The sequence below is a fragment of the Streptantibioticus silvisoli genome (genome assembly GCF_027947535.2).
Classification (GTDB): domain Bacteria; phylum Actinomycetota; class Actinomycetes; order Streptomycetales; family Streptomycetaceae; genus Streptantibioticus_C; species Streptantibioticus_C silvisoli.
The window spans coordinates 1-46031 of record NZ_JAAGKO020000062.1 but is presented as its reverse complement, the minus strand read 5'-3'; the positions used below and the strand labels follow the sequence as shown (position 1 = coordinate 46031).

General features: G+C 70.7%; 42 protein-coding genes and 1 pseudogene. 22 read left to right on the top strand and 21 right to left on the bottom strand.

Going from position 1 to position 46031, the window contains the following annotated elements:
- Positions 1 to 179: 179 nt before the first annotated feature.
- From POF43_RS29705 to POF43_RS29685, 5 genes are all read left to right on the top strand, one after another.
- A complete protein-coding gene (locus tag POF43_RS29705; protein ID WP_271318782.1) occupies positions 180 to 845 on the top strand; it encodes a hypothetical protein in 666 nt (221 codons plus the stop codon).
- Positions 842 to 1141, top strand: coding sequence for a transcriptional regulator (locus POF43_RS29700; RefSeq protein ID WP_271318781.1), 300 nt, complete (start codon positions 842 to 844; stop codon positions 1139 to 1141). Before POF43_RS29705 ends, POF43_RS29700 begins: the two co-directional genes overlap by 4 nt.
- A gap of 825 nt (positions 1142 to 1966) precedes the next feature.
- Positions 1967 to 2398, top strand: coding sequence for a hypothetical protein (locus POF43_RS29695; protein WP_271316777.1), 432 nt, complete (start codon positions 1967 to 1969; stop codon positions 2396 to 2398).
- 82 nt (positions 2399 to 2480) lie between these two features.
- On the top strand, positions 2481 to 3806 hold the full coding sequence (locus POF43_RS29690; RefSeq protein WP_271322376.1) for a VanZ family protein: 1326 nt from the start codon (positions 2481 to 2483) through the stop codon (positions 3804 to 3806).
- 167 nt (positions 3807 to 3973) lie between these two features.
- Positions 3974 to 5212: a GNAT family N-acetyltransferase gene (locus POF43_RS29685; protein ID WP_271322375.1), complete on the top strand. Its 1239-nt coding sequence runs from the start codon at positions 3974 to 3976 to the stop codon at positions 5210 to 5212.
- A 59-nt stretch (positions 5213 to 5271) separates the two neighbouring features.
- Here POF43_RS29685 and POF43_RS29680 read toward each other — a convergent pair whose 3' ends face one another.
- Positions 5272 to 5901: a TetR/AcrR family transcriptional regulator gene (locus tag POF43_RS29680; RefSeq protein WP_271322374.1), complete on the bottom strand. Its 630-nt coding sequence runs from the start codon at positions 5899 to 5901 to the stop codon at positions 5272 to 5274.
- Positions 5902 to 5993: 92 nt separating this feature from the next.
- Here POF43_RS29680 and POF43_RS29675 point away from each other — a divergent pair, with 92 nt between their 5' ends.
- The gene (locus POF43_RS29675; protein WP_271316781.1) at positions 5994 to 6653 is read left to right on the top strand and encodes an O-methyltransferase; all 660 of its coding nucleotides are present in this window, start codon (positions 5994 to 5996) and stop codon (positions 6651 to 6653) included.
- Between the two features lie 1301 nt (positions 6654 to 7954).
- On the opposite strand, the gene POF43_RS29670 is transcribed toward POF43_RS29675, so the two are convergent.
- Both POF43_RS29670 and POF43_RS29665 read right to left on the bottom strand, forming a co-directional pair.
- Positions 7955 to 8527: an ATP-binding protein gene (locus POF43_RS29670; protein WP_271322378.1), complete on the bottom strand. Its 573-nt coding sequence runs from the start codon at positions 8525 to 8527 to the stop codon at positions 7955 to 7957.
- A 27-nt stretch (positions 8528 to 8554) separates the two neighbouring features.
- The gene (locus tag POF43_RS29665) at positions 8555 to 9208 is read right to left on the bottom strand and encodes a hypothetical protein (RefSeq protein WP_271322373.1); all 654 of its coding nucleotides are present in this window, start codon (positions 9206 to 9208) and stop codon (positions 8555 to 8557) included.
- Between the two features lie 331 nt (positions 9209 to 9539).
- Here POF43_RS29665 and POF43_RS29660 point away from each other — a divergent pair, with 331 nt between their 5' ends.
- From POF43_RS29660 to POF43_RS29645, 4 genes are all read left to right on the top strand, one after another.
- The gene (locus POF43_RS29660; RefSeq protein ID WP_372516153.1) at positions 9540 to 10280 is read left to right on the top strand and encodes a DUF5753 domain-containing protein; all 741 of its coding nucleotides are present in this window, start codon (positions 9540 to 9542) and stop codon (positions 10278 to 10280) included.
- The gene (locus POF43_RS29655) at positions 10277 to 10495 is read left to right on the top strand and encodes a DUF397 domain-containing protein (RefSeq protein WP_271322371.1); all 219 of its coding nucleotides are present in this window, start codon (positions 10277 to 10279) and stop codon (positions 10493 to 10495) included. Before POF43_RS29660 ends, POF43_RS29655 begins: the two co-directional genes overlap by 4 nt.
- Positions 10496 to 10659: 164 nt before the next feature.
- Positions 10660 to 10878, top strand: coding sequence for a DUF397 domain-containing protein (locus tag POF43_RS29650; RefSeq protein WP_271322370.1), 219 nt, complete (start codon positions 10660 to 10662; stop codon positions 10876 to 10878).
- A 137-nt stretch (positions 10879 to 11015) separates the two neighbouring features.
- Positions 11016 to 11447, top strand: a complete 432-nt coding sequence (locus tag POF43_RS29645) for an NUDIX domain-containing protein (RefSeq protein WP_271322369.1) — start codon at positions 11016 to 11018, stop codon at positions 11445 to 11447.
- A 21-nt stretch (positions 11448 to 11468) separates the two neighbouring features.
- On the opposite strand, the gene POF43_RS29640 is transcribed toward POF43_RS29645, so the two are convergent.
- From POF43_RS29640 to POF43_RS29610, 7 genes are all read right to left on the bottom strand, one after another.
- Positions 11469 to 11678 carry an NUDIX hydrolase gene (locus POF43_RS29640; RefSeq protein ID WP_271322368.1) on the bottom strand — a complete coding sequence of 70 codons (210 nt, stop codon included), beginning with the start codon at positions 11676 to 11678 and terminating at the stop codon, positions 11469 to 11471.
- 273 nt (positions 11679 to 11951) lie between these two features.
- Positions 11952 to 12398, bottom strand: coding sequence for a hypothetical protein (locus POF43_RS29635; RefSeq protein ID WP_271322367.1), 447 nt, complete (start codon positions 12396 to 12398; stop codon positions 11952 to 11954).
- Between the two features lie 78 nt (positions 12399 to 12476).
- Positions 12477 to 12857 (bottom strand): hypothetical protein, encoded by a 381-nt coding sequence (locus tag POF43_RS29630; RefSeq protein ID WP_271322366.1) that lies wholly within the window; start codon positions 12855 to 12857, stop codon positions 12477 to 12479.
- A 463-nt stretch (positions 12858 to 13320) separates the two neighbouring features.
- Positions 13321 to 14172, bottom strand: a complete 852-nt coding sequence (locus tag POF43_RS29625) for an inositol monophosphatase family protein (RefSeq protein ID WP_271322365.1) — start codon at positions 14170 to 14172, stop codon at positions 13321 to 13323.
- A complete protein-coding gene (locus POF43_RS29620) occupies positions 14169 to 14762 on the bottom strand; it encodes a methyltransferase (protein WP_271322377.1) in 594 nt (197 codons plus the stop codon). The genes POF43_RS29625 and POF43_RS29620 overlap by 4 nt, the downstream gene beginning before the upstream one ends.
- Positions 14763 to 14857: 95 nt before the next feature.
- Positions 14858 to 16066 carry a hypothetical protein gene (locus tag POF43_RS29615; RefSeq protein WP_271322364.1) on the bottom strand — a complete coding sequence of 403 codons (1209 nt, stop codon included), beginning with the start codon at positions 16064 to 16066 and terminating at the stop codon, positions 14858 to 14860.
- A 429-nt stretch (positions 16067 to 16495) separates the two neighbouring features.
- A complete protein-coding gene (locus POF43_RS29610; protein WP_271322363.1) occupies positions 16496 to 17041 on the bottom strand; it encodes a hypothetical protein in 546 nt (181 codons plus the stop codon).
- Positions 17042 to 17278: 237 nt separating this feature from the next.
- On the opposite strand from POF43_RS29610, the gene POF43_RS29605 reads away from it, so the two are divergent.
- On the top strand, positions 17279 to 19987 hold the full coding sequence (locus tag POF43_RS29605) for a COR domain-containing protein (protein ID WP_282704855.1): 2709 nt from the start codon (positions 17279 to 17281) through the stop codon (positions 19985 to 19987).
- An 81-nt stretch (positions 19988 to 20068) separates the two neighbouring features.
- Here the strand turns inward: POF43_RS29605 and POF43_RS29600 are convergent, their stop codons facing one another.
- Positions 20069 to 21109, bottom strand: a complete 1041-nt coding sequence (locus tag POF43_RS29600) for a ligand-gated ion channel (protein ID WP_271322361.1) — start codon at positions 21107 to 21109, stop codon at positions 20069 to 20071.
- Between the two features lie 288 nt (positions 21110 to 21397).
- Positions 21398 to 22075, bottom strand: coding sequence for a hypothetical protein (locus tag POF43_RS29595; protein ID WP_271322360.1), 678 nt, complete (start codon positions 22073 to 22075; stop codon positions 21398 to 21400).
- A gap of 531 nt (positions 22076 to 22606) precedes the next feature.
- Between POF43_RS29595 and POF43_RS29590 the strand changes: the two genes are divergently transcribed.
- Together POF43_RS29590 and POF43_RS29585 are read left to right on the top strand one after the other, a co-directional pair.
- Positions 22607 to 23137, top strand: a complete 531-nt coding sequence (locus POF43_RS29590) for a TetR/AcrR family transcriptional regulator (protein WP_271316369.1) — start codon at positions 22607 to 22609, stop codon at positions 23135 to 23137.
- 119 nt (positions 23138 to 23256) lie between these two features.
- The gene (locus POF43_RS29585) at positions 23257 to 24570 is read left to right on the top strand and encodes a hypothetical protein (RefSeq protein WP_271322359.1); all 1314 of its coding nucleotides are present in this window, start codon (positions 23257 to 23259) and stop codon (positions 24568 to 24570) included.
- A gap of 281 nt (positions 24571 to 24851) precedes the next feature.
- Here POF43_RS29585 and POF43_RS29580 read toward each other — a convergent pair whose 3' ends face one another.
- Positions 24852 to 25304, bottom strand: a complete 453-nt coding sequence (locus POF43_RS29580) for a MarR family winged helix-turn-helix transcriptional regulator (RefSeq protein WP_271322358.1) — start codon at positions 25302 to 25304, stop codon at positions 24852 to 24854.
- 153 nt (positions 25305 to 25457) lie between these two features.
- On the opposite strand from POF43_RS29580, the gene POF43_RS29575 reads away from it, so the two are divergent.
- Positions 25458 to 26885, top strand: a complete 1428-nt coding sequence (locus POF43_RS29575; RefSeq protein ID WP_271322357.1) for an MDR family MFS transporter — start codon at positions 25458 to 25460, stop codon at positions 26883 to 26885.
- Between the two features lie 632 nt (positions 26886 to 27517).
- The gene (locus POF43_RS29570; protein ID WP_271325376.1) at positions 27518 to 28666 is read left to right on the top strand and encodes an alpha/beta hydrolase; all 1149 of its coding nucleotides are present in this window, start codon (positions 27518 to 27520) and stop codon (positions 28664 to 28666) included.
- A gap of 240 nt (positions 28667 to 28906) precedes the next feature.
- Here POF43_RS29570 and POF43_RS29565 read toward each other — a convergent pair whose 3' ends face one another.
- Entirely contained in the window at positions 28907 to 29299 is a 393-nt protein-coding gene (locus tag POF43_RS29565; RefSeq protein ID WP_271325375.1) for an ATP-binding protein, read from the bottom strand.
- Positions 29300 to 30186: 887 nt separating this feature from the next.
- On the opposite strand from POF43_RS29565, the gene POF43_RS29560 reads away from it, so the two are divergent.
- From POF43_RS29560 to POF43_RS29540, 5 genes and pseudogenes are all read left to right on the top strand, one after another.
- Complete coding sequence (locus POF43_RS29560; RefSeq protein ID WP_271318459.1) at positions 30187 to 30525, top strand: helix-turn-helix domain-containing protein; 339 nt, start codon at positions 30187 to 30189, stop codon at positions 30523 to 30525.
- A 665-nt stretch (positions 30526 to 31190) separates the two neighbouring features.
- A pseudogene (locus POF43_RS29555) lies at positions 31191 to 31514 on the top strand (PadR family transcriptional regulator); the annotation flags it as partial.
- Between the two features lie 242 nt (positions 31515 to 31756).
- Positions 31757 to 32380, top strand: a complete 624-nt coding sequence (locus POF43_RS29550) for an HAAS signaling domain-containing protein (RefSeq protein WP_271325922.1) — start codon at positions 31757 to 31759, stop codon at positions 32378 to 32380.
- 829 nt (positions 32381 to 33209) lie between these two features.
- Complete coding sequence (locus tag POF43_RS29545) at positions 33210 to 34079, top strand: lysozyme (RefSeq protein WP_271325900.1); 870 nt, start codon at positions 33210 to 33212, stop codon at positions 34077 to 34079.
- Between the two features lie 434 nt (positions 34080 to 34513).
- The gene (locus tag POF43_RS29540) at positions 34514 to 34963 is read left to right on the top strand and encodes a hypothetical protein (protein WP_282699126.1); all 450 of its coding nucleotides are present in this window, start codon (positions 34514 to 34516) and stop codon (positions 34961 to 34963) included.
- 13 nt (positions 34964 to 34976) lie between these two features.
- Here POF43_RS29540 and POF43_RS29535 read toward each other — a convergent pair whose 3' ends face one another.
- Positions 34977 to 35603 carry an HAD-IA family hydrolase gene (locus POF43_RS29535; RefSeq protein WP_271323705.1) on the bottom strand — a complete coding sequence of 209 codons (627 nt, stop codon included), beginning with the start codon at positions 35601 to 35603 and terminating at the stop codon, positions 34977 to 34979.
- Positions 35604 to 35952: 349 nt separating this feature from the next.
- Here POF43_RS29535 and POF43_RS29530 point away from each other — a divergent pair, with 349 nt between their 5' ends.
- Positions 35953 to 36495, top strand: coding sequence for a hypothetical protein (locus POF43_RS29530; protein WP_271318161.1), 543 nt, complete (start codon positions 35953 to 35955; stop codon positions 36493 to 36495).
- Here the strand turns inward: POF43_RS29530 and POF43_RS29525 are convergent.
- From POF43_RS29525 to POF43_RS29515, 3 genes are read right to left on the bottom strand one after another with little or no spacing between them, the layout of a single operon-like run.
- The gene (locus POF43_RS29525; protein WP_271323706.1) at positions 36489 to 37193 is read right to left on the bottom strand and encodes a hypothetical protein; all 705 of its coding nucleotides are present in this window, start codon (positions 37191 to 37193) and stop codon (positions 36489 to 36491) included. The two genes, POF43_RS29530 and POF43_RS29525, sit on opposite strands and share 7 nt — an antisense overlap.
- 43 nt (positions 37194 to 37236) lie before the next feature.
- Positions 37237 to 38367, bottom strand: a complete 1131-nt coding sequence (gene rarD / locus POF43_RS29520; protein ID WP_271323707.1) for an EamA family transporter RarD — start codon at positions 38365 to 38367, stop codon at positions 37237 to 37239.
- A gap of 36 nt (positions 38368 to 38403) precedes the next feature.
- On the bottom strand, positions 38404 to 40368 hold the full coding sequence (locus tag POF43_RS29515) for an APC family permease (protein WP_271323708.1): 1965 nt from the start codon (positions 40366 to 40368) through the stop codon (positions 38404 to 38406).
- Positions 40369 to 40540: 172 nt separating this feature from the next.
- Here POF43_RS29515 and POF43_RS29510 point away from each other — a divergent pair, with 172 nt between their 5' ends.
- Positions 40541 to 41530 carry a patatin-like phospholipase family protein gene (locus POF43_RS29510; RefSeq protein ID WP_271323709.1) on the top strand — a complete coding sequence of 330 codons (990 nt, stop codon included), beginning with the start codon at positions 40541 to 40543 and terminating at the stop codon, positions 41528 to 41530.
- Between the two features lie 113 nt (positions 41531 to 41643).
- Here POF43_RS29510 and POF43_RS29505 read toward each other — a convergent pair whose 3' ends face one another.
- From POF43_RS29505 to POF43_RS29495, 3 genes are all read right to left on the bottom strand, one after another.
- The gene (locus POF43_RS29505; protein WP_271323710.1) at positions 41644 to 42720 is read right to left on the bottom strand and encodes a 2-oxoacid:ferredoxin oxidoreductase subunit beta; all 1077 of its coding nucleotides are present in this window, start codon (positions 42718 to 42720) and stop codon (positions 41644 to 41646) included.
- Positions 42713 to 44653: a 2-oxoacid:acceptor oxidoreductase subunit alpha gene (locus POF43_RS29500; RefSeq protein ID WP_271314244.1), complete on the bottom strand. Its 1941-nt coding sequence runs from the start codon at positions 44651 to 44653 to the stop codon at positions 42713 to 42715. The genes POF43_RS29505 and POF43_RS29500 overlap by 8 nt, the downstream gene beginning before the upstream one ends.
- 232 nt (positions 44654 to 44885) lie before the next feature.
- Positions 44886 to 45596: a TetR/AcrR family transcriptional regulator gene (locus POF43_RS29495; RefSeq protein ID WP_271314245.1), complete on the bottom strand. Its 711-nt coding sequence runs from the start codon at positions 45594 to 45596 to the stop codon at positions 44886 to 44888.
- Positions 45597 to 46031: the final 435 nt, after the last annotated feature.

Sequence of the window (46031 nt, the reverse complement as noted above, 5' to 3'; positions counted from 1 at the left end):
CCCCCGCCCAACGCCCCCGCCCAACGCCCCCGTTCAACGGCCCCCCGGCCGACACCCACCTCCGCTCAACACCCACCCCACCCCCGACTCTGCGCCATAAAGTCCTCCCGTTCCAGCCCTTGCTCTACGCCATGAACCAGCGTTACTTTATGGCGTAGAGTCGATCGAGGGAGAGACCCGTGAACCCCATGTCCGACGCCACCACCGACGACAGCGACGGTGGCGATTTCGATCCCCGGCAGGCCGCCGCCCTGCTGGACAGCACGACGCAGCAGACGCGGCGCCGCCTCCAACCCGCCCAGCCGTGGCTGCTGGTGATCAGGGCGATCCTGGTGCTGGTCGTCTTCGGCGCGGTCTGGCTGTCGGTGCGCGGGCAGCACCCCTACCAGCACCCGACTGCGGGGGTCATCCCGGTCGTGATCGCCTTCGGGGTCCTCAACCTGGTCGCGACCCTCGCGGTCGCCCGGCGCGCGACCACCGGGGTGTCCGGGAAGTCCCGGCTGCGCCCGGCCGAGAGCGCCGTCGTGGCGGGGATCTGGGTCGGCGTCTTCGCGATCATGGGCGTGATGGCCGCCGCCGGCGTGAGCCAGGCGATCGTGTACGGGCTCTACCCGGTCACGGCGCCGCTGATCGCCGCCGGCCTGGCGTGGGCGGGCATCATGGCGGCGCGGGCGAACCGGCGCGCGTGCGGCACCGGGCTCGCCGTCGCCGTGGTCGGCGCGGTGGGCGCGTTCGCCGGACCGGCCGGGGTGTGGGCGGTCGCCGGGGTGGGCCTGTGCGCGGTGCTCCTCGCCAGCGCGGCCGTCATCGTCCGGGGGCAGCGCCGCAGTGTGGTGCGGCCGTGACCGCTGACGGGCTCGACCCGCTGATCCACGTGCCCACCCGGCTGAGGATCGTCGCGACGCTGGCAGCGCTGCCCGACGGTGACGGACTGTCCTTCACCCGCCTCCAGGACATGCTCGGCCTGACCCCCGGCAACCTGATCATCCAACTGCGCAAGCTCGAAGAGGCCGATTACCTCCGGAGCGAGAAGACCAGGAACGGGTCCACGCAGAAGACCACGGTGACCATGACCGCCCACGGCCGCAAGGCGCTGGAGGCGTACACGCAGGCGCTGCGCGAGTTGCTCGGCGGCCTGTAGGAGGGGTCGGGGCGCCGCCGGTCAACGCATCGGTCCCGCCGGCGGTCGCCCCGCCTGCACGCGCTGCCTGTCCGTGCACCCCGCCCACCCGGGTCGAGCAGGTCCCGGTTGCCCGTCCGGGAACCGGGGCGGCGAAGGGCCAGCCGGTGCCTGCCGCAGGGTGGCCGGCTTCGCTCCGGCCCTGAGCGCCGCCCGCGGTCTGGCTGTGGTCCTCGGAGACCGGCGCCAACGGCACAGACGTGGACGACCCTGGCATACGCCGGAATACAGCTTGCGGCTGTTCGCAGATACGAACCCGGACCCGGCTGCGGGAACTGGAAGCCTCTGACCGCGGGACCTGGCTGATTGTCGCCGTCCACACCCAACTCAGGATCGCCCACCCCTGGCTAAAACCTGCGGCACTCACGGGGGAGCCGACGGCACCGGGCCAGTCCCCCCGGCGTCAATCCGTCGGAACTCTCGAAACCTCCACCAGCACATGCCGTGCCCGCCAGAGCACCGAAACCACCGGTCCGGCCCCGGACGACCGCCCGGTATGGAGAGCGGACACCGTGCACCCCACCCCGAGGTCGGCAAAGCTGTCTTGGGGGAAGCCACGCCTTCGCTCGGCCGCCTTGAGGGTCTTTCGCTCGCCAAAAAAGGCAGCTTTAGCCAATCGGCTAAAAAATGCGGTTGACGTAAATAAAAAGGGAAGTTGGACCTTTTTGCGTGAGCTGGGTCACGAAATATGTGGTTGCGGCGATCTCTTGAATCGGAGAGACTCTGTTCCGCCTTCGGGGAGATTTTGTGGTTGAATCGCGAGGATCGACTCAAATAGGAGGAATAATGCGCTCCACTGTACGCAATGGCGTGGCTCTTTTTGCGGCGGCAATCATTCCGGTCATTGCTGTTCCCGCTCAAGCGGATGCAGCGACGTCAGGGGCCATGAAGCCGAGTGGAATACTCAGCTGCCCTGGTGATGGCGAAATAACTGCGTTCGATCGTTGTACGACGTTGTCCAACGGAATTCTTCTCATCAACAATGGCGAGACTGCGGCCCACGTTGAGTACGACAAGACCGGCGGCAGTTCAATCAGTGCGAGACTCGGGTACGAGTCCGGTGGTACCAATCACTATGCCTCGTACGAGACCATGACCACCTCTGGTGAAATCTACCAGGAGGACTTCTCTTTTTCGGCCAACTGCAGCACGCACGAAGGTTTGCTGAACCAAAGCACAGGAAGCCTTTTCACGACCCCGCCGGCGGACTCCTGCTGACATCTGTCCTTGGGTGGCCGCGCGGAGCTGAATTTCGCGCGGCCCACCGTCGTTGAGTCAATCGTTTCCAGAAAGTCAATCTGTGCTCACAGCAGTTTTTCGCGGCCATGAAACGTTCGTCATATTCGGTGTGCTGATCAGCCTGGTTGTAGGTTTTGCTACCTATAAAATAGCGCGATCAAGGGGAGGTGCTAACATTGCCGCCCCGATTTGGGCGGCTGGCGTGGCGGCCGTTATTCTCCTCACTTCATGGTCCACCGGAGGTACGGCCGGACCGAGTACGTGCGTCATCAACAGAGATCTCGCTGAGCCATTTCTCGGTGAACAAGGTCTTCTGAACTTGGCGATGTTCGTGCCCTTGGGGTTCGTTGGAGTAATTGCTACGGGTCGTTTTCTCCTGCCCGTCTGTAGCATGGTGCTGCTTTCCTTCGGTATCGAGACAGCTCAGGGACTGTTTCCGGCTCTGGGGAGAGCCTGCGACACCAGCGACCTTGAGATGAACGGTATTGGAGTCGTTGTAGGTGCATTGCTCGGCGCGGCTCTGCTGCAACTGTGGCGGAAGAGCCGTAGAACGTCTTCGGTGCGCTCGAAGACCAACTGGGTGGTGGGCGGATCCTACGTGCTCATCGGCGTGATCGCCCTTATGTGGATCAAACCCAACGCGATGGACCGGACCCAAGACATCTCAACTGCGAGCAGCCAGCAGACCCAGGTGGCCGATCGGGTCCTCCGTCAAGCCTTTGACGGGCACTACCATCTCCGGGCCGTCGATTTTGCGCACGGGCCCGACGGGACAGGAACAGTCACGGCTCTTTTTGCCGGTGGCAGTATTGAGATAACGTGGCCCGGCGCTCAGCAAGCGACGGCAAGTCTCGATCCCCTCAACGGTCAGGGGTATCCAGTACCGGGCCGGCCTCAGCATGCCAGCACCTCTTCTGAAGCTCGTCGCATCGCAATTTCCTACGCGCAGGTACACGCCCCCTGGGCGCTGACGGACTCGGTCGTTACGACGTCCCCAGTGGGTCAACACGCCGAGCGTGGATGGATAGTCAGTTGGCGGCGTCACCGTGAGGACGTCTTGATGCCCATGCGCTTGGACATCCAGATCGAACGGACGGGCCGTCTCAGCGCATTTATTATGCGCAAGATCGCTGATCCGCCTCTGCCGCCCACCCATGTAACTCGGCAGAATGCGATCCTCGCTGCCCGATCGCATTCTCCCGGCGGTGCGCAGGCGCACCTGCAGGGCGCCACCCTCCTGGCCAAACAATCGAAAGGGCGATGGATCGTCCAATGGCTCGTCGCGCTGGAAACGCCTGACCAAGACGTCACCGCCTATGTCGATGCTTACTCCGACAAGGTTCTCTCTGTCAGCAGAGTCCTGAAGGTTGCTACAGGCCACTCATGACCCAAGGTGGTAGTAGGTCCGTCCCGGAGGACTCGGTCCCCCGCTTCGGCGGAACCGGAGCAACCGGACAGCCGGAGCAACCGGCGCAACCGGCGGGACCAGAAGAACCGAATGAACCGGAGGAAAACCACTCGCCCGCCGAGCGAGCCGTGGGATAGGCAGGCGGCATGAGCGAGGAACGATACGAGGTACGGCCGTTGCGGGAGCACGAGTTCGCGGCGTGGGTTCGTACCGTCGGCGGCAGTTACGGCGTCGACCGGGACGAGGCGGACGTCGCCCGGGAACGTGCCGCCACCGAACTGGACCGCGCGCTCGGGGCGTTCGACGGCGACGAACCGGTGGGCGGGACGACGGCGCACAGCCGGCTCATGGCGGTGCCCGGGGCGGTCGCGCCGGTCGCCGGGGTCACGAGCGTCGGAGTCGCCCCCACGCACCGGCGGCGGGGCGTCCTGACCGCGCTGATGCGGCGCCAGTTGACCGACGTGTACGAGTCCGGCGCCGAGCCGGTCGCCGCGCTGCGCCCCTCCGAGGCGGCGATCTACGGCCGCTTCGGGTACGGGCTCGCCTCGCGCGGTGCGATCATCCGGCTCGACACCCGGACGGCCCGGCTGCGGCCCGGTGCCGGGACCGGCGACGGCCGGGTGCGGTTGCTGGCGGAGCGGGAGGCGCGTCCGCTGCTGGAGCGGGTCTACGCCGCCGCCATGCCGGAACTGCCCGGCTGGCCGGATCGCGCCGCCCGGTTCTGGGACGCCCGGCTGGGCGACGACCCCGGCTCCCGGGCCGGCGCGAGCGCGCTGCGGTACGCGGTCCACCGCGACGGTGCCGGCACCCCGACCGGCTACGCGCTCTACCGGTACGCGCAGGAGGGCGAGGACGCGGTCGTCCGCGTCGTGGAGCTGGCCACCACGACCCGCGAGGCGTACGCCGCCCTGTGGGAGTTCCTGATCGGCGTCGACCTGTACCCGGTCGTGTCCTACGAGGGCGCGCTCGACGAGGCGTTGCCGCACCTGCTGACCGATCCGCGCGCCGCGCACACCGTCGCGGAGGACCGGCTGTGGGTGCGACTGGTCGACGTGGAACGGGCGCTGGCCGCCCGCCGGTACGCGGTGCCGCTGGACGTCGTGCTGGAGGTGGCGGACCCGTTCTGCCCGTGGAACGCCGGGCGCTTCCGGCTGTCGGCCGACGGCACCGGGGCGTCCTGCCACCGCACCTCGGCGGCGGCTGATCTCCGGTTGTCCGCCGCCGAGTTGGGGGCCGCCTACCTCGGCGGCACCTCGCCGGCGACGCTGGGCCGCGCCGGACTGGCCGAGGAACTGCGGCCGGGCACCCTGCGCCGGTGCGCACTCGCGTTCCGCGGCGAACGGGAGCCGTACTACCCGGGTGGCTGGGCGTACCCGGCGTACTGACCGATGAGGTGGTGGGGGCGCCGGCCGACGGTGACCCGCGAAGCGGCCGCCGTCCCCGGTCAGCGTTGGCGTCGGACGAACGCGTTGACGATGGCGTCGGTGAAGTCGCGGCCGATGGGTCCGTCCGTGACCAGGACGCGGTAGTAGAGCGGTCCGACGAGCTGGTCGGTCTCGGTGGCGATGTCGAGGTCGGCGGGCAACTGGCCGCGGGCGACGGCGCGTTCGAGCGGCAGGCGGTCGCGGCGGCGCTGTTCGTCGAGGTACCGGGCGCGGAAGTGCCCGGCGAACACCGGGTCGTGCTGCGCCTGGGCGATCAGCGCCTTCAGTACCGCTCCGGGGTCCGAACCGCCCAGGAAGTCGGCGAGTCGACGCAGGTGGTCGCGCAGGTCGCGGTCGAGGTCGCCGTGGTCCGGCGGTGTCAGCTCCTCGGCCGCGTCGGTCAGGAAGGCGTCGAGGAGGACCTCGGTCTTGGTGCTCCACCAGCGGTAGACGGTCTGCTTGGCGACCCCGGCCCGCGTCGCGATGCCCTCCATCGTGACGGCCGCGAAGCCCTTCTCGACGAGCAGGCCGTCGGCCGCCTCCAGCACCGCCAGCCTGGCCTGTTCGCTGCGTCCGTGCCGGTTGCCGTGATGGCGCGGCCCGTTCTCCGCGTCCGTGCTCCGCTCGGCGGCCGTTCCGGTCGATCCCATGTCGCCTCCCTTCGGTCCGGTGTCGCCTCCCCGGTCCCAGGATAGCCGGGAACGCCTAGACAAGACGCAACGGTGTGTCTAGCCTAGGTGGCATGACCTTCACCAACACGCTCACCGACCCGCGGGTCGGGACCACCCTCAGCCGGATGTTCGCGGCGGCCGCCGACGACGACTTCGCCGCGGCCGGCATCGCGGACCGCCCCGGCGGCTTCGCGGCGATGTCACCGCAGGAGCAGGCCGACGCCGCCGCGCGGATCTACATGCCGATCTCCGCCGCGGGCGGCCAGTTGCTCTACAGCCTGGTCCGGGCCGTACGCCCGGCCACCGTCGTCGAGTTCGGCACGTCGTTCGGCATCTCCACGCTGCACCTGGCCGCCGCCGTGCGGGACAACGGCACCGGGCGGGTCGTCAGCACGGAACTGAACGCGGACAAGGCCGCCGCCGCTCGCCGCGCCTTCGCCGAGACCGGCCTGGACGACGTGGTCACCGTGCTCGAAGGGGACGCGCGCGAGACCCTCGCCGATCTCGACGCCGGCGCGGACTTCGTCCTGCTCGACGGCTGGAAGGACCTGTGCCTGCCGGTGCTGCGCCTGCTGGAGCCGCGCCTGGCACCCGGCACGCTCGTCGTCGCCGACGACGTCGAGCTGGACGGCCTGCGGCCCTACCTGGACTACGTACGCGATCCGGCGAACGGCTACCAGAGCGTGACGTTCCCCGTCGAGGACGGCATGGAGATCAGCTGCCGCCTGTGACCTGCGGTCGGGCCCGGGGTCGCACCCTGAGGCGTGCCCGGGGTCGCACCCGGCCGCCCGTCCCGCCGACGACTCCGGCGCGGGACCGCGGCGTTGGCGCTCATCGCACCGCTGTCCCGGCCGGGGGCCGGTGGCGGCAGCGGCAGCGGTGCGGGGGCCGGCCGCCTGTGGGGCGCCGGCGGGCGACGATGCGGCGGCGGGTTCCGCCGTACCGACGACCCGCGTCACGGCTCGGCGGCCGACGCGGCACCCGGCTCAGTGAATCCGCCCCGGGCTTGCCCAACTCGCCAACTCCGGCGCGAAACTTGACGCAATCACGCACACGCCCCGCGCTCTCCCGGACGACTGAACATGACGCAGCGTCAGATCAGTGCACGCGGAAACGTTGGCGCGGACCGCTCGCCGGTACGGGGGGCCCGCCGGTGTGTTCGGCGTGCTGATCGCGGTCCGGTCCGGCGGACTTCGCAACGGCCCGGCGGAGTGGGCGGGTTCGGTGCCGGAGGATGAGGTCACCGACCGACCGAGCAGCAACTCCCCGACCGGCGGCACGCGTTCGTCGCCGCCGCCGGAGTGCTCCGCCGCCGGGTGCGCCGCCTCCGGGCGCTGAAGACGCCCCTGCCGAGGATGCCCGCCGGGTGCGTCGCCTCCGGGCGCTGAGGACGCCTCCGCCGAGCGCACCCACCGCATGCGTCGCCTCCCGGCGCTGAGGACGCTCCCCCCGGAGGCCCTGCTCTCCGCTGAGGTCGCCTCCCCGTAGCCGCCTCCGCTGAGGTCGCCCGCTGCGTGCGTCGCCTCCGGGTGCTGAGGACGCCTCCGCCGAGCGCGCCCGCCGCATGCGTCGCCTCCCGCCGCTGAAGACGCTCCCCCCGGAGGTCCTGTTCTCCGCTGAGGACGCCTCCCCGTAGCCGCCTCCGCCGAGGTCGCCCGCTGCGTGCGTCGCCTCCCGCCGCCGGAGGCACGCCCCGCCGAGGACGCCTCCCCCAGAAGCCCCCACCGCCGGAGGCGCTTCCGCCGAAGACGCCTCCCGCCGCCGAAGCCGCCTCCCCCAGAAGCCCCCACCGCCGGAGGCGTTTCCGCCGAAGACGCCTCCCGCCGCCGAAGCCGCCTCCCCCAGAAGCCCCCACCGCCGGAGGCGTTTCCGCCGAAGACGCCTCCCGCCCCCGAAGTCGCCTCCCCCAGAAGCCCCCACCGCCGGAGGCGTTTCCGCCGAAGACGCCTCCCGCCGCCGAAGCCGCCTCCCCCAGAAGCCCCCACCGCCGGAGGCGCTTCCGCCGGAGGCGCTTCCTCCGGAGGCGTTCCGTTCAGACCGCCACCTCCCCCAACCGGTTCGCCAACCCCACGTCCGCCTGCGCGTACTGCCGCGCGCACCTCGTGGGCGACAGCGGTACCTGGCGCATTCCCCTCGGTGGGGAGGCCGGCGTCATGCGGCGGACCGTCGCCGCGTCGTGGACGGCTTCCAGTTCGGCCCAGACGATCTTGCCGCCGGTGGCGGGGCGGGCCACGCCGTACCGCTTGCTCAGGGCGTCGACGATGGTCAGCCCGCGGCCGCCCTCGTCGGTGGCGTTGTCGGTCGGCGGCGGCTCCACCGCCTTCTCGCTGTCGCAGTCCCACACCTCGACGAACAGCGACCGGTCCATCAGGCGCACCTGAACGCCGAGGATCGCCAGGTCGTCGAGGTCGGCGTAGGCGGGGTGGGGTTCGAGGGTGCCGGTGGCCTTGACGGCGTTGGTGACGAGTTCCGAGACGATGAGTTCCGCGTCGTCCACGAGGTCGGACAGTAACCAGCAGCGAAGCGTGTGGTTGACGAACATGCGTGCGCAGCGCGGCGCGGTGGCCGTCGCGGCGAACTTCAGGCGGCTGACGAGCAGGTGCATGGTGATCACTCCCCGGTCGGATGCGGGTCAGGCGGAGAGCGCCGGCGACTGCGGCGTGCGGGCGAGTTCGGCTTCGAGGTCGACGAGCGTGTACGTCTCCAGCCGCACGACCAGCTGTGCGGCCTCCATCCACCGCACCCGCGGGTCCTCGAACGACAAGGTCTCCGCGCCGAACCGCTTCGGCCCCTGGCGCCCGGGCAGGTACGAGATGCCGTTGACCCCGTACAGCCTCGGCGCCCGCGCGCGCAGCGCCACGTAGTGGTCGCGCAGGTGCGGGCAGACCTGGGTCGACGTCCCCGCGCACGGCAGGCACAGCGGCGGGTGCGTGGTGTGGATCGGCGCCGGCCACGGCGCGTGCTCGTACTCGTCGCGGCCCAGCAGGAACAGCACGCCGTCCCGCGTGACCTCCCGCGCGGTCGACCCGCCGCACACCTGGCAGCGCAGTCCGCCCATCGCCCGCCGCTGCCGCAGGAAGTGGACCTGGCCGTACTCCGGCCGCCCGCGCCCCGGACGGTTCGTCACCCGCCGCCACAGCACGCCGAACGCGTCCCGGTCCCGAGGCCGTTCGTTCGCGTACCCGATCCCCGACCCCCGCCGGACCACCCGCGGCGACCCGATCTCCTCCGCGCTCCACGCCGCGATGTACGGAACCTTCTGCTGGAGCCGCAGCGACGCGATCAACGGCGCTTCCTCCCCAACAACCGTTTCCGGCACGGAGGTTGACGCGGAGCTCGGCGGAACGGACGCGGTGCTGGCCGGGGCGGGGGGAGGAGGCGGGGTTGTGGATCGGGTGAATGCCATGGCGTTTCCCTGCGTCGATTTACTGCAACTGGTTCACTGTGTGTATCGACAGAGTCGCGCTCGGCCTCAGCTATCTCCAGCGAGACATGTTGCGACTTCGAGAACGGGAGGCAAGGGGCATATGCCAGCACGATCCAGGGAGTTGCGGCCCGACCGCTCGGCGCGGGACCTGTTCGGGGCGGAGATGCGGCGATATCGGGAACAGGAGTGCATGAGCCTCGAACGGCTGGGCGGCATCGTCGGGTTCAGCAAGAGCGTGCTGTCCCGGGTGGAGACGGCCGACGCGATGATGGCGCCGGATCTTCCCTCGAAACTGGACGCAACGTTCCACACCGAGGGGCTGTTCGAGAAGCTCTACGCGCTCGCGAAGAACGAGATCCATCCGGACCGGTACCGGCGACGGATGGAGTTGGAGCGCCGGGCGGTCGCCATCGAGGTCCTGGCGGGGCACATCGTGCCGGGGCTGGTGCAGACGGAGGGTTACGCGCGAGAGTTGTTCCGCATTGGCAACCCCTCCGCGAAGCCGGACGAGATCGAGCACAAGGTAGACGTTCGGGAGGGACGGAAGGACATCTTCGAGCGCGACCCGCAGCCGTTCCTGGGCATGATCCTGGACGAGGCGGTGCTGCGACGGCCGATTGGTGGGCCCGACGTCATGCGGGCGCAACTGGCCTCATTGCTGGAGCTGGTGGACGCGCCCAACAGCCTCGTGCAGGTCATGCCGTTCAATCACGGCGGGCATGCCCTGATGGGTGGCACGTTGAACCTGCTCACCCTCGATGACGGAACAGCCGTCGCCTACGAGGAGAGCATTGGCTCAGGGACTCTGTTTGAGGACAAGGAGAGCGTCACCACCCGCCGCCGGGCCTACGATCGTCTGAGGGCGTACGCCCTGAGCCCGTGTGAGACGGGTGCTCTTATTCAAGACGTGATGGAGGCCTTGCCGAGATGAACACCCCGGACCTGTCCCACGCGACGTGGCGTAAGTCCTCGTACTCCAACGCGGACGGAGGCGACTGCGTCGAATGGACGCCGGAGTTCGCCGCGTCGGGTGTCGTTCCGGTCCGTGACAGCAAGAACCCCTCGGGCCCGGCGCTGGCGTTCTCGGCGGACGGCTGGACCGCGTTCGTCGGTGCCGTGGCCGCGGGGGAGTTCGGCGCCGTCTGAGCGCGGCCGCGCAGCCGGTCGTCGCGGTCGACGCGAGCCTCCGCATGGCCGGTTGCGGCCGGTGCGGAGGCTTCGTCGTTCATGCGGTGGTCTGCGCCGGTCGCGCGCCGGGTAGGCACGGCTCAGGACGTACGGGCCAGCTGGACGCGCTGACGGAGGCCGAGATGAACACCCTGAACCTGTCCGACGTGACGTGGCGGAAGTCCTCGCACAGCAATGGCGATGGCGGCGACTGCGTCGAGTGGGCCCCGGAGTTCGCACTGACGGGCGTGGTGGCAGTCCGCGACAGCAAGAACCCGACGGGCCCGGTACTGGCGTTCCCCACGGAAGGCTGGACAGCGTTCGTGGACGCGGTGGCAGCGGGGGAGCTGGGAGAGGTGTGAGGTTGTGCTGTGCATGGGGTGGCACTGTGCACGGGGTGAGGCGGTGCCGGCGTCGTCCTCGCGAGGCCCGGGTCTCGCCACGCCGTTCACCGTCCGCTCTGATCCGCTCACGGCGCGGCCCGTTATGCTCTCGGCCCATGACCTGGACGACCATGCGGCTTCCCATTTCAGTCAAAGGTGTCGTTATTGAGGAGGACAAGGTCTGGCTCAGGAGGAACGAGCGGGGTGAATGGGAGTTGCCCGGCGGAAAACTGGATCCGGGCGAGCAGCCGCTGGAGACCGTCGAACGGGAACTCTTCGAGGAATTGGGCATGAGTGTCCGCCCCGTGATGCCTGTCCACGCCTATCGGCACACCATCCCTGGCTCGCCGGACGAGGAGGACGGGGTGCTGGTGCTCTCTTATCTCTGTGAACTGCGCGCCGCATCAGGTGAGTTCGAATCACGGGGCGAAGGCGGTGCCGCGAGGTTCGCCAAGTTCCCCTGTGCCGAGTTGCAGACGCTGAACATGCCCGCGTTTTACAGCGAGGCGATCCGTTTCGCGGCCGCCGCGTCGGGGACGCTTTGCTGACGTGTCGTACCCCGGACCTGTTCAGTTCTGAGGGCGCATCTGTCGCCAGGAGTTGATGGTCCGCTTGTAGGCGTCCGGCATCCTGAGGCCGGGGATCTCCTCGTACGGGACGAGCCTGAGTTCCTTGTGCTCGTGCGAAATCCTCGGCTGCCGGCTCCCCAGGTAGCGCGCGCCGTAGCTGACCACGAAGACATGCCGGTGCGGAAAGATCTCGCACCCCGCGTGGGTCACGCGGGTCCGGCACCTCGGCCAGCCTCTCCAGCAGGCCCGGGACCTCCTCGGGTCCGGCCTGCGGATTCTCGCGCAGTTGGTCAAGGGCAGGCGGGATCAGAGATGATGCGTCGGCAGGCACGGTCTTCCACTCGGATCACGGGGCGTAGAGAACTCCATGATCTTGGAAGCCGTGCCTGTCACGTTACGAGAGCGCCACTGAGCCGGCAGTTCGCCACGAACCGGACGTCACGCGACTACGCCGAAGCCCTGACCACTTCGACGCCCGTGAACCTATTGGAAAACTGCGATGGCCCACGTAACCGTCGGGTCCACTGCGATCGAGATGGTGAGCGGGGTGGTACTAGCGACATCCTGTTCGCTGTTCACGGAGACATTTCCGGCCTGGCAGGTGGAGGACCAGGAATTGTGATAGGAGAGCTTTCCGCCGATCTTCCCCGCGCCATAGCAGGCAATCTTGACAATATACTTTCCCGGCTTGAGATCAAGTTTGGGGCTGTTCCATCCGGCCCCCCTCTCACCGTGGGAAATAACGGGCTTTCCCTCCCCGGTGACGACCTGTGTCAGCAGTTCACTCTTCGTTGGAGCGGGAAGCGTGGAACTGGGCGTAGGTGTCGCATGCGTCGGGCTCGGATGCGGTGATGAAGAAGTTCCGCATCCCGCTGTAAGCGCGGCGACAATGGCAATGAGCGCCGCGGTTTTCATCCCCGTGGTTTTCATGAATCTCCGGTCCATTGACGACGGGACCCCGCATATTACCGCGGAGCCCCGTCTGTGTTTTTTGCGGATTGGCAGCTGTCAGCTACTGGTCTCCCAGTACTTCCAGCCCGTGGTGGTGGTGGGAAGGATCGCGGTCCCGGACGCCTGGGTCGTGGTGGTGCAGCTCCCGCTCGTCACCCACTTCTTCCAGCTGAACTTGTAGCCGTAGGAACCATACTGAAGGTTCCCGTACTTGTTGCTGGTGATGTTGTGCGAGTAGGTGTGGCCGGTGGTGACCGTCGTGCTGCCGGTGACCGAGGCACTGATGTCGATCTTGGCCTCATCGGTCAGGACACCGAGGCTGACGTCCGCCTTGTCGCCGACACTGACGCTGAACGTGCCACTGATGGTCTTCGCCGAGGTGACCGTCTCGGAAATGGTCCCGCCGGGGCCGGCCTTCCACGCCGCCGAACCGCTCATGAAGTAGGACGTGGTGGAGCTGATGGTAATCCCACTGTCAGAAACACAGCCGTGCGGTTTGACCAGACCGGTCTCAGCGGCATAGCTGGGCACCGAGCACCCGAGGCTTCCGAGAGCCACGATACCCGCGATGAAACTCACTCTTTTAGCGAGCATAATTCCCCCCTTCAGTCATGGGGGGATGCACCGCCTCCGCAGCACACATAAAAATCCCACGCATATTGGCAATGCATTTCCCCCCAGGAAACGACTCGAACGACTCTACATGATCATCAGCCATGTCCGCGACAAGTTTTGGAAGAGTGACACAGGCCACACAACCCGCATATTCTGACGGCCCTTTATATCTGTCGCATCCTGCGCCGCTGCGTCATGGCATGTGCCGGGGCGGCCGGGCAACCAAACCGGGCGCGTAGGTCGACACGTACCGCTCGTTCGCCCGGGCCAGGTCAGTACGAACAGGTCAGGGGCCGGACACCCGATGGCCCGGCGCGTCACCGGCGTAGGCATTCAACGCGGCGTTCAGTAAGGCCCTGTTACCGGCAACGATGAATCGCATGCGATCGTCCGGGCCGGTGAGGTACGGGACGGGCGATCCATCGGGCTGGGCGGCCACTGCTCCGGCGGTCCGGGCGAAGTGCAGCCCCGGAATATAGTCGCGCGGGGGAAAGCCTTTATGGAGTTCCAGGGCCAGGTCGCACTGCCCGGAGCCGACTTTGGCCAGGTCGAGAGGGCCACCGTAGTTCAGAGTGAGCCGAGGCGGGGTCCGGCAGATTCGGCGGAATGCCGCGGAGGCCATACGGCTTTCGGTGGCCGAATAAGTGACCAGGAACGCGTCGGAGAGGGCGGTCGTCCCGGACGGAACCACAGGCTTTCCGTTCCTGGTCGCTTCACCGTCCGAGGCGGCATACTGCACGTTGGTGAAGACCTCCAGAATCCTGGACAGGACGGGGGAGTTGTCCTCGCTGCGCAGAATGGTCACAGCCACGCTGGCCAACGGGTATCCACGGGCCAGCATGCTCGACCCGTCCAGCGGATCGACGATGATGGTGAAGTCCTGATCGTGCCCGATGTCAACGGGGGCGGATTCCTCGCTGTTGAAGCGGAATCCCAGGCCCGTGGACTTCAGATACGTGAGAATGGCGCTCTCGGAGAAGACGTCGAAACTGTGTGTCGTGTCGCCGTCGTCGCGGACACGCAAGGAGCCCAGCCCGTCGTACTCTCGGACGCGTCGCCTCATTTCCTTGCCGATATCGCCCAGCACCTCGGCAAGACCGCTGTCGACCTTGCGCATGACGTTCTCGAGCAGAGTCAAATTCCTAGCTTTCTTGCTGTGATGATGACGACCGAATAATGGTCACCCTCGCGCCATTCTGTCAGCCGGGGAAGTCTTTCGCCCGATAACCGGCCGAGGGGCTTGTGCAACGGCTCGGACACGGTCACCCGCATCCCTTGTGCCCGGAGCGCCGCGACCGTTCGCTCGACGTCCAGAAAGGTGAAGTGGGTGAACATCAGGGCGCCGCCCGCCGAGACCAGTCGAGTCCCGTCCTCGCACAGCCAGTCTATGAGGCTCCGCCCGTCGCGCCCGCCGTCATTTGCAAGGGCCACCCAATCGGCAGGTCGCGGGTCGGCCGACGCGGGTAGTTGCGGCGGATTGCAGACGACCAAGTCGTATTCGCCCCTCCCGTCGAGTTCGCGCATGTCGGCCACTATCCCGTTGATTCGGTCATGGACCCCGTTGGCGTAGGCATTGTGCAAACAGCACGTTACTGCATGCGGGTTCATATCGACGGCTGTTACGGAAGCTCCCCCACGAGCAAGTCGAAGCGGGAGGAGGCCGGCGCCACACCCGGCCACGAGCACGCGTTCGGCCCGCTGGTCGACCGCTAGATCGCTCAGCCACACGGTGTCCTCGCCCGGCTCCTGAACACGATCGTCAAGTCTTATGAGGAGATCGTCGTGAACGGCAAATTTAGACAGACTTGACACCCTGCACCTTCTCACCGCTCTCTGCGTATCGGTTGGCAGATATTCGTTGGCGGATCCTCGGTCCGCATCCCAGGCGACTCGTACGCGCTCTCGCCGCGCAGCCAGTAGTTGGTGGAGCAGTTGACACAGGTCGATTTGTAACAACGGCGGCAGACGACCCGTCCTGTGGGATAACAGTCCCGGAGTCGATAGCGAAAATAGAGGCGTCGCGCGCAGAAGTGATTATCGCAAACATAAGGAACGACCAAGCCGCTCCGATAGGAGGAGACGACAAAGAGGCCGAGCAAGAGGAAGGTCAGACCCATGATCAGAAAATAGTAGCCGGCATTCTCCCAGGGAATGCTGATGCGATGCGGATCCAGAAGAATGCAGAGCAGAAAATACAGTACTCCTATTGTGCTTGTTCCCATGACGGAAGCGAGGAGTGTGAATCCGATGTCGCGACGCCTGGCATAAAGGGTATGCCGATCGAAAACGGTGAGTTCGGCGCCTGCGGAAAAGAAGGGCACGATGAGTGCAAACAGGATGGACCAGTAGTTGGCCAGGTCGCCCGACGAATGACTTTTGGCCTGAAGTAGCGTCAGCATCAGCCAAGCGGCGAGGAACGTCAGGCCGCCGAGTACGACACTCGATGCGGACCTGAGCAAGGGGCGGGACGGGTCTTCGATGAAGCCGTAGAGCAAGTCGTGGCGCGCAGCGGGAGGGTACATGATTGTCGTGCTCGTCAGACCCGCCGAGGACCGGGCTGGGAAGGCGAGCGCGTAATTTCCCTTGGTGAAGCAGGTGACCGACCCTGACTTTCTTCTGATTTCCAGGCGGACGGCCGGTGCAGAAATCAGCCACTCGATGCGCAGGCCGATCACAGACCGATTGACCGGGGCACGTTCCGGGAGGGGAAACTGAAGGTTGAGCGATGCGAACGATACGCGGGTCATGGATCCCAGCGTATCCGTGCTGGAGGAGTCCGTACTTCGCAGGCGGATGGTGGAACCCGTGTCATCGTGGATGATGCTCAGGATCTGATTGCCCGAGTCGACCTGCGGGTTGTGCATGTCGAGAGACCACGCATGCGGCGATCCGAGGATCGTCAACTCTCGGCCGGACGTCCAGCAGCGAGATAATCGAACGATAGGGATTTCCCTCCCTACATTCGCGGGTATGGCCTGCTGTGGCAGGTGCAGGGTCAGCGTTGACATGCCGCCGAAATCGGTCAGATCCAATTCGAGGGAGCATGCGTTGCGCCACTTCGGAAGCAAGCGGTTGAGGCGTTCGTAGTATCTTGCGTAACCAGTATTTCGGGACATCCCGCCCCCGGGAGGGTTGAAGGTCTGCCGGCCTCCTGCAGCAGCCTCAGGATGCATGTCCGGCGGTAAGCACGGAAGTGTTTTACCGGCCTCGGCGGAGGACCGCCCCATCCGACCGGTGCGGGCGGCGTATGCGGTGGGGCTCGGCGGGGGCCGTTCATGCTCACGATGGTGGCGTGTTCGTGGCCGTCGACACCGGCCCCGGCCCGGACCGGCTCGCGACGGGCGGTCGGGCCGGGCCGGTGATCATCGCCGATCGCCGGAGATGAGTGGTGGTCGGGGGTGATCCCAGGATGGTGAGGTGGTCGGCGGACGGTGAGGTGCCAGCAGACGGTCAGCGGATGATCAGCAGACGATGAGCAGACCCGTCACCGCGTAGCAGTACACCGTCGCCGTGTCGTTCGCCGCGTTCGGGTCGGCGGGGGAGGAGGCGGTGCGGGTGGTGGTCACCGGGAAGTGCAGGCCCACGGCACCGGTGCCGAAGTGCACGGTGAAGGCGCGGCTCACCGCTTGGCCGGTCCCGACGCCGCCGAGCGCGCACGTCACCGTGTGGGCCGCGGCGCTGTACGAACAGCCCGACGGCAGGCCGGCCACACTGTCGGCGGTCGTGGGTATCTGCGTCGTCAGCACCACGCCGGTCGCTGCCGCCGGGCCGTTGTCCGTCGCCGTGTTGGTGACGGTGACCGTTCCGAGCCCCAAGGCACTCGTCACCGTCGCGCCCACCGCCACGTCCGCACCGCCCGCCGCTCCCGCCCTGACCTGCCCCGGCGCCGGCGCGGCGTCCGACACCCCGCTCACCCCGAGGACCAGGACCGCGGTCATGGCACCCACCGCCGGGCCGATCAGCTTCCCGGACGTCAACGCTCTGCCGTGCACAAGCGACTCCTTCATGGTGGACCGCCTCGTTGCCCTTGCTCCTGGGACCCGGATCGGCCGGAGGACGAGGCGCAGACGCGTGCGGTGCGACCGCCGCGTGAGACGTGTGCGGTGCGTGCGGTGCGTGCGACGCCGCGCGTACGAGTAGTTACCCACGCGGAACGCCCACCGGCGAGGCGGTATCCGGTCAGCTGAAGGCGCCGAGGAGGGAGGCGGCTTGATCGCACCGGTGCTGGGCGGTGGCCCGAAACGATGAGCACTCCCCAGCGTTATGCAGTGTGCTGCCACGCCTGGGGCGGGCAGCCGTCGCACACAGCGGTGCTGCGACGACCGGCCTTCACGGAGTGGGGGGACATGGAGGACGTCGACGAGGCTGTCGCGGCAGCCGTCCAGGAGGGCCGTCGTACCGGCGAACTGCGCCTGTCCCACATGGGTCTGACGTCTCTGCCCGATGCGCTCGGCAGTCTGACGAACCTCACCAGGCTGGACCTGTCCATGAACGGGCTGACCGTGTTGCCCGATTTCCTCGGCGACCTGACCAACCTCACCAGCCTGGGCCTGTCGGGGAACGAGTTGACCGACCTGCCCGACTCCCTGGGCCAGCTCGCCCGCCTCGACTTACTGGCGCTGGCGGGGAATCCATGGGTCGGCCTTCCTCCGGAGGTGCGCACTCAGGGGGCCCGTGCGGTGACGGCCTACCTCCGGGAGCGGGCCGCCTCCGGGAGCGAACGGCTGTGGCGGTCGAAGCTGTTGATCGTGGGGGAGGCGACGGTCGGGAAGACCTCGTTGTTCAAGCGGTTGACGGACGGTGAGTACGACCGGGCGGAACCGCAGACCCACGGCGTGCACGTCGAGGACGTCGAGTTGGAGCACCCGGACCGTCCCGGGGTGGTGATGCGGCTGAGCGCCTGGGACTTCGGCGGTCAACTGGAGTACCGCGCCACCCAGCGCTTCTACCTGACGGAACGCTCGCTCTTCGTCCTCGTGTGGAACGCGCGGGCCCGGTGGCGGGACGGGAAGCTGCTGGCGTGGCTCGACTCGATCACGGCGCGCGCGCCCCACGCACCCGTGCTGGTGGTGGCCACCCACGCCGACGACGCGTCCGCGGCGACGCTGCCGGAGGACCTGCGGACCACCTACCCGGGCGTCGTCGGGATCCACGAGGTGGACTCCCGGACGGGCCGGGGCATCGACGCGCTGCGGGAGGCGATCCGCACGCACGCGGCGGCGCTGCCGCTCATGGGGGCGGAGTGGCCCCGGGCGTGGGCCCGGTCGGCGGACGCGGTGCGGGCGTTGCCCGGTGTCCGCGTCGGCATCGGCGAGGCGAACGAGGTCCTGGCCGCCGCCGGTGTGACGCGGCCGGACGCTCAGGAGACGGTGATGAGGGCGCTGCACGACCTGGGGGACGTCGTGCACTTCCGGGACGACCGGGAACTCGCGTCCACGGTCGTGCTGAAGCCGACGTGGCTGGACGGCCGGATCACCGCCGTCCTGGACAGCGAACCGGTCGCGCGCGGCCGCGGCCTGCTCGGTCGCGACGAGGCCAAGCGGCTGTGGGGGGAGCGGGAACCGGACCTGATCGACCTGCTGCCGCGGATGATGGAGCGCTTCGACCTCGCCTACCGGGTCGGCGATCCGGACAGCAGCGGCGATGTCGCGCTGATCGTCGAGCGGCTGGCCGACGCCCGCCCGGACGACGTGGAGAAGGAGTGGGCGCGCGCCGGTGAGCCGCCGGAGTCGGTGGAGGTCGGTTACGCGTTCCGGCTGCGCTCGCGGCAGGCCGGCATCCCCAGCTGGTTCATCGCCCGCATGCACCGCTACACCACGGGCCTGCACTGGAGCCGCGGCGTGCTGCTGCACGACCGGGACCCCGAGCACCCGGCCTGGGCCCTGGTCGAGGACGACGACAGCGACCGGCCGACCGTCTCCATCCGGGTGCGCGGCCGGTTCCCGGTCTCCTTCCTCTCCGTCCTGGCCGACGGGTTCAAGCAGATCGTCCAGCAGCGGTACGCCGGCCTGGTCACCGCCACCCTGGTCTCCTGCACCTGCCGTGGCCGGGGCGAACCGTGCGGTCACCACTTCTCGTTCGACGAGCTCATGTACGAGGCCCACGACCGCGCGCCGGACGCCACCCACCAGGTGCGCTGCCAGGTTTCCAGGCAGAAGCTCGACGCCCGCGGCCTGCTGGCCGGCCTGCCCGACAACGGGATGACCCGGAGCCTGCGACGCGTCGAGGAAGCGGTCGCCGAAGGCAGGGCCGATACCCTGCGAGTCCTGGACACCGTGCGGCTGCTCACGAACTCCCGCACACAGGCGGGCGTTCACTGCCCGAGCCTGTTCGACGTCGAGGCCGTGCGCCGCTCCTGGTACGGCGGCCGCCGCGTCCGGGTGCGATTGTGGTGCGAGTGGCCCTACAGCGGTGACAGCGACCTCGGCCTGCCCGGCGGCCCGCACCGGCTGCCGGACGGCGAAGGCGTCTACACCTTCTCCCAACTCCCGCACGGCGTACGGGACTTCCTGCCGTACCTCAAGTTCCTCATCGCCGGGCTGGGGATCCTCGCCCCGGTGGTCACCCCCGGCCTCTTCGGCGCCACGAAGGAGGTCACCGAGCAGGTGCTGCGGGGCCTGGAGACCGGTGACAAACTCCTCGACACGCTGCCCGACCGCTGGCCCGGGCCCGACGGCCGCCCCGGCGACGCGGAACCGCTGTCCCGGCGGGCGATCCTTCCGGCGCACTTCCGCGAACTGCGCAAGGCCCTGGAGGAACTCGACCCCGCCACGCACTGGGGCGGGCTGAACGAGGCCATCCGCCCGGAGGACCAGAGCATCGTCTACCTCTGCCCCGCCCACTACGAGGCCCTGCGGTACCCGTACCGACCTCACGCCGCGCCCGATCCGGCTCCGTACCGACCTCACGCCGCGCCCGATCCGGCTCCGTACCGACCTCACGCCGCGCCCTGATCCCGTTCGTCAACGCGGCCGTTCGCCGACACGCCTGTCCGCCCGTCGGGGCAGAAGACGCTCGCCGAGCGGTGCGCGGACTCAGAACGACACGGTGAGGGAGATGGCGACGATGTTGGCGATGAGGTAGACGCCCGTCGCGATGACGAACACGCGGTTGTTGAAGTGCCGTGCCGCCGGTTGGGCCAGGGGATCGGTCAGCAACTTCATGATGTAGGTGGTGTTGGCGACACCGACCAGTACGTAGAGCAGGCTGATGAAGTGGATCTCTTCGACCAGCGTCACGTTCAGGATGGTGCCCAGCGTCTCGTCGACCGCCCGCAGGTTGAGCATGATCGTGAAGAGCGCGGTACCGAGAATCCCGAGCCGTGCGACCATGGCGACCTCGTTGTCGTTCGACCAGATCAGGAACGAGATCAGGCCGACCAGGAAAGCCACGTAGACCGGCAGGATCTGCTTGACGAAACCGGTGATGTCCTCCCGGGTGAGCTGGAATTCGATCACCAGCTGGGAGTAACGGCTGCTGCCTTCCTGCTTGAGCCGGGGATCGCCGAAGTTCGTCCGGTAGACCGCGTCCACGACACCGATCCGGAACCGCGTGATCCTGAAGTCGGCGGGATCGATTCTGGTGTTGTACGCGGAGTTCTTCACGTCCGCCCGGTAGACGAACCGCGAGTCGTCCAGGGCGTTTTCCTCGACCCGGATCCGGATGGCCTGTTTGTCGAACGGAAAGTTCGTCAGGTCCAGGTTCTGCCGGAAGGTCCCGGACACTTTGACCTGCGTCCAGTACTCGTTGCCCACCTTCTCGCTGGACAGCGAGGTCAGCGACGTGTTCGTCGCGTTGGTGAATTCGAGACGCTGGACGGCGGCAAGGTCCTTGCGCGGGCATACGCTCCACAGCCACAGTTCCGCGTTCACGGTGCGCTCGACCGGATTCACCGCGTAGAGGTCGGTGACGTAGGCCCCGACGCGGCAACTGGGCACGGCCGCGGCGGCGGGCGTGGCGATGATCAGCGTGCTCAGTACCGCGGCGGCCGCTGCGAGCAGGGCGCCCGCTGCCACCCGGAACCCGGCCGGGAGTTCACGTCGGCCGTCCGCCGGCCCGCCGTACGAACGGGGCATACCTGCGAGCCTCCAAGAACACCGGCGGGAGCAGCAGGACTGCCTCAGGGGAACGCTTCCACGCGGGACGATAACCCGGCGGCCGGGGCAGGATCGCGATCCCGGCGGCCCACCCCCGCAGACCGGCTCAGGATGCACCCGTTCGGCCCACGCGCGGGGCCCACGCCGACCCCGATGACCGTGAACGCGAGACGCCGCCGCCGTCCGGCCCCGGGGTGGGGGTGGACCGGACGGCCGCGGCGCTGGCTGACGCGGCGTGCGATCAGCCGGCGGCGTTGGTGGGGCGGATCAGTCGTTGTCGTTGTTGAAGGCGACCGAGCGCCAGTCGGTCACGCAGCCGAGGTTCATGAAGACCCAGCCGAGGGTGGAGTCGTCGACGACCATCGCGGTGCCGCCGTTCGTGGTGAAGCGGTAGGCGACGGTGGAGGACGGCACGCCGGCGTAGTCGCGCAGCGAACCGCTGCTGAAGTCGCTCGCGCTGTAGTAGTTGTAGTACGCGCCGCACGACGGGTTCGCCGGGTCCACGGTGATGGCCGTGCCGCCGTCGACCACGTGCGGGGCGCCGTTGAAGTTGTAGCCGAACGAGCGGCGGTGGCTCATCGCGTCCTGGGTCGCGGTGCTGCACGAGTCGCTCGCCGTGCCGGTGGGCGACGAGCTGAGCGCGGCCGGCGGTATCCAGCCGCACAGGTTGACGTCGCCGTGGTCGCGGCCCCAGTGGTAGTCGTCGGAGGCGGTCGAGGACACGTCGAACGACGAGCCGGCCATCGCGGTGCCGATGAAGTAGCCGCAGATCTTGTTCTGGATCCAGGTGCCGGCCGGCACGGTCCCGCTGTTGTTGCAGACCGCGGGCTTGGGGGAGTTCGGCTGGATCGTGTAGGTGTTCACCGCGTCAGCCGGTGCCTGGCCGAGCACCAGCACCGCCGCGGCGGCCGCCGCGGTCGCGACGCCTTGCACTATGCGCTTCACGAGTACTCCAGTGGGGGGTCCGATGGGGGGAGACGTAGGGTGAGCGGGCGCGTTTCGCGGCGATTCGGTACGTCGGAGTCAACTGCCGCTTTCCGCACGGCCGTTGTCCTCCGGATGCCCGGGAGTGCCGCTGAGCGCTGCGACGTTACCGCCGCCCCCCGTTGCTGTACAGGTGTCCAGGAAGTTGCCGGTCGCCGCTCCGGAACACCGCCGCGGTGGCGTCCGCACGGGGGCGTCCGCACGGGGGCCGGCGCCGGACCGACCGGGGAGGGGAGATGAACGGTGACGGGAAACCCTGATGAGGGCGCGGTGCTTGCCGGCGGGGCGGGTTCGGTGGTTGGCGGTGCGGTGGCCGGCGGCGCGGGTTCGGTTGGCGGTGAGGTTGCTGGCGGGGCCGGTGCGGTGGTTGGCGGTGCGGTGGCCGGCGGCGCGAGTCCGGTTGGCGGTGCGGTTGCCGGCGGGACCGGTGAGGTCGCCGGCGGTGCGGCGACTGCCCCCGGCGGCGCATCGCGGAGCGGCGATCCGCGGACCGTGCGGACCCGGGCGCGGTTGCGGGCGGCCCTGCTGACCGCGTGTGCCGGGCGCCCGCTGGAGGAGGTCGGCGTCGCCGAGGTGATCCGGGGCGCCGGGACCGCCCGGGCGACCTTCTACCTCCACTACGACAACCTGCGCGAACTCGCCCTCGACGCCTGCGCCGACCTGGTCCGTACCGCCGTCGACGCCCTGCACACCGGGCCGTTCGGTGCCGAACCGCCGCCCGCGGTCGTCCAGTTGTTCACCTCCATCCACGAACGCGCCGCGCTGCACCGGGGGTTGCTCGGTCCGACCGGCGGCGGCCCGCTCGGCGAACTGCTGCACGCCGAGGTCATGGCCCGTTCCCTCGCCGAACGCCGCCGGCGCCTCCCCGGCGGCAACCGCCACGAGGCCGCCGCGTCCGCCGTCGCCGCCGCGTTCACCGGACTGCTCACCGACTGGCTGCACGGCCGGGTCCCCGGCACCCCAGACCGGCTCGCCCACGACGCCTGGCGGGTGCTGCTCGCCATCCATCACGCCTTCGGATGACGTCCATCACGCCTTCGGATGACGTGTGCGGCCGACCACCCATGAATGGTTCGTGGATGTTCCGTAAGGGGAGCGTCGGGGTTAAGGTCGGCGGTGCACATCTCAGACCTGGGGGCACCATGCGTTACCTGCGACGGCGTATCGTCGCCGCGGTGCTGGCGAGCGGAGTCCTCGCCGGGTGCGGCGGCACGTCCCACCACACTCCGACCGCCCGCGCCGAGGCCGGCCTCACCGGCGCCCCGCGCGGCATCGTCGTCCTCCAGGGCCACCACCTCGACATCCTCGCCAGCCTCACCGGCACGTCGCTGAAGGCGGTGGACGCGGGAACGCGGTCCGCGACCGGGAGTGCGACCGGGAGCGGGAGCGGGGGAACCGGCGTGAGCGTGGGCGCCGTGCTGAACGCCGCCTTCACCACCGGCCGAGCGGCAGCGGTTTCCGCCACCGGATCGCCGTCCCCGTCGACCCCCGCCGCCATGAACGCCCCCGCCTCCGCGGACCCGTCCCGTTCCGCGAACGCCCCCGTTTTCCCGCTCGCCGGAATCCGTCAGCTGTCCGCGCACCTGGTCGCCGGGATACGCGGGGGCGACACGCTCGTCGCGTTCGACCCGGCGCACCCCGGTTCCGTGCGGGCCGTCGCGCCGGCCGGCGACTGGTTCCCCGACCGGGCCGGCACCGGCGCCTGGGCGGTCACCGAGCCCAACGAGCCGGCCGGCGCCTGCCCGGTCGTCCCGCACACCCGCACCCAGATCCCGCGCTACCGCCTCGAACACCGCGACCTCGCGTCCGGCGCGGTGGAGAAGGCGCCGTTCCTGCTGCCCTGCGGAATGCGGCCGGTCGCCGACACCGCGCGGGGCCTGGTGGTGGAGACCGTGCGCCCGAAGACCGCGCCGGTCGCGGGCGCCCTCGTCACCGACGTCCAGCTCGCCGACCCCACGACGCTGCACGTGACCCGTCAACTCGCCCGCTCGGCAACGGTGTTCGACGCGGCCGGCGGCACGTTGCTGATCGACACCCCGGTCTGCTCCGGTGGCCCGTGCGAACGTCCGCTGGTGGTCGACGGCGGTTTCCGCCCCAAGGTCGGCGCCCTGCCGCACGGCGGCGTGCTGGCCGGCGCCGGCGAACTCGACCCCACCGGCCGCTACCTCGCCTCCGCCGACTACACCCCGGGCGGCGGCGGCCGGCTCAGCCTGGTGCTGTGCGACCTGCGCGCCGGCACGGTCAAGGACCTCGGCGCCTACCCCTCCGGCGCCCAGGGCCACGCGGCCGGCCGCCTCCAGACCGACCTGCCGTCGCTCTGGTCCGGCACCCGTTTCCTGTTCGCCGCCCCCGGCACCGGCCGCCTCACCTCGTACGACCCCACCGGCCCCCGCACCGGAACCCGCACCGGCCTGCCCACGACCGCGCCCCTCCAGGTCTGGGGCGCGGCGGGCTGACGGGCGTGTGGACCTGGAGGGCCGCGGGTCCGCGCGCAGGCCGGGAAACGGCTCGGCAAGCCCCGACAGGTCGGCCGGCTCGGCCCCGTCGCCCTCCCGGCGCCGGCGGCCTCGCCCGCGCCGCACCGGGAACAGCCCGTAACCCGGACCCCGAACCCGCCGCTCCGACCCGCTGACGTAGGCCCGCCCACCACTGATCAGTCATACGCGGACCGTAGGCGCGCGGTGCGGCGGGCGCCGGGGAGCGCCCTCACCCCTCGGCCGCGTCCAACGGCTCCGCCTCAGCGCTCCGCCGTGTCCAGCTTGCGCAGCAGCTCGCAGAGGGTGCCGACCTCCGCCTCGGTCAGGGTGGCGAACGCGGCCGGGGGTGCCGCGTACGCCCGTTGCACCCGCTCGGCCAGCCGGCGGCCCTCCTCGGTGAGCACGATGACCTTGACCCGGCGGTCGGTGGGGTGCGACTCGCGGCCGGCCAGTCCGCGCTGCTCAAGGGTGTCGACCAGCGAGGTGACGTAGGAGTTGTCGCAGCCCATCCGGCCCGCCAGGCGGCGCATGGGCAGCGACTCGGTCAGCGGCAGGAAGCGCAGCGCCTTCATGGGGCCGCCCGTCAGCCCGGTCTCGTGCATGATCCGGTGCAGCTCGGCCTCGGTCACCGGGTCGTCGCCGATCGAACGGACCCGCCGCCACGCCTCGGCGGCCAGGTCTTCGACACCAGGAGCGATCGCGTCAGAAGTCACCCGTCCACCATAGCGGGAAGTCGCTGACAGACAGGATGACTGACGGAGTAGATGGCTCAGTGGGTATATGGATGTGTAGGTAGATGATTGACTCACTCAGCGATTATATGTAAGTGTTTTGGGGTGAGTATTCGACGGAATCAGAAGCTGGTCGTGCCCGTGGTGTACGTCGCCGCCATGTTCATGGCCATCATGGACACGACCATCGTCAACGTGGCCCTGCCCACCCTGGGCCGGACCTTCCGCACCCCGCCCGACAGCGTGGACCTGGTGTCCATCGCCTTCCTCGTCAGCCTGGCGGTCTTCATCCCGATCTCCGGCTGGCTGGGGGACCGCGTCGGCGGCCGGCGGGCCCTGCTCGGCGCCATCGGCGTGTTCACGGTGGCCTCGGCGCTGTGCGGTCTGTCCACCGGCATGGGCGAACTGGTCGGGTGCCGCGTCCTTCAGGGGGTGGGCGGCGGCCTGATGACCCCCGTCGGCATGTCCATGCTGTTCCGGGTGTTTCCCCCGGCCGAACGGGTGCGGCTCGCCAGCATCCTCCTCGTCCCCACCGCGCTCGCCCCCGCCTCCGGGCCGGTCCTCGGCGGCCTGTTCACCACCGACCTGTCGTGGCGCTGGGTGTTCTTCGTCAACGTGCCGATCGGCGCGGCCGCCTTCGTCTTCGGCGCCCTGTTCCTCACCGACCACGCGCAGCCCCGCCCCGGCCGCCTCGACGTGCCCGGCTTCGTGCTCTCCGGCCTCGGCCTGGGCTCCGCCATGTTCGGCGTGTCCGAGGGGCCGATCGACGGCTGGTCCAGCGCCCCGGTGCTCGCCGCCCTCGCCGCCGGCGCGGTGCTGCTCGCGGCCATGATCGCCGTCGAACTGCGGACGTCCGACCCGCTCATCGACCTGAGCCTCTTCCGCGACCGCCTGTTCAGCGCCACCACCGGCGTCTTCGTGCTCGGCTCGGTCTCCTTCCTCGGCGCGCTCTACCTGGCCGCCCTGTTCTTCCAGGACGCCCTCGGCATGTCCGCCCTGCGGTCCGGCCTCACCGTCTTCCCGCAGGCGCTTGGCGTCATGGCCGGGTCCCAGATCGTGACGCGGGCGCTGTATCCGCGGTTCGGACCCCGCCGGATCATGGTCGGCGGCCTGCTGGTCGTGGCCGGCATGATGATCCTCATGGCCCGGGTCACCACGGGCACCGACCTGTGGCTGGTGCGTCTGATCATGCTGGGCTTCGGCGTCGGCATGTCGTGCGTGTTCGTCCCCGCGCAGGCCGCGTCGTTCGCCACCATCGCCCCGGCGCGTACCGGGCGGGCGTCGTCGGTCTTCAACGCCGGCAAACAGCTCGGCGGTGCCCTCGGCGTGGCCCTGCTCAGTACCGTTCTGGCGGCCGTCGGGCCCACCCATGAGGTGGCCGGCCACCGCACCGCCGACCTCGCGGCCTTCCACGACGGCTTCCTCGCCGCCGCCGCGGTCGCCGTGCTCGGCGCGGTGGTCGCCCTCACCGTCCACGACGCGGATGCCGCCGCCACGATGGTCCCGCGCCGGCGCCGGGACCGGGGTACGGCGGAACGGCCCCGGAAACCGGCGGTCGGCTGAGGTCGTACGACCGCGCAGGGGCGGTCGGCTCCGCCGGGGTTGCTCCGGCGGGGCTGCTCCGGCGGGGGCGGTCGGCTCCGCCGGGGTTGCTTCACCGGGGGTGGTCGGCTCCGCCGGGGCATCCGGCTCCTCCGGGGGCGTCCCGCTCCGCCCGGAGGCATCCCGCTCCTCCGGGGGCGTCCCGCTCCGCCCGGAGGCATCCCGCTCCGCCGGGGCATCAGGCTCCTCCGGGGGCGTCCCATTCCGCCGGGGTTGCTCCGCCGGAGGCGTCCCGCTCCGCCGAGGGAGTCCCGCTCCGCCCGGAGGCATCCCGCTCCTCCGGAGGCGTCCCGCTCCGCCCGGAGGCATCCCGCTCCGCCGGAGGCGTCCCGCTTCACCGGGAGGTATCCGGCTCCGGCGGGGGGTTGGCGGGGCGTCGGCGGCGGGAACGGGAAGGGGACGGGAGCGGATCGGGGCTGGGGAGGCGTCGGCCGCTCATACATCACGATAATGACGGCGGACGTTGGACGACGTCGGGTGGCGTTGAACGGGGTCGAACGGGGTCCGGCGGCGTCGAAGGTGTCCGGCGGCGTTGAGCGGCTTCGGCCACGTCGGAGTCGGCGACGCCTGCCGGACGGGGGATCGGGGGACATGTGCCAGTCGGATATCTGTTGAGCGTGGCGGTCGTCGCGCTGGGAACGCTGTTCGCCCTGGTGCCGCCGCGCAGGTCACGGGCGCTTTCCGCGCTGGGCTTCCGCCTCGGCCTGCTGCTCAACGAGGTGCCGGTCATCGGCTGTTACTGGCTCATCGGCTGGACACTGCTGGCGTTCGCCCAGGGGAACATCGCCACGCCGGGCGCCTGGGCGGCGGTCGGACTGGCCGCCCTGACGGTCGTCGGTCTCGTGGTCGTCGCCCGGCGCGGCTCGCAGGCCGGCCCGGTGGTCGAACGGGCCCTGGCCGAGGGGCTGGGCCAGGGCCGGCGGGCGGCGGTCGGCGCCGGACCGGTCGGGCGGGTCGACGGCCGCAGGCTCGCCCGGTTCCTGCTCGTACCGCTGCTCCGGCGACGCCACGGCGTGGTGCGGGTGGCGAACCTGAGCTACGGCGACGCCGGCCGCAGAAACCTGCTCGACGTCTACCACCACCGCTCCCGTCCGGCGGGCGGCCCGGTGCTGATCCACCTGCACGGCGGGCGGTTCCGCGGCGGCCGCAAGAACACCCAGTCGCTCTCCCTGCTCCACCGGCTCGCCGCCCGGGGCTGGGTGTGCGTGAGCGCCGACTACCGCCTCCAGCCCGCCGCGCGGCACCCCGATCACCTCGTCGACCTCAAGAAAGTGATCGCCTGGGTCCGCGAGCACGGCCCGGAGTACGGCGCCGATCCGGCGGTCGTGTTCGTCGCGGGCAGTTCGGCCGGCGGGCACCTGGCGGCCTTCGCCGCGCTGACCCCGAACGACCCCGCCTTCCAGCCGGGCTTCGAGGACGCCGACACCTCGGTCACCGCGGCCGTCTGCCTGAACGCGTACCTCGGCCCCTATGACGGCCAGGGCGCGGATACCTCCCCGGCGGCCCATGTGCGGTCGGACGCGCCGCCGTTCCTGATCGTCCACGGCGACCGGGACTCCGTCGTGCCCGCCGCGGGCGCCCGCCACTTCGCCGCCACCCTGCGCGCCGTCTCCACCAGCCCCGTCGTCCACGCCGAACTCCCGGGCGGACAGCACGCCTTCGACCTGTTCCCCTCGTACCGCTTCGAGACGGTGGTCGACGCGGTCGAGTCGTTCGCGGCTTGGGTGCTGAAGAACCGCTGACCTCGTTTGGTGCGGGGCGGGCCACGGGGGTGACGTCCTTCGGCGCTTCGGCGCTTCGGCGCTTCGGGGCATCGGCGCTTCGGCGCTTCCGGGGTACGCCGGGGGACGTTGAACCTGCCTGATGGCTGCGGGAGTTGACGACTTCCGGGGCCGGGTCCCGACGGCATCGTGTGGCACGGCATCGAGACCGCCGACCGCGGTGGGGCGGCGCCAGGAAACGCGCCGTCAGCGGGGGAGCCGTCAGCGGGGGATGAGGGCGCTGACGGTCTTGCCGCCGGTGGGGTTGGGGGTGACGTGGGTGGAGTGGGCGAGTTGGTTGATCATGCCCCAGCCGAAGCCCCCGGTGCCGTCGTTGAGGTCGGGGGTGCGCCGGCGCGGGGGCAGCGGGCTGGGGTCGTCGACGGCCACGTCGATGAGTTCGGGGTGGGCGGTCAGGCGCAGCGTGTAGGTGCCGCCGCCGTGTCGCAGGGCGTTGGTGACGAGTTCGGAGACGACCAGGACGACCGTGTCGGCCACCTCGGGGTCGACGGCGGGTCGGCCGAGGTTTGCGAGGAAGGCCCGGGTGGTCTCGCGCGCTTCTGCGACGGCGGTCGCGGAGCGGATGGTCGTGGCGTCGAAGCACATCGTGTCCATCAGGTTCCCCCAAGTCTGTGACTCGTCACTGCCCTGTTCTGCCTACCGGGCCGTTGTCCCCCGCCCGACGACTCCTCAATCCAGCGGGAGGCCAGATTAGCTCGTTGGTGAACACGCAGAAATCTATGTCGGTCACGGTAGACATTGGGCTGCGGCGTGGCTATGGTTTCTCTCGTAGCCGAGATCAGCAAGGCCCGGCAGACACGAACTGCCGGGCAGCAGTACAAGCAGTACGCACGGCGGTGCGGTGGTGGAGTTTCGAAGCCAGAGCAGTCGCAGGACGGCGACGGGACTGACGACCGCACCGGGCAGCCCGCGGTGATCAGGGGCCGCCACCAGTGGTAACGCAGTACCAGCAGTAGGCAGTAACGCAGTATCAGCAGTGCGGTTCAGTGGTTCCTCGGTAAAGGCGTCGGCTGCGGACGCGCGTGCCGGGAGGTTCGGCAGTGGGGTTCCAAGCCAGAGCAGACGTAGGACGGGCGACGGGGCTGGCTGCCGAAAGGGTGACGCTCACCCAGGTCACCAGCGGTACGCATCACCAGCAGTACGCAGTACGAGCAGGTAGGCGTCACCAGCAGTACGAGTGGTGACGCGCGCAGTATCAGCAGTACGCAAGCAGTTGATCCAGAGGGAAGAACGGAGGGGTTGGGCGCCATCAGGATCGCCCGGGCGAACGTGTTGGGCCCGGGTACCGCAGGACATCGTGAGTGAGGTGGTCTCCGGTCGAGCAACCGCGATCCCCGCATTTCCCCTTCTCCCCCAGACGGGTGTGCGGATACAGAAGGCCGGCGCAGGGATATGGCCGGCAGATGGTGTAGCAGTTCCTTCGGGGCCCTGGTGCCATGTGGCACCAGGGCCCCTCCACGCGCGTCCACACATGAGGTGAGATGACAGCAGGCGAATCGTTCAACCGCATCGACGACGACGACTACCCCGCCTACACCATGGGCCGGGCCGCCGAAATGCTCGGCACCACCCAGGGCTTCCTCCGCGCCATCGGCGCCGCCCGCCTCATCACCCCGCTGCGCTCCGAGGGCGGGCACCGCCGCTACTCCCGCTACCAACTGCGCATCGCCGCCCGCGCCCGCCAGCTCGTCGACCAGGGCACCCCCATCGACGCCGCCTGCCGCATCATCATCCTCGAAGACCAACTCGACGAGGCCCAACGCATAAACGCCGAGTACCGCCGCTCCGCCGAATCGGCGAACTCCCCGGGGACGCCCTGAGCCGGCCGCGATCCACCGGCCACCATCGGCCTCCCCGGTGGCTTCATCGTCCTCGCCGCCGCTCGCCAACGTTGCCCGGAACGCCTCGGCGTCCCGGGCAAACGCATGTCCGGCGGTCTTCCACCCCCGGTCCGGTCGGAGTCGCCGCGCGGTTGGCGCCGGCCGCGCTGACCTGCTCCCTTCCACCTCCGTTCCGGTCGAAGCCGCCCGCCGTTCCGCTGGGATCGCCCGTTCGGCTCAGCCCGTTGCGTCACCCCGATCCGTGCACCCCGTTCGGCCGCCCCGCGTTCGACCCCGCCGGCAACCGTGCGCACCGGGACGCCGCGCCGCCGTCCGGCCGCCGCACGGGGAGGCCGCAGCACCGGTCAGCCCACCGCCGCACGGGGACACCGCGCCGCCGGTCCGGCCGCCGTACCGCCCGGCTGCCGCACGGGGAGGCCGCAGCACCGGTCAGCCCACCGCCGCACGGGGACACCGCACCGCCGGTCCGGCCGCCGTACCGCCGCCGCCGCACCGCCCGCCGCCCCGCCGCGCCAGGCCCCCGCGCCGGCCCCCGCATGGAGATGCCCCCGCCACCCCCGGGGATTGTGCCCGCACATTCCGCAAGGTACCTTGCATGACATGGAACCAGGCGATCCAACCGACCGGAACCCGAGCGGCCGGGGATGAGCAAAGCCGAGAGTCAGCTGCGCAAGGGCGTGCTGGAGTACTGCGTGCTGGCGATGATGCGGGACGAGCCGCGCTACGGGGTCGAACTGCTGCGGGAGCTGGAGGAGTCCGGGGCGCTCGCCGCCAGCCAGGGCACGGTGTACCCGCTGCTGTCCCGGCTGCGTCGCGACGAGCTGGTCGACACCGACTGGCGTGAGTCGGCCACCGGGCCGCCACGCCGGTACTACGAACTCACCGAGGCGGGGCACGCGGCGCTCGCGGAGTTCACGCGGATCTGGCCCGGGTTCCGGGACACCGTCGACCGGTTCCTCGCGCCACCGGCCCGGCCCGGGGAACGGGCGCCGGGCGAGCCGGCGGCGGGAGAACCGGCGCCGGGTGAAACGGCGGCGGGAGAACCGGTGACGCGAGAACCGGCAAAGCAGACCGCGCCACGACCGACGGCGCCGGCATCAATACGACCGACGCGACCGACGTGACCCACGCAGCCGACACGACCCACGCACCCGACACGACCGACAGCAGAACGACCGGCGGCACAGCCGGTAGAAAACGGAGGGGCGACATGAAGACCGCCGACACCGCCACGGCCGCGCGCGTGCAGGACTACCTGAAGGCGGTCGAACGCGAGGCGTCCGCGCTTCCCGCGCCGTACCGCCAGGAACTCGTCGCCGACCTCGCGGAGCACATCGAGGTGGCGCTGGCCGAGCGCCCCGACGACGTCGACGGGATCCTCCGTGAGCTGGGCGATCCCCGCGCCATCGCCGCGACCGCCCTGGCGGAGGACGGCACCGCCGTCGCGCCCGCCGGGGTCGCCGCACCGCCCCGCCGGCGCGGTGTGAAGCCGCTGACGCCGGTGATCCTGCTGCTGATCTGCTGGGTCTTCGGCGCGGTCGCGGGCCTGTTCGTGCCGTCCGCCCCCAGCCAGAGCCACCTGGCGTTCATGGCCCTGCTGGTGCGGATCGCCGCGGTCATCACGCTGTGCCGGTGCGCCGCCTGGACCCGCACCCAGAAATGGACCGGCGTGCTGGTGACGGCGATCCTGCCGGCCGTGGTGAGCGTGCTGTGGATCAACGCCGGCAGCGGCCACGGCCGGACGTGGCTGTGGGTGCTCGCCAACATCGCCCTCACGCTGCTGCCGCTCGGCGGCACGGTGTGGCTGTGGCGCAACCGTGCCGCCGAGCAGTGAGGCTTCCGCCGTGCTGACGTCGCCGTGGTGTTGACGTCGCCGTGGCGTCGACGTTTCCGCGGTGCTGACGTTCCCGTTCCCGCGGTGCTGACGTTGCCGCGCCCACGGCCCCCGTGTCTCCGTCCACCGTTCCCGTTCCTGCTCCCACGTCTCCGTCCACCGTCGCCCTTCCCGCGTCACCGGCCGCCCGCGCCAGGCCCGACACCTGACCGCGTCACGCTATCCACCCCACCCCGCCCGGCGCCGCCGGTTTCCCGGCGGAAGCCCCGACCCCCGCGGAAGCCCCGACCCCCGTGCAAGCCCCGACCCCCGCGGAAGTCCCGACCCCGGCGCAAGCCCTCCGTCGAGGGCGAGAGCCCCCCGACGGAATCCACGCCCCCGCACGGCAGAGTTCCCGCCCGTTGGGCAGTTTCTTTCCGATGATCGGATCGTTGGGCCGGGTGTGACGAGACGGCGGGCGGACCCGGAACGGCCGGAGAGGTCGTTGACGTGGTGCGGCGTGCGGCGGAGCGGTCCGGGGGGACGGTCGACCGGCAGGGAACCGGCAGTGCGCCCGGCAGATTCTGCCGGGCGGTCAGCGGCAGCTTCCGCGGTCGGCGATCAACAGGGTTCAGGCGCACGGAAGTTGGGGCCGCGCATGTCAGAGGCGGTTTTCGGTGCGGAAAGATTCACCCGGCGGGCCGGACTCCTCGCAGCTCCTCCAGTTCTTCGGTGGACTGGACCACTGCAACCCGCAGAACACCCTTCCATCCCGCTGTTCTACGCGCGTACATTCACGCCTGTCATGGCCACACCAAGGAACCACCCCCCTCGCCCTTGGAGGCACCGAATGAAGGTTGTCGGAAGCAGCTCCCGCCGGAGATCCGCCATTCGCCGCTCGATCGCGGTCGCCGGTGCCGCCGCCGGCCTCGTGGGTCTGGTGCTCACCGTTCCGGGGTCGGCCGACGCCGCGGCGCCCGTCACCCACGCGGCCACCGCGCACAACGACAACATGGACTGGCTCGGCTCGTCCGTCGCGGCGCACGAGGGTGGCGACCTCGCCCCCAGCACCCTGTCGCCGTCCGCCGCCGCCACGCAGACCCCCGGTATGGACGTCAGCCACTACCAGGGTGCGATCAACTGGTCGAGCGCGTACAGCAACGGCGCCCGGTTCGTCTACATGAAGGCGACCGAGGGCACCGACTTCCAGGACCCCGACTTCTCCGCGAACTACACCGGTTCGTACAACGCCGGCTTCATCCGCGGGTCGTACCACTTCGCCACCCCGGACACCTCCACCGGTGCCGCGCAGGCCGACTACTTCGTCGCGCACGGCGGTGGCTGGTCCAAGGACGGCAAGACCCTGCCGCCCATGCTGGACATCGAGTACGGCTCGTCGTCGGAGTGCTACGGCCTGAGCCAGGCGTCCATGGTCAGCTGGATCAAGTCCTTCGTGAACGAGGTGCACGCCAAGACGACCCGCTGGCCCACCATCTACTCGACCACCGACTGGTGGACCACCTGCACCGGCAACAGCTCGGCGTTCTCCTCCAACGACCCGCTGTTCATCGCGCGTTACGCGTCGAGCGTGGGCACGCTGCCGGCCGGCTGGGGCTTCTACACCTTCTGGCAGTTCGCGGACTCCGGCACCTTCCCCGGTGACCAGGACAAGTTCAACGGCGCCCAGTCGGGCCTGGTGAACCTCGCCAACAACACCTGAGCTATGCAGGGTTGACGGTACGTCGGGCGCCTCCGCGAGCTCAGCGCGGGGGCGTCCCGAACGTTGCGCGGCAGGCGGCGGAACGGCCCGGCGCCGGACGGTGGCAGGCCCGTTGCCGACCGGCGGCTGCCCGGTTCCCGACCGGCGGTGCCGCTAGCATCGTGGGCCATCGCGTCAACGGGGAGGTCCCACGGGTGAGTCAGTCCTACGCCCAAACGCCGCCGCACGCACGGGAGTTCGGGCCACCACCCGAGCCGTTCGCGGAGTTGCCCCTACCGCCCCCCGGTGCCTTTCCCGTGCCGTCCCCCGTCCCGGCCCCCGGCGCACCCCTGGCCCCCGGCGCCGCGTGCGCCGGTGGCCGGCCCCGTACCGCTTCCGCCGGTCAGCAGTCCCGTACCGCCTGCGGAGGTCAACGCCCGCCGCAGGCACGCTCGTTGAAGGAGCGGTCCGCCCTGACCGGGCTGACCGCCGGTGAACGGCTGCTGGTCCACGAGGTGGTGGTCGTGGCCAAGGGCGCCAAGGGCGCGTTCACCGTGCACGCCCCCGGTATGCGGCCGCTGACGGCGGGCGTGCGCCGGGAGATCATGGACATCGGGTCGAGCACGGGGGGCTGGAACAGCATCGCCGGCCAGATGCCCGCGACCGGCGGCAGCGCCCTGGTCATGCGGGTCACCGACCAGCGCCTCGGCCTGGTCACCGTCAAGGAGGGCAGCCCGGTCTGGGAGGTGCCGCGCTCCTGGGCCGCGCGGATCGAACGCCGCCCGCGCCTGCAACTGATGGCCCGCTTCCGGGTGCACTTCGTCGACGGTTCGTGGGCCGCGTTCTACACCGTGCGCCGCCGCACGGTCCGCGCGTTCGCCGCCGAACTCGGCGGCAGGGGCTGACGCGCGCCGCCGTTCACCCCCGAAGGCGCATCCCCAGCAACTCCTCCAGGGCGGCGACGGTGGCGGCCGGGTCGGTGTGGTGGACGGTCGCGATGCCCAACTCCCGGGCCGGCGGCAGGTTCTGCGCGGTGTCGTCGACGAACACGCAGGCGTCGCCGGGCAGTCGCATCCGCGCCAGCATCGTCGCGTACAGCGCGGGTTCCGGCTTGCGGGCCCCGTGCTCCTCGGAGATCAGCATCGTGTCGCACAGCGCGGGCAGGTCGTAGCCGTCGTAGGGGTTGAACGGCTCGGGGCCGACGCTGTTGGAGAAGATCCCGACCCGCACGCCGGCCGCGCGGGCCAGCTGGGCGGCCCCGATGAGTTCCGGCTGCGGGCGCAGGTCGCTCAGCACCCGGCCCAGCAGGTTGTCCGGCTCGACGCCGAGCAGCGCCGCGGTGACCTCGTTCCACTCCCGCTGGGTGACCTCGCCGCGCTCCAGCCGCTCGTAGACCGCCCGGCCTGCGGGGTCCGCGCCGATCACCGACAGCACCGTGCCCTCGGCCAGCCCCGATCTGCGGTCGAAGCCGAACGTGCACGGCGCGAGGCCGGTGGTCAGCACCCCGCCGAAGTCGAGGATCAGGCCCGTTCTGGGTGTGCTCATGGGGGGACTCCCGCGCTGGGAAACGTGCTCGGCGCAGACGCACTACCCATCCGGCGCCCCGCGGAAGCGCGGCGTCCCGCCGGGCGTGGGCCGGGCGGCGGGCGACCCCGCGGAACGTCCCGCCACCAGGCCCGCGGCGCCGCCCGAACCGCCCGGGCAACCGCCGGGCAACCGCTTGGACAACCGCCCGGACAACCGTTCGGGACACCGTCCGGAGAACCGTTCCGGGAACCGTCCGGAAGGCTCTCCGCACCGCTGCGGTGTCCCGTTCCGGCCACCCGTGGCAACGTCCGGAACTCGCCCCCGGGCCCACGCCGGAACCGGCGGATCAGCGCAATACGATCATGAGATGAGCTACGAGATCGAGTTCCTGCGGCGCGAGCCGGGCCAGTCCTGGGACGACGCGCTCGACCACGAGGAGGAACGCGACCCGGTCCTGTCCGACGTGGCCGGCGGCCGGGCCGGCGAGGAACTGCGGGCCGCCTGGCAGCGGATCGTGCCGCACGCCCGCGCCCTGCTCGGCGAGGTCTCGGTGGACGACGTCCGCGCCGCGTTCTGCCTGGACCACGAGGCCACCGGCATCCAGCTGTCGGTGTACGCCGACACCGCGGGCATCACCGTGCCGTACGCGGCGCGCGGTTCCGCCGCCGCCGACCTGGTGGAACGGCGGCTGTACCCGCTGGCCCGCATCGTCGAGCGCGAGACCGGCCTGGAGGGCTACGACCCGCAGCTCGGCGCGGCGGTGGCCGACTGGACGGACGCCGCCCGGCCGCGCGTCGTCGCGCTCTTCGAGGAGGCGTCCGCCGACGCCCCCCGCGATCCCGGCCACCCCGGCCCGGGCCCGTCGGCCGGCCCCGGCGGCCCGGCGACGGACCCCGGCCGCGGTCAGTAGCCGAGGCGCGTGCCGGGCAGCATCCGCGCCGCCGGCCGGCACGGGCGCCCCAGCAGCGCGCACCGGTGCTCGAAGTCCGGCGGGAGCCAGGTGCCGCCCAGCAGCCGGGGATGCGTCGGGAAGGCGGTCAGCGCCGCCAGCGCGAACATCATGGACGCCCACGGCGTCTGCAACTGCACCAGGTACGTCCGCCCGCTCCGGCCGGCGAACCCGACGACGAACAGGTCGGGACCGGCCAGGTCGATCGAGATCAGCCCGTCCCACTGAAGGCCCAGCGGCGAGGACGGCAGGCCGTGGTATGCGGCCCGCCGGGTGATCGTCAGCTCCGCCATGCCGTCCGGTACCCAGCGCGGCTGCGCGGCCAGCTCCGCCTGCCGGCGGCGCGACGCATTGCCGATCGCCGCCCCCGCCATGCTGCCGGCCACGAACAGCGGTGAGCCGAACGCGATCATGGTGCTCTGCGGGTAACCGCCGTCGCTCAGCGCCCGCCAGGTGAACCGCTGCGCCGGACCGACCGCCAGCGCGTGGTCGCCCGCCGCCAGCCGCGCGGTGGTCGGCACCAGCGGGCGCTGATCCAGCCGGCCCTCCGCCAGGTCCGCCAGGATCTCGCAGGTGTGCCACAGGTACTCGTCCAGCGGCGTCCAGGCCGGCGGCCGCCCGTCCGGCGGTGGCGGCGTCTGGTACGGGTTCCCGTTCACGGCCCCTCCGCTCCCCGGCCCCGGAACCGGCCGGCCGTCACGATCAACGGTTCACCTTATGACCGCCGTCCTCGTCAACCGAACCGTCCCGCACCACGGGGGCAGCCACGGCACCGCCAGCCACGGCACCGGCGTCAATCACCCCGCCGTCAGCCACGGCACCGCCAGCCCCCGCACCCGCACCTTGAAGCACGGCACCGTCAGCCCCGGCACCGTCCCCCGGAAGCACGGCACCGCCGGCCACCACCCCGCCGGCCACCACCCCGCCGGAAGCCCGCACCCCGGAGCGGCCCGCCCGTGCCGTGCGCAGCGCGTCCCACGTCAGGAGGGCCAGCGCCAGCCAGACCAGGGCGAAGCCGGCCCAGCGTTCCGGCGGCATGGTCTCGTGGAAGTAGAGCAGGCCGCAGAGGAACTGCAGGACCGGCGCGAGGTATTGCAGCAGGCCGAGCGTGGTCAGCGGCACGCGGACGGCCGCGGCGCCGAAGAAGACCAGCGGGACCGCGGTGACCAGGCCGGCCGCGGCCAGCAGCAGCGGGTGCCCGGCGCCGTGGCCGGTGAACGTGCTCCGGCCGTCCATGCCGAGGACGACCAGGTAGACCAGCGCCGGCAGGAACAGCACGGCCGTCTCGGCGCCCAGCGACTCCAGGCCGCCCAGCCCGATCTTCTTCTTCACCAGCCCGTACCCGCCGAACGAGAAGGCCAGCACCAGCGCCAGCCACGGCAGCCGCCCGTAACCCGCCGTCAGCACCGCGACCGCCAGCACGCCCACGCCGACCGCCACCCACTGCGCGGTCCGCAGCCGCTCGCGCAGGACCAGGACGCCGAAGCATATGGTGACCAGCGGATTGATGAAGTAGCCCAGCGCGCTCTCCACCACCCGGCCGGAGTTGACGCCCCAGATGTAGAAGCCCCAGTTCACCGAGACCAGCGTGGCCGCCAGCGCCACCAGGCCGGCCCGCCGCGGCTGGTGCGCCAGCTCCCGCAGCCAGCCCCAGCGCCGTTTGACCAGCAGCGCGCCGCCCACCACCGCCAGCGACCACACCATCCGGTGCGCCAGGATCTCCGTCGCCGACGCCGGGCGCAGCAGCGGCCAGAACAGCGGGACCAGGCCCCACAACACGTATGCGGCCACCCCGCACAGCACTCCCGCGCGCCGCTGCCCGTCCACCGCCACCTCCGCCGTCCGGCCGCCGGTCGGCCGTCCCCTGCGTCATGCCCGTTCCCGCAGCCGCTCCACCGCGCGTTCGACGTCGAACGGCAGGATGGTGACCGCGACGTCCGGCAGGCTCTCCAGCGCGCGGGCGAAACGTTCACCGGTGCCGCGGTGCAGGACCCGCCCGATGACCGGGGTGTAGGTGCGGCGGGGCAGCAGCAGGGTCAGCGCGGTGCGGCCGCCGGCGGTGGTGCGCAGCGCGAGTTCGGCCACCGCGCGGCGCAGTCTGCGGTCGGGGCACGCGACCACCTCCAGCGGCACCGTGGTGCCCCGGGACTCCTCCCAGGCGGTCATCAGCCGCCGGGTGTGCGCCTCGTCGACCATGAAGTGCACCGCGCGGATCTCGTCCGGGCCCAGCCGGTGCGCGTACCGCAGTGCCTTCAAGGTGGCCAGGTCCATGTTGTCGACCAGTACGAAGACCACGTGCCGGCCCCACGGTGAACGGTCGGCGACCGCGGTGGGCAGGTCCTCCATGGCGGCGGCCTCCGCGCGGTAGCGGCGGTTGACCCGGATCAGCGCCCACACCCCGAGCGGGAAGAGCACGACCACCAGCCAGGCACCCTCGGTGAACTTGGTGAACGCGAAGATCAGCACGACCAGCGCGGAGACCACCGCCGCCGCGATATTGACCGCGAGACGCCAGGTCCGCCCGGCCTCCCGGCGCCGCCAGTGGTACGCGGTCAGCCCGGCACCCGCCATGGTGAACCCGGTGAACACCCCGATCGCGTACAGCGACACCAGCCGGTCGACGTTGCCGCGGGTGACCAGCAGCAGCGCCAGGGCCAGCGCGGTCAGCACCAGGATGCCGTTGGAGAACGCCAGCCGGTGGCCGCGCCGGGTCAGCTGCCGGGGCAGGAAGCTGTCCTCGGCGACGAAGCTGGCCAGGAACGGGAAGCCGGTGAACGGGGTGTTGGCACCGGTGTAGAGGATGAGCGCGGTCGCCAGCTGCACGTAGACCAGCGCCACGGTGCCGAACCGCCCGCTGCCGAACAGCAGGTCGGCCTCCTGCGCGATGACCGTCGGGTTGCCGTCGGTGTAGGGGACGGCGTGGGTGTAGTGCGCGAGCGCGGACACGCCGAGGACCATCACGCCCAGCACGCAGCTCATCGCCACCAGCGTGCGGCGGGCGTTGACCCCCTGCGGCGGCCGGAAGGCGGACACCCCGTTGGAGATCGCCTCCAGTCCGGTCAGCGACGAGCCGCCGTTGGCGAACGCCCGCAGGGTGATGAACAGCGTGGCGCCGTACAGCAGTCCGCTGCCGGGGTGGCCCAGCGGCAGGGCGCCGGCCGCGCGCAGGTCGGCGTGCGGCAGGTGGCCGTCGATCAGCATCCGCACCAGGCCGACCACCAGCATCGCGCCGACGGCCAGCATGAACAGGTAGGCCGGCGCGGCGAACAACTTGCCCGCCTCGCGCAGCCCGCGCAGATTGCCGTACATCAAGACGATCACCACGGCGACGCTGAGCGGCACCTTGAGGTGGTCGATGCCGGTGAACCCGTTGCCCAGCAGGTGCGCCAGCGAGATGAGCGCGTCGGTGCCGGCCGCGGTCTGCACGGCCACCGTCACGATGTAGTCGATGAGCAGCGCCACGGCCGCGATCTGCGCGACGTTCGGCCCGAAGTTCTCCCGCGCCACCACGTAACTGCCGCCCGCCCGCGTGTACACGCTGACCACGTCGCGGTACGACAGGGTCAGCAGCACCAGCACCAGGATGATCACCGCGGTCAGCGGCATCAGCAGCGAGAACGAGGCGATCCCGATGACCGGCACCAGGATGCGCAGGATCTCCTCACTGCCGTACGCGGTCGAGGAGATGCAGTCGGAGGCGAGCACGCCGAGCGCCATCGGGTTGGACAGCGTCTGGTCGCGCAGCCGTTCGCTGATCAGCGGCGGGCCGAGCAGCAGCCGCTTGAGGCGGTACGCCGGCCGGTCGGGCGGAACGGTGAACTCGGTGGGGGCCATGTGCCAGGAATACGGCCCCGGGACCCGTGAGCCGTGCGCGGCGGCGCCGGGGGTCACCCGATCGGGCCCCGGGGAGTAACTCCCCCCACCTCCAGGGAACATCCCCGTCAGACAACCGACGTGGCGTGGCGGAACGGAAGCGGGGACAGGAACGCATGACGGATGTGAACCGATGACGGGTGACAGCGGGACGACCGAGCGGCGCGAGAGCGTCGACCTGGTGCTGGAGGGCGGCGGCGTCAAGGGCTTCGGCCTGCTGGGCGCGGTACTGGCCCTGTGGGACGCCGGCTACCGGTTCGAGCGGATAGCCGGCACCAGCGCGGGCGCCATCGTCGCCGCGCTGGTGACCGCCTACCAGAAGGCGGGACGCGACCTGCGCGAGCTGGTCGACGTCGTCGCCACCTGTGACTACGCCCGGTTCGAGGACGACGGCCCGGTACTGGAACGGCTGACGGGCAAGGTCGGCGAGGGCGTGGAGATCCTGCTGCACGAGGGGGCCCACGACGGCGGCTACCTCTACGAGTGGCTGGTGCCGATCCTGGAGGGCGTCGGGGTGCGCACCTTCGACGACCTGCGGCTCGACGACCCGAACACCTCGCTGCCGCCGCAGCAGAACTACGCGCTGGTGGTGCACACCTCCGACATCTCCCGGCGCGCCCTGGTGCGGCTGCCGTGGGACTACCCGCAGTACGGCCACGAGGGCGGCAAGCAGCGGGTGGCGGACGCCGTCCGGGCGTCGATGTCGTTCCCGTTCTTCTTCAAGCCGGTGCAGCTGCCGACCGGGTCCGGCACCGTCACCTGGGTCGACGGGGGACTGCTGTCGAACTTCCCCATCACCGTCTTCGACCGCACCGACGGCCGCCCGTCGCGCTGGCCCACCTGGGGGGTCAAGCTGTCGGGGCTGCCGGCCACCGACGACGACCATCCGGTACGCACCGCGCCGGGGCTGGCGTTCAGCGCGCTGCGCACGCTGATGGCCGACTGGAACCACTACGCGCTGGACGGCGAGGGCGTCAACCAGCGCACCATCTTCGTGGACACCACCGGCATCGACTCGCTCGACTTCCACCTGTCGCAGGCCGACCACCAGAAGCTGTTCCGCGCCGGGCAGTCCGCCGCCCGCACCTTCCTGGCCAAGCTGCCCGCCCGCTCCGGCCACTGACCGCGCCGCGGGCTGTCGTCGGCCGTCAGTGGCCGTCAGTGGCCGTCAGCGGCTGTCGGCGGCCGAACGACCGGGCCGCCCGCGGGAGTCGAGGCCCCCGCGGGCGGCGGCGGTCAGCCGACCACCGTCCAGGTGTCGTTGCCGGCCAGCAACGACGACAGGTCGCCGCGGCCGTGCTGCTCGACGGCGGTGTCCAGCTGCTGCGACATCTGCGTGTCGTACACCGGCCGCTCGACGTCGCGCAGCACACCGATCGGCGTGTGGTGCAGCGTGTCGGGGTCGGCGATCCGCGACAGCGCGAACGCGGTGGCCGGCGACGCGGCGTGCGCGTCGTGCACCAGCAGCGCGGCCTCGTTGTCCGGCGTGACGTCCACGACCCGCAGCTCACCGGTGGCCGGGTCGCGCAGCACGCCCCGGCCGCCGTCCGCGCCGAAGCGGATCGGCCTGCCGTGCTCCAGCGGGATCAGCGCCTCCTGGGCGGAGTCGCGGTCCTTGAGGGCGTCGAAGGCGCCGTCGTTGAAGATGTTGCAGTTCTGGTAGATCTCCACCAGCGCGGTGCCGGGGTGGGCGGCCGCCTGCCGCAGCACCGAGGTGAGGTGCTTGCGGTCCGAGTCGAGGGTGCGGGCCACGAACGTCGCCTCGGCGCCGATCGCCAGCGACAGCGGGTTGAACGGCGCGTCCAGCGAGCCCATCGGGGTGGACTTGGTGATCTTGCCGACCTCGGAGGTGGGCGAGTACTGGCCCTTGGTCAGGCCGTAGATCCGGTTGTTGAACAGCAGGATCTTCAGATTGACGTTGCGGCGCAGCGCGTGGATCAGGTGGTTGCCGCCGATGGACAGCGCGTCGCCGTCGCCGGTGACGACCCACACCGACAGGTCGCGGCGCGAGGTGGCCAGCCCGGTGGCGATGGCCGGGGCGCGGCCGTGGATGGAGTGCATGCCGTAGGTGTTCATGTAGTACGGGAAGCGGCTGGAGCAGCCGATCCCGGAGATCCACACGACGTTCTCCCGGGCGAGCCCGAGTTCCGGCAGGAAGCCCTGAACGGCGGCGAGGATCGCGTAGTCACCGCAGCCGGGGCACCAGCGCACCTCCTGGTCGGACTTGAAGTCCTTGGCGGTCTGCCGGGTGGCGGACTTCGGCACCAGGGACAGCGCCGACAGGGACGCGGGCAGCGCGGTGGTCTCAGACATCGGCGTTCTCCTCGGTCGCCTCGGCGGTGATGGCCACGATGACGTCGGCCAACTGCTCGGCCTTGAACGGCAGTCCGGTGACCTGGTTGTACGACCGCGCGTCCACCAGGTACTTGGCGCGCAGCAGGTGGGCCAGCTGTCCGAGGTTCATCTCCGGGACGATGACCTTGTCGTACGACTTCAGTACGTGTTCCAGGTTGGCCGGGAACGGGTTGAGGTTGCGCAGGTGCGCCTGGGCCACCCGGTGCCCGCCCTTGCGCACCCGGCGGACCGCGGCGGTGATCGGCCCGTAGGTCGACCCCCAGCCGACGACCAGGGTGCGGGCCGCGCCGTCCGGGTCGTCGACCTCCAGGTCCGGCACCGCGATGCCGTCGATCTTGGCCTGCCGGGTGCGGACCATCAGGTCGTGGTTGGCCGGGTCGTAGGAGATGTTGCCGGTGCCGTCCTGCTTCTCGATGCCGCCGATGCGGTGTTCGAGACCCGGGGTGCCGGGCACCGCCCACGGGCGGGCCAGGGTGTGCGGGTCGCGCAGGTACGGCCAGAACTCCGCGGTGCCGTCGGCCGCCTCGTGGTTCGGGGCGGTCGCGAACTCCACGGTGAGGTCCGGCAGTTCGGCCGCCTCGGGGACCCGCCACGGCTCGGAGCCGTTGGCCAGGTAGCCGTCGGACAGCAGGAAGACCGGGGTGCGGTAGGTCAGCGCGATCCGGGCCGCCTCCAGCGCGGCGGTGAAGCAGTCGCCCGGGGTGGCCGGCGCCACGATCGGCACCGGCGCCTCGCCGTTGCGGCCGTACATCGCCTGGAGCAGGTCGGCCTGCTCGGTCTTGGTGGGCAGGCCGGTCGACGGGCCGCCGCGCTGGATGTCGACGATCAGCAGCGGCAGCTCCTGCGACACCGCCAGCCCGATGGTCTCCGACTTCAGCGCCACCCCGGGACCGGAGGTGGTGGTGACGGCCAGCGCGCCGCCGAACGCCGCGCCGAGCGCCGCGCCGATGCCGGCGATCTCGTCCTCCGCCTGGAAGGTGCGCACGTCGAAGTTCTTGTGCCGGCTCAGCTCGTGCAGGATGTCGGAGGCCGGCGTGATCGGGTACGAGCCGAGGTAGAGCGGCAGCTTCGCCTGCACGCCGGCCGCGATCAGCCCGTAGGACAGCGCCAGGTTGCCGGAGATGTTGCGGTAGGTGCCGGGCGGGAACGCGGCCGTGGCGGGTGCGATCTCGTAGGCGACCGCGAAGTCCTCGGTGGTCTCGCCGAAGTTCCAGCCGGCGTGGAAGGCCGCCACGTTGGCCTCGGCGACCTTCGGGTTCTTGGCGAACTTCGTCCGCAGGAAGCTCTCGGTGCCGCCGGTCGGCCGGTGGTACATCCACGACAGCAGGCCGAGCGCGAACATGTTCTTCGAGCGCTCCGACTCCTTGCGGCTCAGCCCGAACTCCTTGAGCGCCTCCACGGTCAGCGTGGTCAGCGGCACCGGGTGGACCCGGTAGGCGGCCAGCGAGTCGTCGCCCAGCGGGTCGGCGGCGTAGCCGACCTTGGCCAGCGCGCGCTTGGTGAACTCGTCGGTGTTGACGATGATCTCCGCGCCGCGCGGCAGGTCGCCCACGTTGGCCTTCAGCGCCGCCGGGTTCATCGCGACCAGCACGTCCGGCTCGTCACCCGGGGTGAGGATGTCGTGGTCGGCGAAGTGCAGCTGGAACGACGAGACACCGGGCAGGGTGCCTGCGGGGGCGCGGATCTCGGCGGGGAAGTTCGGCAGCGTCGACAGGTCGTTGCCGAACGACGCCGTCTCCGAGGTGAAGCGGTCGCCGGTGAGCTGCATGCCGTCGCCGGAGTCCCCCGCGAACCGGATCACGACCCGGTCCAGGCGTTTGATCTCCTTGCCCGGCACCCGCTGCTCGCCGAGCGCTGCCGGCCCGGCTGGGCTGTCGACCTGGCTGGTCACTGGTGAACCTCCTGTGAGGCGCGACTCACGTGCGGACCGTGGCCGCTCGGTGCCCCGGCCCCGGATCATGCTACGTGGGTAAGGGTGTCCTTTCCCGGCACTTCCCGAAAGGCCCGCGAACCCTGACCGGTGCGTCGTCCCGAACGGACGCGGTGTCCGCCGCCCACGCTGCCAGGCCGCCATACAGTCCCCCTCGCGCCCGGCTCGCGCCGGGCGCGTCCGGCACTCCGGTTCAGCTCCGCCCGCCGGGCCGCCGCACCTCGTCGATCAGCGGGTCCAGCAGCGCCCGGATCTCCTCCGGCCCGGCGGCGCTCAGCGCGGGCAGCGTGCCGCCGGCCCGGGTCAGCGAGATGCCGACGGCCACTCCGACCAGCAGCTGGGCGCGCAGCTCCGGATCGGGCGCCCCGGCCCTGCGCAGCCAGTCGGTCAGCGGCACGGTCAGCCTGCTCTCGATCAGCGGCCGCACCTGCTCGCGCAGCGAGTCGGTCAACGTGGGGCTGACCATGGCGAGCGTCATCGGCCGGTGCGGACGCTGCTCGGCGCCGGCCAGCAGCCCGCTCACCACGCTGTCCGGGTCGCCGCCGGCCGCGACCGGCCCGGGGTCCTGGGCGAGGGCGGCCAGGTAGAGGCCCTCCTTGCCGCCGAAGTAGCGGGCGATCAGCGCGGTGTCGACGCCGGCCCGGTCGCCGATCTCCCGGATCGTGGCGCCCTCGTAGCCGCGCGCGTCGAACAGTTCGGCGGCCGCCTTCACCAGCGAGGCCCGGCTGGCCTGGGCGTCGTTGCGGCGGCGGGCGACCGCCGGGGCGTTCCCCGCGCCCCGGCCGCCGTCCGCCGCCTTCTTCCGCGCCCCGGCCGGCCCGTTCTTCGCCGCCGGCCCGCCCTTCTTCGGCGCGGACCCGTTCCTGGCCGCCGGTCCGCTCTTCAGCGCCGGGCCCTTCGCCACCGGCCGGCTCTTCGCCGGCTGGCCGCCCGCGACCGACGCCGTCCCCCTGGTGCCGGGTGCCGCTCTCGTCCCGCCCGCTCCGGCCGCGGTGGCTCCGGTGTTCCTCGCCGCGGTCCCCCCGGTCCCGGCACCCCTGGCGGCCGGGCGCGGCGCGTTGCTCTCAGCTCGTGACGTCATCGCTGTGATGACTCCTCTCCGGAGGGTCCTGGCCGACCCCCGGAGGCCCACATTACGGCGGCCCCCACCGGCTGCGGACCGCTCACCGGCGAGCTGCCGCCCCGCCCCGGCAGCACAACCGGAACCGGCCGCCCCGCCGGATTCGCCACCCCCGGCCGAGCGGGATCCCGTGCGGGGCCGCCCGGTCGGAAGCCGGTCGGGGGCCGGTCGAGAGGTGATCGGAATCGGAACGGGGACGGGACGGGGACGGGTCGGGAG

Coding starts and splice junctions, on each gene's coding strand:
- POF43_RS29630 (WP_271322366.1), bottom strand. CDS start 12,857: ATGAGCGGTTCGGCGGCGTGGAAGGCCGGCCCCGGCGGGACCATTTCC.
- POF43_RS29565 (WP_271325375.1), bottom strand. CDS start 29,299: ATGGACACGATGTGCTTCGACGCCACGACCATCCGCTCCGCGACCGCC.
- POF43_RS29675 (WP_271316781.1), top strand. CDS start 5,994: ATGACCTTCACCAACACGCTCACCGACCCGCGGGTCGGGACCACCCTC.
- POF43_RS29655 (WP_271322371.1), top strand. CDS start 10,277: ATGAACACCCCGGACCTGTCCCACGCGACGTGGCGTAAGTCCTCGTAC.
- POF43_RS29660 (WP_372516153.1), top strand. CDS start 9,540: ATGAGCCTCGAACGGCTGGGCGGCATCGTCGGGTTCAGCAAGAGCGTG.
- POF43_RS29535 (WP_271323705.1), bottom strand. CDS start 35,603: ATGAGCACACCCAGAACGGGCCTGATCCTCGACTTCGGCGGGGTGCTG.
- POF43_RS29510 (WP_271323709.1), top strand. CDS start 40,541: ATGACGGGTGACAGCGGGACGACCGAGCGGCGCGAGAGCGTCGACCTG.
- POF43_RS29585 (WP_271322359.1), top strand. CDS start 23,257: ATGCGTTACCTGCGACGGCGTATCGTCGCCGCGGTGCTGGCGAGCGGA.
- POF43_RS29645 (WP_271322369.1), top strand. CDS start 11,016: ATGACCTGGACGACCATGCGGCTTCCCATTTCAGTCAAAGGTGTCGTT.
- POF43_RS29650 (WP_271322370.1), top strand. CDS start 10,660: ATGAACACCCTGAACCTGTCCGACGTGACGTGGCGGAAGTCCTCGCAC.
- POF43_RS29505 (WP_271323710.1), bottom strand. CDS start 42,720: ATGTCTGAGACCACCGCGCTGCCCGCGTCCCTGTCGGCGCTGTCCCTG.
- POF43_RS29550 (WP_271325922.1), top strand. CDS start 31,757: ATGAAGACCGCCGACACCGCCACGGCCGCGCGCGTGCAGGACTACCTG.
- POF43_RS29685 (WP_271322375.1), top strand. CDS start 3,974: ATGAGCGAGGAACGATACGAGGTACGGCCGTTGCGGGAGCACGAGTTC.
- POF43_RS29695 (WP_271316777.1), top strand. CDS start 1,967: ATGCGCTCCACTGTACGCAATGGCGTGGCTCTTTTTGCGGCGGCAATC.
- POF43_RS29600 (WP_271322361.1), bottom strand. CDS start 21,109: ATGCCCCGTTCGTACGGCGGGCCGGCGGACGGCCGACGTGAACTCCCG.
- POF43_RS29560 (WP_271318459.1), top strand. CDS start 30,187: ATGACAGCAGGCGAATCGTTCAACCGCATCGACGACGACGACTACCCC.
- POF43_RS29605 (WP_282704855.1), top strand. CDS start 17,279: ATGAGCACTCCCCAGCGTTATGCAGTGTGCTGCCACGCCTGGGGCGGG.
- POF43_RS29515 (WP_271323708.1), bottom strand. CDS start 40,368: ATGGCCCCCACCGAGTTCACCGTTCCGCCCGACCGGCCGGCGTACCGC.
- POF43_RS29530 (WP_271318161.1), top strand. CDS start 35,953: ATGAGCTACGAGATCGAGTTCCTGCGGCGCGAGCCGGGCCAGTCCTGG.
- POF43_RS29680 (WP_271322374.1), bottom strand. CDS start 5,901: ATGGGATCGACCGGAACGGCCGCCGAGCGGAGCACGGACGCGGAGAAC.
- POF43_RS29670 (WP_271322378.1), bottom strand. CDS start 8,527: ATGCACCTGCTCGTCAGCCGCCTGAAGTTCGCCGCGACGGCCACCGCG.
- POF43_RS29610 (WP_271322363.1), bottom strand. CDS start 17,041: ATGAAGGAGTCGCTTGTGCACGGCAGAGCGTTGACGTCCGGGAAGCTG.
- POF43_RS29635 (WP_271322367.1), bottom strand. CDS start 12,398: ATGAAAACCACGGGGATGAAAACCGCGGCGCTCATTGCCATTGTCGCC.
- POF43_RS29545 (WP_271325900.1), top strand. CDS start 33,210: ATGAAGGTTGTCGGAAGCAGCTCCCGCCGGAGATCCGCCATTCGCCGC.